The 57,671-nt window shown below is 36.1% G+C and carries 58 protein-coding genes (2 of these 58 running past the window's edge); 18 read left to right on the top strand and 40 right to left on the bottom strand.

The features are described from left to right. On the top strand, nt 1-156 hold the 3' portion of the coding sequence (locus tag CVS93_RS01210; RefSeq protein ID WP_107686247.1) for a TerC/Alx family metal homeostasis membrane protein. It extends 846 nt beyond the left edge of the window; 156 of the gene's 1,002 nt are visible here — the last part of the coding sequence; its start codon lies off the left edge, out of view; it ends in the stop codon at nt 154-156. Between the two features lie 119 nt (nt 157-275). Here CVS93_RS01210 and CVS93_RS01205 read toward each other — a convergent pair whose 3' ends face one another. The 9 genes from CVS93_RS01205 to CVS93_RS01165 all read right to left on the bottom strand — a co-directional run bounded on the left by CVS93_RS01205 (nt 276) and on the right by CVS93_RS01165 (nt 11,056). Then, nucleotides 276-839, bottom strand: a complete 564-nt coding sequence (locus CVS93_RS01205) for a MotE family protein (RefSeq protein WP_107686246.1) — start codon at nt 837-839, stop codon at nt 276-278. Beyond that, the gene (locus CVS93_RS01200; protein WP_234400065.1) at nt 839-1,216 is read right to left on the bottom strand and encodes a flagellar export protein FliJ; all 378 of its coding nucleotides are present in this window, start codon (nt 1,214-1,216) and stop codon (nt 839-841) included. Before CVS93_RS01200 ends, CVS93_RS01205 begins: the two co-directional genes overlap by 1 nt. A 41-nt stretch (nt 1,217-1,257) precedes the next feature. After that, nucleotides 1,258-2,508, bottom strand: a complete 1,251-nt coding sequence (locus CVS93_RS01195; RefSeq protein ID WP_054196124.1) for an adenylosuccinate synthase — start codon at nt 2,506-2,508, stop codon at nt 1,258-1,260. Between the two features lie 2 nt (nt 2,509-2,510). After that, nucleotides 2,511-3,377 (bottom strand): ATP phosphoribosyltransferase regulatory subunit, encoded by an 867-nt coding sequence (locus CVS93_RS01190; protein ID WP_107686245.1) that lies wholly within the window; start codon nt 3,375-3,377, stop codon nt 2,511-2,513. Beyond that, nucleotides 3,377-7,471: a diguanylate cyclase domain-containing protein gene (locus CVS93_RS01185; RefSeq protein ID WP_107686244.1), complete on the bottom strand. Its 4,095-nt coding sequence runs from the start codon at nt 7,469-7,471 to the stop codon at nt 3,377-3,379. The genes CVS93_RS01190 and CVS93_RS01185 overlap by 1 nt, the downstream gene beginning before the upstream one ends. A 145-nt stretch (nt 7,472-7,616) precedes the next feature. Then, nucleotides 7,617-8,246 (bottom strand): NAD(P)H-dependent oxidoreductase, encoded by a 630-nt coding sequence (locus CVS93_RS01180; RefSeq protein WP_103644336.1) that lies wholly within the window; start codon nt 8,244-8,246, stop codon nt 7,617-7,619. A 92-nt stretch (nt 8,247-8,338) separates the two neighbouring features. Continuing rightward, nucleotides 8,339-9,361: a selenide, water dikinase SelD gene (gene selD, locus CVS93_RS01175; RefSeq protein WP_107686243.1), complete on the bottom strand. Its 1,023-nt coding sequence runs from the start codon at nt 9,359-9,361 to the stop codon at nt 8,339-8,341. Then, nucleotides 9,358-9,957 carry a sulfurtransferase-like selenium metabolism protein YedF gene (gene yedF, locus CVS93_RS01170; RefSeq protein WP_084041655.1) on the bottom strand — a complete coding sequence of 200 codons (600 nt, stop codon included), beginning with the start codon at nt 9,955-9,957 and terminating at the stop codon, nt 9,358-9,360. Before yedF ends, selD begins: the two co-directional genes overlap by 4 nt. A gap of 151 nt (nt 9,958-10,108) precedes the next feature. Further along, entirely contained in the window at nt 10,109-11,056 is a 948-nt protein-coding gene (locus CVS93_RS01165) for a formate dehydrogenase subunit gamma (RefSeq protein ID WP_107686242.1), read from the bottom strand. Between the two features lie 399 nt (nt 11,057-11,455). On the opposite strand from CVS93_RS01165, the gene CVS93_RS09895 reads away from it, so the two are divergent. Continuing rightward, a complete protein-coding gene (locus CVS93_RS09895) occupies nt 11,456-11,839 on the top strand; it encodes a DJ-1/PfpI family protein (RefSeq protein ID WP_234400064.1) in 384 nt (127 codons plus the stop codon). A gap of 32 nt (nt 11,840-11,871) precedes the next feature. Next, a complete protein-coding gene (locus CVS93_RS09890) occupies nt 11,872-12,051 on the top strand; it encodes a hypothetical protein (protein ID WP_234400063.1) in 180 nt (59 codons plus the stop codon). Nucleotides 12,052-12,130: 79 nt separating this feature from the next. On the opposite strand, the gene nspC is transcribed toward CVS93_RS09890, so the two are convergent. Further along, complete coding sequence (gene nspC / locus CVS93_RS01155; RefSeq protein WP_107686241.1) at nt 12,131-13,270, bottom strand: carboxynorspermidine decarboxylase; 1,140 nt, start codon at nt 13,268-13,270, stop codon at nt 12,131-12,133. A gap of 83 nt (nt 13,271-13,353) precedes the next feature. Between nspC and CVS93_RS01150 the strand changes: the two genes are divergently transcribed. The 10 genes from CVS93_RS01150 (at nt 13,354) to CVS93_RS01100 (ending at nt 22,771) form a co-directional block, all read left to right on the top strand. Next, entirely contained in the window at nt 13,354-13,575 is a 222-nt protein-coding gene (locus CVS93_RS01150; protein WP_103583313.1) for a MoaD/ThiS family protein, read from the top strand. Between the two features lies 1 nt (nt 13,576). Then, nucleotides 13,577-14,011, top strand: a complete 435-nt coding sequence (locus tag CVS93_RS01145; RefSeq protein WP_103583312.1) for a molybdopterin synthase catalytic subunit — start codon at nt 13,577-13,579, stop codon at nt 14,009-14,011. Between the two features lie 11 nt (nt 14,012-14,022). Continuing rightward, nucleotides 14,023-14,484 (top strand): molybdate transport repressor, encoded by a 462-nt coding sequence (locus tag CVS93_RS01140; protein ID WP_107686240.1) that lies wholly within the window; start codon nt 14,023-14,025, stop codon nt 14,482-14,484. A gap of 242 nt (nt 14,485-14,726) precedes the next feature. Beyond that, complete coding sequence (locus CVS93_RS01135; RefSeq protein WP_107686239.1) at nt 14,727-16,580, top strand: TonB-dependent receptor domain-containing protein; 1,854 nt, start codon at nt 14,727-14,729, stop codon at nt 16,578-16,580. Nucleotides 16,581-16,591: 11 nt separating this feature from the next. Beyond that, nucleotides 16,592-17,557: an ABC transporter substrate-binding protein gene (locus tag CVS93_RS01130; RefSeq protein ID WP_107686238.1), complete on the top strand. Its 966-nt coding sequence runs from the start codon at nt 16,592-16,594 to the stop codon at nt 17,555-17,557. After that, complete coding sequence (locus CVS93_RS01125; RefSeq protein WP_054196111.1) at nt 17,554-18,351, top strand: ABC transporter permease; 798 nt, start codon at nt 17,554-17,556, stop codon at nt 18,349-18,351. Before CVS93_RS01130 ends, CVS93_RS01125 begins: the two co-directional genes overlap by 4 nt. Further along, the gene (locus CVS93_RS01120) at nt 18,351-19,040 is read left to right on the top strand and encodes an ABC transporter ATP-binding protein (protein WP_107686237.1); all 690 of its coding nucleotides are present in this window, start codon (nt 18,351-18,353) and stop codon (nt 19,038-19,040) included. Before CVS93_RS01125 ends, CVS93_RS01120 begins: the two co-directional genes overlap by 1 nt. Next, a complete protein-coding gene (locus CVS93_RS01115; RefSeq protein ID WP_107686338.1) occupies nt 19,033-20,139 on the top strand; it encodes an NnrS family protein in 1,107 nt (368 codons plus the stop codon). The genes CVS93_RS01120 and CVS93_RS01115 overlap by 8 nt, the downstream gene beginning before the upstream one ends. A gap of 111 nt (nt 20,140-20,250) precedes the next feature. After that, nucleotides 20,251-20,796: a hypothetical protein gene (locus CVS93_RS01110; protein WP_107686236.1), complete on the top strand. Its 546-nt coding sequence runs from the start codon at nt 20,251-20,253 to the stop codon at nt 20,794-20,796. Nucleotides 20,797-21,154: 358 nt separating this feature from the next. Continuing rightward, nucleotides 21,155-22,771, top strand: a complete 1,617-nt coding sequence (locus CVS93_RS01100) for an AAA family ATPase (RefSeq protein WP_107686235.1) — start codon at nt 21,155-21,157, stop codon at nt 22,769-22,771. A 39-nt stretch (nt 22,772-22,810) separates the two neighbouring features. On the opposite strand, the gene CVS93_RS01095 is transcribed toward CVS93_RS01100, so the two are convergent. After that, nucleotides 22,811-24,025 carry a saccharopine dehydrogenase family protein gene (locus CVS93_RS01095; protein WP_107686234.1) on the bottom strand — a complete coding sequence of 405 codons (1,215 nt, stop codon included), beginning with the start codon at nt 24,023-24,025 and terminating at the stop codon, nt 22,811-22,813. A gap of 445 nt (nt 24,026-24,470) precedes the next feature. Between CVS93_RS01095 and CVS93_RS01090 the strand changes: the two genes are divergently transcribed. Together CVS93_RS01090 and CVS93_RS01085 are read left to right on the top strand one after the other, a co-directional pair. Then, nucleotides 24,471-25,127 (top strand): hypothetical protein, encoded by a 657-nt coding sequence (locus tag CVS93_RS01090; RefSeq protein ID WP_107686337.1) that lies wholly within the window; start codon nt 24,471-24,473, stop codon nt 25,125-25,127. A 63-nt stretch (nt 25,128-25,190) separates the two neighbouring features. After that, on the top strand, nt 25,191-25,913 hold the full coding sequence (locus CVS93_RS01085) for a tetratricopeptide repeat protein (protein ID WP_107686233.1): 723 nt from the start codon (nt 25,191-25,193) through the stop codon (nt 25,911-25,913). A 114-nt stretch (nt 25,914-26,027) separates the two neighbouring features. Here the strand turns inward: CVS93_RS01085 and CVS93_RS01080 are convergent, their stop codons facing one another. The 3 genes from CVS93_RS01080 to CVS93_RS01070 all read right to left on the bottom strand — a co-directional run bounded on the left by CVS93_RS01080 (nt 26,028) and on the right by CVS93_RS01070 (nt 28,341). Next, on the bottom strand, nt 26,028-26,495 hold the full coding sequence (locus tag CVS93_RS01080) for a HEPN domain-containing protein (RefSeq protein ID WP_107686232.1): 468 nt from the start codon (nt 26,493-26,495) through the stop codon (nt 26,028-26,030). After that, nucleotides 26,485-27,564, bottom strand: a complete 1,080-nt coding sequence (locus tag CVS93_RS01075) for a DUF262 domain-containing protein (RefSeq protein WP_107686231.1) — start codon at nt 27,562-27,564, stop codon at nt 26,485-26,487. Before CVS93_RS01075 ends, CVS93_RS01080 begins: the two co-directional genes overlap by 11 nt. 105 nt (nt 27,565-27,669) lie before the next feature. After that, nucleotides 27,670-28,341, bottom strand: coding sequence for a non-canonical purine NTP pyrophosphatase (locus CVS93_RS01070; protein WP_107686230.1), 672 nt, complete (start codon nt 28,339-28,341; stop codon nt 27,670-27,672). 113 nt (nt 28,342-28,454) lie between these two features. Between CVS93_RS01070 and CVS93_RS01065 the strand changes: the two genes are divergently transcribed. Together CVS93_RS01065 and CVS93_RS01060 are read left to right on the top strand one after the other, a co-directional pair. Further along, complete coding sequence (locus tag CVS93_RS01065) at nt 28,455-29,756, top strand: MFS transporter (protein ID WP_107686229.1); 1,302 nt, start codon at nt 28,455-28,457, stop codon at nt 29,754-29,756. Next, a complete protein-coding gene (locus CVS93_RS01060) occupies nt 29,753-30,889 on the top strand; it encodes an NAD(P)/FAD-dependent oxidoreductase (protein ID WP_107686228.1) in 1,137 nt (378 codons plus the stop codon). The genes CVS93_RS01065 and CVS93_RS01060 overlap by 4 nt, the downstream gene beginning before the upstream one ends. A 246-nt stretch (nt 30,890-31,135) precedes the next feature. Here the strand turns inward: CVS93_RS01060 and CVS93_RS01055 are convergent, their stop codons facing one another. The 6 genes from CVS93_RS01055 to CVS93_RS01030 all read right to left on the bottom strand — a co-directional run bounded on the left by CVS93_RS01055 (nt 31,136) and on the right by CVS93_RS01030 (nt 39,081). Further along, on the bottom strand, nt 31,136-31,774 hold the full coding sequence (locus tag CVS93_RS01055) for an HAD family hydrolase (RefSeq protein ID WP_107686227.1): 639 nt from the start codon (nt 31,772-31,774) through the stop codon (nt 31,136-31,138). A 74-nt stretch (nt 31,775-31,848) separates the two neighbouring features. Continuing rightward, nucleotides 31,849-32,865 carry an OmpA family protein gene (locus CVS93_RS01050; protein WP_107686226.1) on the bottom strand — a complete coding sequence of 339 codons (1,017 nt, stop codon included), beginning with the start codon at nt 32,863-32,865 and terminating at the stop codon, nt 31,849-31,851. A gap of 153 nt (nt 32,866-33,018) precedes the next feature. Beyond that, complete coding sequence (gene rpsI, locus CVS93_RS01045; RefSeq protein WP_021084780.1) at nt 33,019-33,408, bottom strand: 30S ribosomal protein S9; 390 nt, start codon at nt 33,406-33,408, stop codon at nt 33,019-33,021. A gap of 2 nt (nt 33,409-33,410) precedes the next feature. After that, complete coding sequence (gene rplM / locus CVS93_RS01040) at nt 33,411-33,839, bottom strand: 50S ribosomal protein L13 (protein WP_002939292.1); 429 nt, start codon at nt 33,837-33,839, stop codon at nt 33,411-33,413. A gap of 80 nt (nt 33,840-33,919) precedes the next feature. Then, on the bottom strand, nt 33,920-36,739 hold the full coding sequence (locus CVS93_RS01035; RefSeq protein ID WP_107686225.1) for a RecB-like helicase: 2,820 nt from the start codon (nt 36,737-36,739) through the stop codon (nt 33,920-33,922). Beyond that, entirely contained in the window at nt 36,736-39,081 is a 2,346-nt protein-coding gene (locus tag CVS93_RS01030; RefSeq protein ID WP_107686224.1) for a PD-(D/E)XK nuclease family protein, read from the bottom strand. Before CVS93_RS01030 ends, CVS93_RS01035 begins: the two co-directional genes overlap by 4 nt. Before the next feature lie 152 nt (nt 39,082-39,233). Between CVS93_RS01030 and CVS93_RS01025 the strand changes: the two genes are divergently transcribed. Further along, on the top strand, nt 39,234-39,821 hold the full coding sequence (locus CVS93_RS01025) for a flavin reductase (RefSeq protein WP_107686223.1): 588 nt from the start codon (nt 39,234-39,236) through the stop codon (nt 39,819-39,821). 122 nt (nt 39,822-39,943) lie between these two features. On the opposite strand, the gene CVS93_RS01020 is transcribed toward CVS93_RS01025, so the two are convergent. The 20 genes from CVS93_RS01020 to CVS93_RS00925 all read right to left on the bottom strand — a co-directional run. Then, on the bottom strand, nt 39,944-40,414 hold the full coding sequence (locus tag CVS93_RS01020) for a FixH family protein (protein ID WP_103629024.1): 471 nt from the start codon (nt 40,412-40,414) through the stop codon (nt 39,944-39,946). After that, a complete protein-coding gene (locus CVS93_RS01015; protein ID WP_107686222.1) occupies nt 40,407-40,976 on the bottom strand; it encodes a hypothetical protein in 570 nt (189 codons plus the stop codon). The genes CVS93_RS01020 and CVS93_RS01015 overlap by 8 nt, the downstream gene beginning before the upstream one ends. Before the next feature lie 106 nt (nt 40,977-41,082). Further along, nucleotides 41,083-41,295 (bottom strand): DUF4006 family protein, encoded by a 213-nt coding sequence (locus CVS93_RS01010; protein WP_021090794.1) that lies wholly within the window; start codon nt 41,293-41,295, stop codon nt 41,083-41,085. After that, nucleotides 41,295-42,158, bottom strand: a complete 864-nt coding sequence (locus CVS93_RS01005) for a cbb3-type cytochrome c oxidase N-terminal domain-containing protein (RefSeq protein ID WP_107686221.1) — start codon at nt 42,156-42,158, stop codon at nt 41,295-41,297. Before CVS93_RS01005 ends, CVS93_RS01010 begins: the two co-directional genes overlap by 1 nt. Further along, complete coding sequence (locus CVS93_RS01000; protein ID WP_021090915.1) at nt 42,146-42,355, bottom strand: cytochrome c oxidase, cbb3-type, CcoQ subunit; 210 nt, start codon at nt 42,353-42,355, stop codon at nt 42,146-42,148. Before CVS93_RS01000 ends, CVS93_RS01005 begins: the two co-directional genes overlap by 13 nt. Nucleotides 42,356-42,364: 9 nt before the next feature. After that, complete coding sequence (ccoO, locus tag CVS93_RS00995; protein WP_084041629.1) at nt 42,365-43,030, bottom strand: cytochrome-c oxidase, cbb3-type subunit II; 666 nt, start codon at nt 43,028-43,030, stop codon at nt 42,365-42,367. Then, nucleotides 43,030-44,517 (bottom strand): cytochrome-c oxidase, cbb3-type subunit I, encoded by a 1,488-nt coding sequence (gene ccoN / locus CVS93_RS00990; protein WP_035167282.1) that lies wholly within the window; start codon nt 44,515-44,517, stop codon nt 43,030-43,032. Before ccoN ends, ccoO begins: the two co-directional genes overlap by 1 nt. A 92-nt stretch (nt 44,518-44,609) precedes the next feature. Beyond that, the gene (locus CVS93_RS00985; RefSeq protein ID WP_021090989.1) at nt 44,610-45,293 is read right to left on the bottom strand and encodes a response regulator transcription factor; all 684 of its coding nucleotides are present in this window, start codon (nt 45,291-45,293) and stop codon (nt 44,610-44,612) included. 80 nt (nt 45,294-45,373) lie between these two features. Continuing rightward, nucleotides 45,374-46,039 (bottom strand): sulfite exporter TauE/SafE family protein, encoded by a 666-nt coding sequence (locus CVS93_RS00980; RefSeq protein ID WP_234400061.1) that lies wholly within the window; start codon nt 46,037-46,039, stop codon nt 45,374-45,376. Between the two features lies 1 nt (nt 46,040). Further along, nucleotides 46,041-47,159, bottom strand: a complete 1,119-nt coding sequence (gene carA / locus CVS93_RS00975) for a glutamine-hydrolyzing carbamoyl-phosphate synthase small subunit (protein WP_107686220.1) — start codon at nt 47,157-47,159, stop codon at nt 46,041-46,043. Next, complete coding sequence (locus CVS93_RS00970) at nt 47,159-47,710, bottom strand: DUF507 family protein (protein WP_087578297.1); 552 nt, start codon at nt 47,708-47,710, stop codon at nt 47,159-47,161. Before CVS93_RS00970 ends, carA begins: the two co-directional genes overlap by 1 nt. Nucleotides 47,711-47,759: 49 nt before the next feature. Further along, complete coding sequence (locus tag CVS93_RS00965; protein WP_085657831.1) at nt 47,760-48,200, bottom strand: isoleucyl-tRNA synthetase; 441 nt, start codon at nt 48,198-48,200, stop codon at nt 47,760-47,762. 164 nt (nt 48,201-48,364) lie between these two features. Then, entirely contained in the window at nt 48,365-51,625 is a 3,261-nt protein-coding gene (gene carB / locus CVS93_RS00960; RefSeq protein ID WP_107686219.1) for a carbamoyl-phosphate synthase large subunit, read from the bottom strand. Then, nucleotides 51,625-52,380 carry a rod shape-determining protein MreC gene (gene mreC, locus CVS93_RS00955; protein WP_107686218.1) on the bottom strand — a complete coding sequence of 252 codons (756 nt, stop codon included), beginning with the start codon at nt 52,378-52,380 and terminating at the stop codon, nt 51,625-51,627. Before mreC ends, carB begins: the two co-directional genes overlap by 1 nt. Continuing rightward, nucleotides 52,370-53,407, bottom strand: a complete 1,038-nt coding sequence (locus tag CVS93_RS00950; protein WP_021090637.1) for a rod shape-determining protein — start codon at nt 53,405-53,407, stop codon at nt 52,370-52,372. The genes mreC and CVS93_RS00950 overlap by 11 nt, the downstream gene beginning before the upstream one ends. Nucleotides 53,408-53,416: 9 nt before the next feature. After that, the gene (gene clpX, locus CVS93_RS00945; RefSeq protein ID WP_021090629.1) at nt 53,417-54,649 is read right to left on the bottom strand and encodes an ATP-dependent Clp protease ATP-binding subunit ClpX; all 1,233 of its coding nucleotides are present in this window, start codon (nt 54,647-54,649) and stop codon (nt 53,417-53,419) included. Next, complete coding sequence (lpxA, locus tag CVS93_RS00940) at nt 54,649-55,437, bottom strand: acyl-ACP--UDP-N-acetylglucosamine O-acyltransferase (RefSeq protein WP_054196084.1); 789 nt, start codon at nt 55,435-55,437, stop codon at nt 54,649-54,651. The genes clpX and lpxA overlap by 1 nt, the downstream gene beginning before the upstream one ends. Nucleotides 55,438-55,458: 21 nt before the next feature. Further along, nucleotides 55,459-55,905: a 3-hydroxyacyl-ACP dehydratase FabZ gene (gene fabZ / locus CVS93_RS00935; protein ID WP_107686217.1), complete on the bottom strand. Its 447-nt coding sequence runs from the start codon at nt 55,903-55,905 to the stop codon at nt 55,459-55,461. 150 nt (nt 55,906-56,055) lie between these two features. Then, on the bottom strand, nt 56,056-57,129 hold the full coding sequence (locus CVS93_RS00930; RefSeq protein ID WP_107686216.1) for an epoxyqueuosine reductase QueH: 1,074 nt from the start codon (nt 57,127-57,129) through the stop codon (nt 56,056-56,058). A 26-nt stretch (nt 57,130-57,155) separates the two neighbouring features. Beyond that, nucleotides 57,156-57,671 carry the 3' portion of an ATP-binding cassette domain-containing protein gene (locus CVS93_RS00925; protein ID WP_107686215.1) on the bottom strand. Its footprint extends 234 nt past the window's final position, so the window shows 516 of its 750 coding nt (coding positions 235-750); the start codon falls outside the window, past its right edge; its stop codon occupies nt 57,156-57,158.

The following is a 57,671-nucleotide window of genomic DNA, read 5'->3' as shown; positions in this document are numbered from 1 at the left end:
GTAATCGTGCTTTTGTTTTTTATCGCAGCAAAGCTAGCTGTAAATGCGACTGCTCATATCTTTCATCATGGTTTTGAAATTTCTGCACAAATTAGCCTTTTTATCATTCTAGCCATCCTTGGAGTTGGTGTCCTAGCAAGTTTGGTTAAAAAATAACTACCATAAAAGTATACAAGCTAAAGTTAGGTGAGCTTAAAATTAAAAATTTATAAGCAAGTGCTTTATATCTTGGTGTCTAAATTTTTTAAAATTTTGTTTGCTTGTGCAAAAATTTATTACTGTATATTTATGCTACCGGCTGGAGTTGGCATATCGCCTTTTTCATCAGCAAATGGTGGTCCTTTTTGAAGCAAAGTGGTGATCTCAGATGCTACTTTTGGATCCATTTTCGCCATGATGGTTGATATCTTTTTGGCATCAAGAGCATAAAGTATAGTAGCTGCGTTTGATCTAGGCATTTTAGATAGCACCTCAGCTGCCGCGCCATCTTTCATCTTAGAATACGACTCATTGACTTTATCACTAGTCATTGTGCGAAGTTCTTTTAAAATTTTCTCATTTTTAGCGACTACTTCATCGATCTCTTTACGTTTTTGCTCAATTAGTTTCATTGTCGCATTTAGATCGGCCTCTTTTTTGGCGAGCTTTTTATTATTTTCTTCATAAGCTGCTGCCGAGCTTGCACGAAAAGCCTCTAGTGCCTGACGCTGCTCATCTATAATCTCAAGTTCTTTTGAAATTTCTTCTTTTCTAGCTTCAAAAATTTGAGTGCAGTCAACAGGCACTTCGTAGCAAAATGCAAAATTTAGGATCACAAAAAATAATAAAAACCCTCTCATCACTGCTCACTTTTAGTAACAAATTTCATCACAGCAAACTCGTCAAGTGCAAGTACTTCGGCCTTTTGTATGCGTTTTATCTCTTTTTTGAACTCTTCTTTTTCTAGATATTTCATCTTTTCGTACTCTAAATTTGCATTTTTATATTTATGCTCGTAGTGTAAAACTTCTTTGTTAGCTATTTCAAGGCTCTCTTTGCAAGCATTTAGCTCCTGCCTTATTATATTTATCAGCTCTAAATTTTCTTTTAGCTCACCTATATTGCCACTTTTTGGCAAAACAAACTCGCCAAGTTTAGCTCTTAAACGTGCTAAATTTTCTTCAAAATTTCTCACATTAAGCCTGGCAACGGCGAGCTTGGCCTCTACCTTGTCCATTTCTTGCTTTTTTACACGAACAATAGAGGTAAATTTACTTTTCATCTAATGATTGTATCGCTTCTTTCAGGGCTTGTTGAGATATAGCCGATCTTTACGCCAGTTAGCGCTTCTATTCTCTCAATATAAGCTCTTGCGTTTGCTGGCAAATCTTCATATTTGCTTATACCTTTTACACTATCCCAACCCGCAAGTTCCTCGTAAATAGGAGTTGCATTTTCAAGATCTGTTGGCATATAATCGATAGTTTCACCATTATATTGATAAGCTTTGCAAATTTTTACCACTTCAAATCCATCAAGTACATCAAGCTTCATAAGCGCATAAGTATCGACACCGTCAAGCCTTGAAGCATATTTTACACTCACAGCATCAAACCAGCCACAACGTCTGCGGCGGCCTGTTGTTGTGCCAAATTCCTTACCGATATCACACATCTTATCGCCACTCGTACCTTTATCTTCTGTTGGGAAAGGACCAAAGCCAACACGAGTCGTATAGGCCTTTATGACGCCTATTACTTCACCGATTTCTTTTGGATTTAGTCCAAGACCTGTACAAGCACCTGCACTTATAGTATTTGAGCTAGTTACGTATGGATATGTGCCATGGTCGATATCTAAAAGCGTGCCCTGAGCGCCTTCAAGTAATACCTTTTTATTTTCATCAAGTGCCTTCCACACTAGGTTTGTAGTATTTGCGATAAATGGAGCTAAAACCTCTTTATATCTTTTTAGCTCTTCAAGTAATTCATTTTCATTAGGAATTTTTACACCAAGTGCGTCAAATACGCATTTGTTTGTCTCAAAATCATGCATCAAAGCATCACACAAACGCTCTGGCTCAAGTAGTTCGCCTACTCTGTGGCCACTTCTACTTATTTTATCAGCATAAGTTGGTCCGATACCTTTTCCAGTCGTACCGATTGCTTTTTCACCTTTTAGTCTCTCTTTTGCTTGATCGATTTGGCTATGGTAGCTTAGATTTAAATGTGCTTTATCGCTAATATAAAGCCTTCCCTCCAAATTTTCAAACTGTGCCATTTCAGTGATTAATACTTCTGGGCAAACAACAACACCATTGCCAATAATATTTATGATATTTTTATGCAAAATTCCGCTTGGAACAAGGTGAAGCGCGTATCTAACGCCATCAACCCAGATCGTATGGCCGGCATTATGGCCGCCTTGTGAGCGACAGATCATGTCATAGTTTAGTCCTAGCATATCAACTATCTTGCCTTTGCCCTCATCACCCCATTGAACTCCAACTACTAAATCAGCCTTTCTCATTCTTACTTCCTTAAATTAATTTTTTCTTCTATCAACGCGTCCGTATAAACAGCAAAACCACTATTTATTTTTCCGTCTATTTCGTAGCTGCCGCCACTTGCTATTATGCTGTTATTTCTTAAAAATCTAAAAAATAAACTATCGTAGTATCTCATTTTCGAGTAATATAGCGGAACTATTCTTAAATTTTTATATTCTAAAGCACTGGCTAAATTTCTCAAATTTTCAAGCGGTTCTTTTAGTTTGCTTGGAGAAATTTTAATCACTTCATCCAGTTCATCAACTGACTTTAAAAGAGCAAGAGCGCTTAGCCATGGAACATTTTGAGATAAAATTTTCTCCATTTGTCCATTTTCAAAAATTTCAATAGGCATGCTTAAAATTTCACAAACCACTCTTGGAATTTGTATATTGCTCACTTGCAAAAATGTATCCATTTTTAGCTCATTAAGAAGCTTTGCTACGATATTTATGCTTTTTAAAACATCATTTTCACCGATTAGCTCGGCTCCGATTTGATAAATTTCTTGGCTTGGATAGCGAAAGACCGGCTGGATATAAAACCATCTTTTTGATTCGTTTGCTTTTAGCCTTCTAAGCACGATCCTTACAGTATCTACCGTGCTATCGGCTCTTAGACTTATTTCGTGATTTAGGCTATCGCTAAAACGCAAAAGATTTGTCGCATCTACACTTAAATGCTGGTGATATGAGAAAAATGGCGTTACGATCTCGCTAAAGCCTTCATTTTCTAAAATTTCACTAGCTTTTTGCTCGATCTGCCTCTTTAGCTTTGCACTACTGGCAAAGTACAGCTTGCTTCCATTTGGGATTTCATGCTCATAAACATTTAAAGCATTTTCATTCATTATTTATTTGCTCCACTCAAATTTAGATCATTATCGCATAACAAAATTGCCTCATTAGCTAAATTTATTACGTTCTCTTTGTCTATTTTTACAAGGATCGTATCTAAAATTTCAGCTAATTTTTCATTTATTGTTCTGATATTATCTACTTGATTTGCTATTTCGATTTTTAATTTTTCGCTTACTTTTTCATCGCATTTAAGTAAATTTATCAAACGAATCATAAGCTCTTTTGCACCTACTATTTTGCAAAGCATATTGTAGTTCTCATCATCTTGAAAATTTCTTACATTTAGCGGAGATGATAGAGCAAATCTAAATTTGAGCACATCATCCAGGCTAAGCTCTGGCGCAAAAAGCCGTCCTTGAAATCTACTAAAGCCAAATCCAACAAAAATTTCAAGCATGCTTTTATCTTCTAAATTTTTTATCATGACATCAAAATTAAATGTATCTGATACATACTTTATCATGCGTATGGTCTTTAGTGCTTCTACTGAATCAAAAATCTGTTTGCAAAATCTTTTATCTATATTGAATCTGTTTGTTTTTAACATACCTAAAGCTTCTACCGAGCCTGAATAAGACGCAAAATCATCAAGCGAAAAGCTAACACCTAGCTCCTTATAAGCATCAATATATCTAACAACATCATCTAAATTTACGCCACTTGCAGAGTCAACGATATCTATGATTAGCCCATTAGCGTCTAGCTGCTCATCTTCTAAAAGCTTTTTAAATTTCTCAAAGAACTCAGAAGTCATTAGCTTTTTAATGCACAAATTTACTCTAACTTTTGCATTTATCCCCTCTTTTAGCCACACAGCCCTAGCTTTTAAAGCATCTTTTAGTGTAAATAATGCGATAGCAACAACTGCTTTTGAGCCTTTTGCAAGCGGTAAGAAGTCTGATGGCCTTAATATCTTATCGCCATTTTTCCATCTAATAAATGCCTCAAAGCTACTAACTTCCCCACTTTTTATATCAATCTCAGGCTGATAAAGCAAGAACATCTCGCCAGCATCGATAGCTTCAATGATCTTTGAGTCATCTCTATATTCATTTTTAAAGTATGTATCTTTTTTCGAATTAAATACATAATATTTATTTTTTCCATTAAGCTTTGCTTGATACATAGCCCAATCAGCTCTTTCAATTAGATCATCAACACTAAGTGCATCGCTACTTAAGCTAATACCAATACTTACGCTAAGTTTTTTTTCATCATCATCAATAGAAATTTTACTCTGACCCACTCTTAAGATGTTTTCAGCAGTTTCGTAAATCTCTCCCAAATTTTCATAAGGCATAGCACCTATAAACTCGTCTCCGCCTATTCTTGCAAATATTCCTTGTTTTGGAAAAATTTCATCTATTTTTTTTGAAATTTCTATTAGGATTTTATCGCCTACTTGATGTCCGTATCCGTCATTTATCGATTTAAAATTATCAAAATCAACATAAAAGGCTGCTACTTTTAAGCTTTTTTTCGCTTGTTTTAGCAGATTTTCTAGCTTATTAAAAAGTAAAAATCTATTTGGTAGTCCAGTCAGCGTATCATGATACGCGATAAATTCGAGATACTCTTTATTGTAGCAATCATCATTTGCGCTTGAAGCTAGTAATATATATCCCTCTTGATCGCCAAACGCGTTTAAAAGCTTACTTATGCTTATAACTTCGAGTCTATTTTTGCTTCGAACATCATGAATAAGACCTTGCCAAAAGCCAGTTATTTTAAGTGAATTTAAAATTTCATCTTTAATATCTTTTAGTCCGTTTTTAAAATTAATTATATCTTTTGAGTAAATTTTCTCTATAAAATTTTTATCTCTAGAAATGTTAAGCGTATCGAAAAAAGCGTCATTAGCATCTATGATCCTAAACTCATCATCAAGCATAATAATTTGCTCTTTTGCGTATGAGAAAATTTTTGCTAAAAGGTCTTGATAAGAAAAAAAGCTATTTTGCACACTAAGATCTTGCATTGTGCCCTTTATAACGCTTACTTCACCATCATAAAAAGCTACTGCTTTTGCTCTAATCCTTACATAAATAATCTCTTTATCAGCCCTATAAAAACGCACTTCGCCATCATATACTTCACCTTTTTTTATAAGGTCAAAAAAGTCCTTAAAGCTTACAAATTCATCTACAAATATAGTTTTTGCACGTTCAAAATTTATACTCATATCTCCATTTAATGCATATCCGAGCGACTTGGCGATAGCATTTGGGATATAAAGGGTGTCGCTTTTTTTATCCCATGAAAAGACAAGCGCTTGGCTTGCCCAAAGTATGCTTTGAAAATATTTTAATTCAGCATCATATTTTTCTTGCAACTTTGCTATATCACTTAAGTCATTAAAAAAGTAGATGATCTTTCGCTCTTTATCAGCACCATTATCTATAAATTTTACTTTTATCTTAAATGGTGTTTTGTTATTTTCATTTGTTTGCATATTGGCTACGAGATTGATTTCACTATTTTTACCGCCATTTTCAAAGAATTTTTTAGATTCATTAGAAACATTTACAGCAAACTCATCTAAACTTTCAGGACTTATTAGATTTTTTAAATTTATAAGCCTCTTATCTTGTGGGACTTTAAAGACACTATCGATATTTTGCGTACTTCTTACGATAGAAAATGGATCGCTACTTAATGCTTCTGCTATTACATTTGGCGATAAAAACGAATAATCATTTATTGCTTCGTTATCCTTTTTCGTAAATTTTCCATCGTCAAGCTCGTGTATAAGCATAAAATTTAGCCTAGAATCCCTTAGTTCGATCTGCGACTCTTGCAAAAATCCCTCTTTAGTACCGCCATCTTTTGTTTTTAGCTTGATTTTAAAACTCATATCGCTATTTTGAGCATCTTGTTTCATTTGCATAAACAATGCAAAATCGTCATCTATTAAATCATTTAAATTTAGCTCTATAATCTCATCTTTTGTGTAGCCAACAGAAGATAAAAATGCATTACTAGCATCAATAATATCGCCGCTATAAGCATCATAAACTACTATTTTCAAAAAGCTTTGCTCAAAAATATAGCCAAATCTACTTTTGTATTCTTCTAGTCCATCAGTTGCTTTTTTGGCTTCTATCTTTAGCTTGTTTATTCCATTTTTTATATCTTCAAATTCTGTTACATTAAGGCTTCGTCTTATCTCATATTCATTGCCATCTAAAGTATCTCTTACCTCTTTTAAAGCTGGCATTATTCTATTTTTTATAAATTTCACATCTCTAACCCATAAAATCAAAGAAGATATAAAACAAAAGATCGATAGCCAAAATAACACAAACTGCATAAAGATATGAAAATGCTTCGTTGAAGCGGTAATAACAAAAATTTTATACTCTGGCATATAGCTTATGAGATAAAAGCTCATATGGCTTAAAGAAAATATTATTTTATCCTCTTTAAACTCGTCGCCAAGACTCACATAAGGCAAAAACATCGATTCATCAAATTTTTTATAAAACTCATCTCTTGATAAATTTCCATATTTATCTACCAGATAAGCATAAGTTTTGCTTTTCTCATCGTAATCTACAGTAGCGTAGCTTTGCAAAAATTTTATATCAATTTGAACTAAAATGCTGCCTCCATTTTTTAGTCCATAAGATGCATAAATATCTCTAAAACGATTATTTTTATAGACACGATCTGATACTGTAAATTTCCCAGCATCTGCCTCGTTTAAACTAAGCCAAGATAAATCCTTTTCGGCTATGTCATCAGCACCTAAAAATCTCTTTGAATAGAGCAAATTTCTATTTTTATCAAAAACATAAAAAGCTATATAAAGATCGTTTTTTGTTGAATTTTTATCAAATAGCATATCGCTAAGACTTGCTTCAACCATTTTTGATTTTAAAAATAGATCGTTTTTTATTATAAAAAAGCTATTTGAGATTGATGATTTTATATTTGAATTAGTTGAGCTAAGATCATACTTTATATCGTTCGTACCAGCACAAACTACAAATAATGCTAAAAATATAAATGAGAGTAAAAGTAAAATAGACTTTGTATAAAACATTTTTACTATTTGAAGGCTGGTTTTTTGTTTCTCAAGCACGATAGACACCTCGTTAGTTTAGGTTTTGGCTCTGATTTTATCCCATTTTTACTTGATTTGGGTTTATAAAGGTAAGTATTTATTTAGAATTTATTGGTTTTTTAAAATTGAGCCAAAAATTTATTTAAAATTTGGCTCAAATATCTTAATAGATCCAAGTAACGATATCAGAAATTTCTCTGCGAAGTTTTTTTGGTTGTGGATTTAGGCGGTAGCCAAATGGCACCATGATGGCCACTCTTTGAAAGCTCTCATCAAGCCCCAAAAGTTCATTTAAAGCATGTCTATCAAAGCCTTCTATCGGGCAACTATCAATGCCCAAACTTGCAGCTGCATTCATCATATTTGTGGCAATTATCATGCACTGCTCATGTGACCACTGAAATGTTAGCTCATCATCATTTTTAAAATTTGCTAGCAAAAAGTCATGATAAAATTTTTGCCTTGCAGCAATGGCTTCAGGATCTTTATTGGTATTTCTAGCGATCATTTTATTAACGTATGTGCTTCCAAATTTCACCTCTTTGATCTTAGCTAAAACGACAACTAAATGCGAGCAAGATGTGATTTGCGCTTGATTCCATGAAAGAGCTTTTATTTTTTCTCTAAGCTCTTTATTTTGAACGACTAAGATATCCCACTGCTCAAGACCGGTTGAGCTGGGACTTAACCTACCAGCCTCTAGTATAAAATCAAACTCTCCAGCACCGATCTTTTTGTTCTCATCAAAAATTTTGCACGCGTGACGAAATTTTAAAATTTCAAGATAATTCATCATCTCTCCTTTGTAGTTTTTGAAATTATAGAATGGTTAAGTAAATTAAAAGATTTCACTAACGCAATGGATAGCATGCTATTTTTAAAAATTTATCTTAAAAATATACCAAACTCGCTCTTTGACACCGCGGAGCCAACAATAGCTGAACTTTCATAGCCTACTTCTTTTAAGCGTTTTACTGCAAGCATCGCGTCCTTTTCACCAACTGCGAGCAAAAGCCCACCTGAAGTTTGTGCGTCAAATAGCAAAATATCAGCTTCTTTGTCTACAAAATGCTTTGCAAATTCGCGGTTTTTATAGCTTCCCTCTGGAATTATGCCCATATCTGCAAATTCCTTTGCACTTGCAATGATTGGCACGTTTTTTTCATAAATTTCAAAACTAATCTTTTCATTTAACATTTCGCTTAAATGCCCCAAAAAGCCAAATCCAGTCACATCAGTGGCACCGTAGACTTTGATGCCATCAAGTGCCTTTAATGCATAAAAATTTAGCTGTGCCATGATAGTTGCAGCCTCTTTTATCTGCTCCATGCTTAATAAATCAGCCTTTATTGCTGTGCTTAAAATGCCGCTTCCAAGGGACTTTGTAAGTATCAAAACATTGCCATTTATGGCTGTATTATTTGCCCAAAATTTATCAGGATGCACCCTTCCAGTGACGCTAAGCCCATAATACATCTGCTGTGTCTCAATCGTATGCCCGCCAACGATTATACCGCCACACTCTTTTACTTTATCGGCTCCACCTTGTAAAATTTCGCCTAAAATTTCAGGCGCCAAGTTACAACTATCAAAGCCTACGATATTTAGAGCATTTATCACCTCACCACCCATTGCAAAGACGTCGCTTAGGCTATTTGCAGCAGCGATTTGACCGTAGATAAATGGATCATTTACCACAGGCGTTATAAAGTCAAGCGTTTGAACAAGTGCAAGATCACTTGAAATTTTAAAGACACTCGCATCCTCATTAGAATTGGTGCTTGAGAGCAGATTTGGATGAGATAAATTTAAACTACTAATCGTTTTGTTTAGACCCGACGGGTCAAGCTTAGCAGCTCAACCAGCGGCTCTAACGAACTGCGTAAGCTTTTTGTCGTAATAGATCATAATTTGATTTGCTCGTGAGTTGAGAGTATGTCGATGATCTCATAAGCATTTGAAATTTCGCCAATCGCAAGATCACTTACTAGCTTATAAGCCTCCAAGCAGCTTCCGCAGCTTAAAATTTTAACACCAGCAGCTTCAAGATCTTTAAGCGGCTTAAAGCTTGGGTGTGAGCGGTTTGTAGTCATCTTTACAGCGTTATTTACGCAGATTATTATCTTTGGCTTTTTCTCAACTTGAAGAAATGCTCCTAGGAATTTTGATAGTAAATTTATTCCCACTTCGCCACTTCCTGCGCGCTCTTCATTTAGATAGAGTACTTTATTATTTTTTGGTGTTATGTCGCAGACAAACTCATCAAAATTTGTAAGCTCAAGAGCATTTTTACCTTTTGTAGCTAAAATTTTAGTCTCGTTGCCATTGCTTTCTAGGCTAAAGTTTATATTTTGATTTTTTAAAAATCTTGAAATATTTTCTTTTGGGGCTAGTGCATTTACCAAAATTTCTAAGCTTTCGCCTTCACTTAAACTATCAAGTGCATTTTTTGTCATTATGACTGGTTTTGGACATTCTAAATTTCTACAATCAATTGTTGTCATGATTTTTCCTTTTGCAATTAGTATTTCAAACCTTGAAACTAGTTTGGATTATAGCCAAAAAAATATTAATTATTTTAAAAATTTTAATGTATAAATTTGAGATAAAAGAGAGCTTTGACCCCGCTTACTAGCAAGGTCAAAGTAAATTTAATTATTTTAAATTTGTATAAGACTTTTCATAATCAGATACTGGAATTTTATTCTCTCTAACAAGCTCTTGATACCAGTAGTGATGAAGAACATAAACTTCTTCTTCCTCTTTGTATCCAGTGACCATCGACCAGATCGCACCGTGGATAGCGATAGCAGCCATATAGATATGAACTAGGAAAAATACCGCACAGACTATACCGAGGCAGTTGTGTATAACTACGCTATATCTTAAAAGGTCGATCTGTGTTATGCCAAGCCATGTAGCAACTGCTGGCTCTTTGAAGTCTAAGAAATACATAATCGCACCAGTGATGATCATCACGATACCACCAGGAATAGCGATCCAATACCATGCTTTTTGACCAGCGTTAAATTTACCAGCAGGGACTGGTTTTTTCTTCTTTGATAGATAGCCACCAACTATCATCATCCATCTTATGTCATAAACAGCTGGAAGCATTCTGATAGTCCAAGCAAATAGCATAGGAAGCACAGAAATAGCAAATATAATAGTCGCTATATCGTGCAAGTATCTACAGAAACGCACAAATGTGCCACCACCAAGCTCTGCACCCCACATGATGATGATGCCAGTTGGCACTAAGATGATCCAAGAGATCGCAGCTAAGCCGTGAGCTATACGTTCGATCAGTGAAAACGCAAATACTTTTTTGCCATCGTGACTAAAGTGTTTTGGTCCGATGATCAAGAAGTGTAGCACGAACGCGCCGATAACAGCTAAAATGATAGAAAGTGCAGCTATCGCGAAGTAGTCGTTGCCTTGTATAAAAGTAAATATCGGGCCCCAGCCATGCTCATAAGGCTTGATATTTTCTATCCTCTGTGCTGCCCAAATAGTGCTGTCAAATTGATTGACACCAGTTGGTCCTTCAATGGCCATTGCCGCAACGGACAATGTAAAAAGTAGAGTAAGAATTCTCGTCATTTTATTCCTTTATTTGCTAAAGCTTAAATGATTTAAGCTTTGGTTAAATATGCTAAAATCACACAGCTATGCCGTTTTGTGGCTATTATATCAGAGCTAATCACAAGCAAACCTTAGCAAAAAAGATTACTAAAATTTTTATAAAAAATATTTAAGTTTTGTTAATTTTGATAAACGCTGATATAAATTTTGAGCAGTAAAAATCTCAATTTTTTACCTAAAAACGTGGTTAAATTCAAAGTTTAGAAATGGTACTAGATAAATTTGAATATTTTTATCAAAAAGCTAATGCTTTATAAATTTAGCTTTTTAACTCAAAATACCTTATTAAATTTATATTTTCTAAAAATTGAATTAAAATATCAAAAGCATTTTAGATCTCTATTAAAAGGCGAAGCAATGGACATTTACGCTCTTATCTTTGATAACTACAAGGTGCTTGATCTTATGGGGCCGGTAGAGTTTTTAGCAAGGGTGCCTGAAATTAACATTAATTATGTCTCGTTTGATGGTGGGATGAAAAGAAGCAAGCAAGGCTTTTTGATAAAAACAAAAAAACTTAACAAGATGCCAAAAGAGAGCATTTTGCTACTCCCTGGAGGTCAAGGCACAAGGACGCTTGTAAATGAGAACGAATTTATCTTAAAACTTAAAGAGTGCGTTTTGGTATCTCAAATTTGCCTAAGTGTATGCACTGGCTCGGCTCTCATCGCTCGCACAGGAGAGCTTGACGGCTTAAGGGCTACCTCAAATAAAAAATCACTTGGGTCGATAAAAGGATAAGGCGAGGCAGTAGAGTAACAAGAGTATGCCAAGTGATAAAAGATGATAAATTTTACGCGGCTTCAGGCGTGGCTGCTGGCATGGATATGACTCTTGGCTTTATAAGTGATCATTTCGCTAAAGAATCAGCTCAAAGTATCGCAAATGAAACCGAATACAACTGGCAAAAGAGTGCAAAGATAGATAAATTTGCCAAATTTTATGGATACTGATTCTGTAAAAATTTTATAGGCATAAATACAAATGAGCTTTTAGTATTGAGCAGCCAAAAGCTAACCACAACACCAGCTATTAGTTTCTACGCCTATACTCTTCGTAGTCTAGCTCTCTAATCATCTTTATCTCGCCATTTTCTTTTAAAAGCAGTAGATCAGGCAGTTTTATGCCGTTAAATGTCGTGTTTTTCACGATAGTGTAGTGAATTTGGTCTTCAAAGATGACTCGGTCGCCGATTTTTAGCTCGCTATCAAATTTATACTCCGCATCGCCCGTTTCAAGCCCTACTATATCGCCAGCTAGGCAGGTATTACCGCCAAATCTATAAGTAAATTTACCATTTTCACTCTCACCTCTAACGGCTGGTCGGTAAGGCATGAGCACAGTATCAGGCATATGCGCCTCGGCTGATGTGTCAAGGATAGCGATATCTTTCTCGTTATGCACGATGTCAAGCACGCTACTTATCAAAAAGCCAGTCTGCCAGCCCACGGCCTCACCAGGCTCCAGATAGACCTCCACGCCATATTTCTCGCGAAAGCGTCTAATGATATTTATAAGCAGCTCCACATCGTAATCAGCCCTCGTAATGTGGTGGCCGCCGCCCATATTTATCCACTTCATCCTTGGGATAAACTCGCCAAATTTCTCTTCAAATGCCTCTAACACGGTTTGTAAGCTACTCGCACTCTCCTCGCAAAGTGCGTGAAAATGAAACCCACTAATGCCATCAAGAAGCTCTGGCTTAAAATTTTCTCTTGTAATGCCAAGCCTGCTAAATTTACCGCATGGATTATAGCTGTCAGTTGGGGCTAGCGAGACCTCTGGATTTACGCGCAGGCCACAGATGATACCATTTTCTAGGGCAATACCCTTAAATTTTTGCCACTGCGCAAAAGAGTTAAATGTAATGTGTTTTGAAATTTTTAAAATTTCATCAAAATCCTCATCCTTAAAGGCTGGACTATAAGTATGAATCTCGCCTTTTACGTATTCGTTTGCAAATTTTGCTTCATGAAGCCCACTACAAGTCGCACCGTCAAGATAAGAGCCCACCATATCCATCACACCGCTAAATGCAAAGCCCTTAAGTGCTACTAAAATTTTAGCTCCGCTTTGCTCTTTTACGTACCTTAAAAGCTCTAGATTTTTACGTACTTTTGCCTCTTCACATACGTAGGCTGGGGTTTTTATATTTTTTAAAATTTCGTTCATTTTTTCTCGCTTTTTAAATTTTTAAATAAGTATATCTAAATTTATTTTTAAGTAAAATCAGCAAAAATCTCAAAGGATAAAACGTGATAGAGATCGAATTTCTTGGGCCTATCGGGCTTGAAAATATAAAAGTAGAGGCAAAAAATTTAGGTGATGTAAAAGCGGCTTTGAGCAAAAAAGAAGAACTTAAAAAATGGCTAAATATCTGTGCGGTTGCCGTAAATGACGAGATCGTAAGTGATATAAATTTTGCTCTTAAATCAGGCGATAAAATTTCTATATTGCCACCAGTTTGTGGAGGCTAAGATGCAAATTTATGACGGAAGCTTGGATGTTCAAAGCATCACAAACGAGTGGTATGAACGCTTTAAGGATAAAAACTGCGGTGCACTCATCACTTTTGTTGGGATCGTAAGAGAGGAAGGTGGCATTTCGGCGCTTAGCTTTGATATCTATGAGCCGATCCTTAAAAAATGGCTTGATGCTTGGGAGGAGCGGGCAAAAAAAGAAAATGCCTACGTACTCTTTGCTCACTCAAAAGGCGATGTAGCTGTGCATATGAGCTCTTATGTAGCAGGCATTGTGAGCCCTCAAAGAAAGGTCGCGCTAAGGCTTATAAACGAGTTTGTCGAGGACTTTAAGGCAAATGCGCCGATCTGGAAATATGACGTGATAAATGGCAAGAGAATTTATGCAAAAGAGCGCAGCCAAGCGATAAATGGTGCTGGAATTTTAGCTTAAAAGGAAAAATGATGATAACAAAAGAGATTAAAAAAGATGTTTTTTGGGCGCTAGCCTTTGGGCTTGGGCTTTTTGCCTTTAGCATCGTTGGCTACTTTTATCTAGCTCTTGGCACAGCGTCTCTCTTTGGCATCATCATTGGCGCTCTCTCAGCGTTCTTTTGTGTTAGAAAAATTTTTCAAAACAACTTTTTACGTATTGAAGATGATGGATTTATTATCACAAAAGGCTCAAAAAGCATAAAATTTTACTTTAAGGATATCTACGAAATCGCCATTAAAAGCTTTGGCGATAAGAAAAAAGTTGAAACTTTGAGCATAAAATTTAAGAAAAACCGTCTTGATAGAGATGCTTGCTTTGGATTAGTGCAACCACTAGGTGATGATTTGATCATCATTTTTGACAAATATGAACTCTCAAAATTTACCATTTCAAAAGAACTAAGAGACAGGCTTAATAATTTTAGAGCATAATTAAATCAACCTATGATCTAAAAATTTTTATATAACAATTATCAAAATTTTATACATTTTTTCACATTAAATTTACACCATTTAGCTACTCTTGCAAAAATAAAATCAAGCATTTTATCTACAATAAGCTCGCAATTATGGATTAAAAATTTAAAAGATGACTTACATCAACTTTTATAAAGGGTTTTACTACTACAATTCTGATAAAAGAAATCATAATTATATCTTTAAAAGGAGTTTACATGAGGCCCATTTTAAGCCTAGCAGTTTTTTCATCACTGCTTCTAGCAAATGAAGCAAATTTAGACATTATAAAGCCTATTAGAGAATTTGCTCCGCCACCAGTCATCACGCCAAATGTTGCGCAAAGTGCCTTTGTCGAAAATCAATTTGACCGCACTCAAAGAGGCGAATATCCATTTGTTACAAATTTACTTGATAACTCAACTGATATATTTCATATCTCAACTGGAATGTATGGCAAAAGTTTTTACAATTCATCGCTTTTTAAATATCGTGGCGCAAATTTTTACACCATTTTAAATGCAAATTTCACCAAAGCAAATAATTATAAAGATGGAAGTGGCAAAAGATGGGACTATGGCTACAATAGGCAAGGTCAAAGCGCTATCTTAGGCTTCGTGCCAAATGATCTTAGCGAGCTTAGACTTACGTTTTTAAGGGATAATATCGATAAAGACAAGCAGCCAGAGCACGTGATGGATGCCTTTAAAACGACAAGAAAAGTTGGCAAGCTAAATATTAGATTAGGCGAAGAAGATCTTTCAAATACGCTAAATTTTGAATTTATCCTAAAAAAGGTTGAGCGAAAAGCTGATAATTTTCATCTAAGAGATGCTACTCCAAATGTAAAAGTGGATTTAAAGAGAAATATATTTGAGGCAAATTTAAAATATGACGCTGACTTTGCAAGCTTTCACAATCAGATAGGCGCTGGCTTTGAAAAAGATAAACATGACGGCAAAAGATACATAAAGCAAGGCAACAACTGGGTCTTTAACGGATACAGATTTGCTGATGTCAGAAATGATAAATTTATGCTCTTTGATACACTTGCTTATAAATTTAATGATTCAAACGAAGCCTCTCTTGCCTTAAAATATGAAGATCAAAAAAGCAAGCTTAACGGACTTGATACTAAATATTTTGCACCAAATTCAGCCATTAGCACGACTCGCGGACTACTTCGTCAAATTTATGGTGAGGATGTAAGCGATAAGATCAAAAAAGACGCTTTTAGCGCAAGCCTAAAATATAAATTTACACCAAACGACAAGGATAGCTACTTTGCAAAACTTGAGAGTTTATCTCGCTTGCCAAGCAACATGGAGCGTTTCAATGCGCTTTACGGACAAAATGATTCTGGCTGGATAGCAAATCCGAATTTAGAGCCAGAAAGACACAACAGAGCGGTTCTTGGCTTTAAATTTGGTAGTCAGTTTTACAAAGAATACCTAAACTCTTTGCAAAACAAAGATGCATTTGGGTTTAGTGGGCATTTCATAGCTGATAGAGTTAAAAATTTGATTATTTTTGATAGACGTCACTCAAAAGCTGCCATGCCTCTAATAAACAAAAATGCCGTCATCTCAAGAAACGTTGATGCAACGCTTTATAGTGTAAATTTCAATACAGAGTATAGCTTTGCAAGGCACTTTGGCTTAAAAAGCTCACTTTACTACAACTACGGACAAAACAAAACCGATGGTAGGCCGCTTTATCAAATAAGGCCTTTTGAAGCAAATTTTGCATTTGACTACAAAGACTATGCAAGCTTTGGCAGCTATAATCTTGGCACCGCACTAAGGCTAGTTTCAAAGCAAACTAGAGGCGATTTTAGCAAGCAAAATGGTCTAGGTATCGATAAAAAAGAGGCCGCAAAAGGATTTGGTTTGCTTGATCTTTATGGTGGCATAGAGTTTAAAAACAAAGTTGGCATAAGATTTGGCGTAGCAAATTTATTTGATAAAGATTATGCAGAATTTATCAGTGGTGATCACGTAGCAGCACTTGATCCGGTAGTCGTTCATGCCCCTGGCAGGACATTTTTCATTAGCTTTCACAGCAGTTTTTAAAGGAGAAAAAGATGTTAGATAGAAGAAAATTTTTAGGACTTAGCACAGCTTTAGGCGTTAGCGCATTTGCACCAAATTTATTTGCAAAAGAGAGCTTTAATATGTGGGGTGCCCCAGCAATCCCAAGCGTCATAATGGCAGTTGCTGCGCTGCAAGGGGAGTTAAATAAAACTTATGATGTAAGCCTAAATATCTGGAAAACACCAGATCAGCTTCGTGCGGGCGTAGCTAGCGGAGACATTAAGGTTACGATGTCACCATCAAACGTAGCTGCAAATTTAAGAAATCAAGGGCTTGATTTTGCTATGTTAAATTTACTGACTCTTGGCGTAATGAACGCTATGGTTAAGGATGAAAAGATTAAAAATTTAGAAGATTTTGTAGGCAAAAAGCTAGTCATGCCATTTCGAGGTGATATGCCTGATCTTGTCCTAAGGGCACTTTGCAAGAAGCGAGGTATAGACGTTAGCAAGATAGATATCACTTATACAGCAACGCCACCTGAGGCTCTGCTTTTATTTTTACAAAAAGATTTTGATATTTTAATAGTTCCGCAACCTCTTGGCGAAGCGACTATTTTGCGCGGTAAAAAAGCAGGCGTTAGCGTGCATTATTCAGTTGATTTTCCAAAAATTTGGGGCGAGAGCTTTGGTACAAAACCGATAATCCCAATGGCTGGCATTATCGTAGAAAGAGGCTTTTACGAGAAAAACTTAAGTCTATTTGACACGCTTCATAGTGACCTTAAAAATGCACTTTCATGGATACTTGAGAACAAACAAAGTGCAGCAAAGATAGGCTCAAACTACTTGCCAGCTCCAGAAGTAGCACTTGCAAATGCATTTGACAAGGCAAATCTAACAGTAACAAAAGCAAATGAACTACAAAATGAGATCATGGCATTTTTTGAAGAAATTTATCAGTTTAATCCAAAATTTCTAGGCGGCAAGATGCCAGATAAAGGTCTATTTTTATGATACTAATTGATGGCATCAAAAAAGATCGCTCAAGCTTTTTAAAAATAATTGACTATTTTTGGGGCGGATTTAGCGGATTTGCCGTAGTTTTTTTGATCTTAGCCATTTGGCAAGTGGGAAGCGAGTTTAGCTCCCCACTCCTACTTCCACCACCAAAAGATGTATTTTTAAAAGCCTGTGAAATTTTAAAAGATTATAAAAACAGCGAGATAAACATAACACTTTGTAGATCACTGATCGGAGTTTGCTCGGCAACATTTTTTGGTATATTTTTAGGACTAATAGCAGGTAGCTTTAAAAGTTTTGCAGCGTTTTTAAAGCCTGTTATCACCTTGCTTTTGTCAATGCCACCGATTATTTGGATAGTACTTGCTATTTTTTGGTTTGGATTTGGAAATTTTAGCACCGTTTTTACTATCTTTATAACCGTTTTACCGCTTACTTTTGCAAGCTCAGCAGTTGCTATGAGCAGTGTAGACGAGGAGCTAAAAGAGATGTTTGACGCTTATAATCTAGGAATTTTAAAAAAGATAAGACACCTTTACATCCCGCATCTTACGAGCTACATAATAAGCTCTATTAGCGTAGCTGTCGCAATGGGCGTAAAGATAGTCATAATGGCTGAGCTACTGGGCGCAAATAACGGCATGGGAGCAAAGATAGCAAATGCAAGGGCGATGCTTGAAACAACCGAGGTAATGGCGTATGTTCTTTTAAGCATCACTCTTATCATGCTTTTTGAATACCTCATCATCGAGCCCTTAAAAATAGCTCTGATGCCTTGGAGAAGATGATGCTTGAGCTTAAAAATGTAGAGTATGAAATTTTAAGAGATAAGGTCGTAAGAAATTTTAGCCTAAATGTAAAAAGTGGCGAAGTGGTGACGCTTTTTGGACCATCAGGATGTGGCAAGACAACGATACTTAGGCTTATTAGCGGACTAAATGAGCCTAGAAAAGGAAAAATTTTTAATAGCTTTAAAAAGACTACATATTTTTTTCAAGAAAATCGCCTACTAACATGGAAAAATGCTCTTGAAAATGTGCTTTTAGTTATGGATAAACCGGACATTAACGCTGTTTTAGAGCTTTTTAAAAAGGTTGGACTAAGTCAAAAGGATACTTTAAAATACCCAAGTGAGCTAAGCGGCGGCATGAGACAAAGGGTAGCTTTCGTAAGAGCAGTCGTGACAAAGCCTGATCTACTTTTGATGGATGAGCCTTTTTCTGGGCTTGATTATGATATGAAAGAAATTTTAATTGAGATTATTGGCCAAAGAGTAAGCGAAGGTATGAGCGTAGTTCTCGTCACGCACGATAGAATGGAAGCTGTGAAGATGTCAAATAGAATTTATTTCCTATCAAGTAAAGGCGCAGTCATACAAAGAGAACTTGAAATAGACAAAGATTTCAAAGAGCGCGATTTTACGTTTATTAGCAAGATGATAGATGAAAATTTCAAAGGGCAAATTTATTATGATTAATAACTTTTTTACTCATCCTATGAGAATATTTTTCTTAATGAGTGCCGCCTGTGCGGTGCTTGGTGCTAGTGTCTTTTTTACTCCAACTGATTTTGTGAGTTTGCATAAATTTATATTTTTGCAACTTTTTTTAGCGCTTGCTTATGCTGGATTTTTGCTAACTGGACTAACTGATTGGACAAATTTTCAAGCATCTCTAAAAATACACGCCTATATATTATTTTCACTCTTTTTTACAAGCTTTATCTTGGCATTTTTTAGCCTATTTTTAGCACACTGCTTTATCGCTCTTTTTTGGCTTTACTTGGTTTTGCTTTGCCTTTATATGATCTGGCAGGATAAAAACGATGATCAATTTGGCGTACTTGGCTTTTTGTTTGGCATTTTAGGCTTTGAAATTTATTATTTAATAAGTGGCAATGAAAAATTTCTAAATTTACAAGTCTTTATCCACGTAATCGCTATTTTACTCATCTCTTACCGCGTTAGTGTCGTACTTGGGAAAGAAGCACTAAAAAGAGAAAAAGGCATGGATGAAGCTGTTTTTGTGCCAAATTTTATCTATAAAAATATCGCTATCTGCTGCGTTTGTGCTTTTTTGCTTTTAAATATATTTTTTGAAGCAAGCATGGGTGTCTATTATGCTGCGATAGCTTGTGGAAGTGCGGTACTTGCAAAGCTTAAAGAATGGCACTATAAAGAGCTTTTTAGGCATAGTTTTGTGCTTTTATACTATTTTATGCAACTATTTTTAGCGATTGGGTTTTTAGGTATCGGCTTTAGCGGCATTTTTGAACTCCATCTTGAGACAAATTTTATGCATCTAATAGCGATAAATACGGTAATTTTTAGCGTGATGCTTATATTTAATGTCGCAGGACTTCGTCACAGCGGACAAGAGCTTGAGTTTTTACGCCTTAGTAAAATTGCTTTTATTTTAGTTCTTTTAGCTGGCGTTAGTAGAGGAATTTTGGCTTATTTTTGGAGTGGCTTTTACATTCATTTACCAGCAACACTCATAGCAATTGCTTTTGTTTTTTGGCTCATAAATTTTTATGTGATCTTTAGGGATAACGATTTTAGCGATGATCCAGAGTAAAAAGATATTAAAAATTTATTCATTAATTAAAAAGAGTTTTTAAGTCTTTTTTGAAGTAAGTGGATATATAATTTGCGATATTTATTATCAATTTTATAAAAAGGATTCTTTATGAACAAACTTACTTCTGTTGCTTTAGCAGCTTCATTTTTTGCAGTTTCAGCTCTTGCATTTAGCGTAGAAGGTGAACCAAAGGTAACATTTACTGGCTATAAGCTAGCAAATAAGACAGCCGTACTAGGCACTTTTAAAACGATAAATTTTAAAAGTCAAGAAAATGCAAATTTTGCTGATTTTTTAAAGAGCTTTGAATTTAAGCTAGAGCCAAAAGATATTGACACAAAGCTACCTGACCGCGATAAAAGGATTGGCATTATTTTCGATGGCAAGGCAGTAGATGGCAAGATCGTAGCAGTAAATGGCGACGATAAGGCTGGAGAAATGGATGTTGAGCTTAGCATAAATGGCAATTCAAAAATTTTTAAAACAAAATATGAAGTACAAAATGGCAAGCTAGTAGCAAAATTTTCGGTTGATCTTGTAAATGATTTGAAGCTAAATGAGAGCTTTGATAAATTTGCTGCTGCCGCTAAACCATTCCACGGTGGAAAGAGCTATCCAGATGTAGATGTTGGCTTTGAAGCAGTGATAAAATAACTTTCAATTTCGGCGCCAGTAAGTTAGCTTGTGCCGAAATTATTTCTTTATCCTAGTTTCTTATTCCATGATACCAAAAAATCGAAGATGACGGATTTTTCATATAAAAAGCGGCAAGAATGCGAAATTTTACTTTAAAGATATCAAGCAAATCAGCATTCGCGAGATAGACGCCAAGCGCAAAATTAGTGTTTCAAACATAAAATTTAAAAAAAGGCGAGCTAGCATATGGTCTCATGTAGCCTAGCGGCGATGATAACGCCGTGATATACGACAAATACGAGCTATCCAAGCACGAAGTTTTTAAAATTTAAAGCAGAAATTTGAGAAGTGTAATTAAAAATAATAAGGTTTAACAATGAAGGTATCTAAAGTGCGTATACAAGAATTTAAACGTTTTAAGGATTTAACTATTGATTTAGGAGATAGCCCAAAGAAAATCGTTGCTATTGTCGGCCCAAATGGTTGTGGTAAAAGTAGTGTATTGGACGCTTTTATTGCATTAGGCCCATCTTTTGGTGCACGTATAGGAACAGATCCATCCGGTAGTGTTAAGAATTATTTTTTTAGATCAAATAATAAAAATTTCTATGAACTAATTGATATAGATTTTGTTGTAGGTGGTATTGTTTATAGAAAGGATGAACTGTGTAATATAGAAAAATATAAAAATAGTCTAAATAGTCTATTTTCGTTTAGAAGCCCATATAGATACAATAATGATTTAAATATTAAAGAAATTAGAGCAGTCAGCCCAATAGAGGAAAATAGATATGGTGCTAGCTATTCCGTTAGCATTGATGAAAAAATAGAAGAAAACTATAGGGGACTGCTTGCATATTTTAATTCATATAGAGATAACAATGATTTAAAACCGTCTGAAGCTAGAAAACATGTTATAGACCAACTAAATAATTCAATTAAAAACTGTTTAGATTTAGAAATAGTTAGTATGGGAGAAGTTGAAGGTGGCAATGGCACTTTATTTTTCAAAAAGCCTGATTCTGATGTAAAATTTTCTTTCAATAGTTTATCTTCTGGCGAAAAAGAAGTAGTTGATATACTTTTAGATTTATTTTTGAGAAAAGAAAAATATAAAGGCTCTATTTATTTAATAGACGAGCCGGAGCTTCATATAAATACATGTATACAAAGAAATCTTATGAAAGAGATAAACAATCTAATAGATAATGAAGGTCAAATTTGGATAACAACGCACAGTATAGGTTTTTTAAGGGCCTTACAAACGGACTTTATAGGCGATAGTCAAATCATTAAATTTCATAAAAACATTAATCTATCCGATAAAATAGAACTAAAACCCATTGATAAAAACTATAATGAATGGAAAGAAATTTTTGAAACTGCCTTAGACGATTTAACAGGCTTAATTGCACCTAAAAGAATAATTTATTGCGAAGGGAGAGCAGAATTAAAAGATAGCTATGAAAAAGGATTGGATGCAAAGGTATTAAATAATATTTTCAATAAAAAATATCCAGATACTTTATTTGTATCAAGTGGTGGAAATACTGAGCTAGACTATAGAAGTAGAATAGCGATAGCCATACTTGGAAAAGTATTTAAGGACTTGGAAATTTGGGTATTTAAAGATAGGGATATAGCTTCAGGCGGCAATGTGAGTGAATTTGATAGGCAAGAATACCTTGATGGTCAAGAAAATAGCTTTAGAGTTATGAAAAGATGGGAAATAGAAAATTATTTATTTGATAAAGAGATTTTAAAGGCTTATTGCGACAAAAAGGGGTGCCAATTTGATGAGAGTAGGTATGATGCTGTAGTGACAGATGTAGTAAATAACAATGTGAAGGATAAGGGTGGAGAAATTAAAAAGTGTTGTGGCATAACGACGCCTATTAATATTGAAATCTTCAAAGAAAATTTATCAAATTTTATTTTACCAGACACTTTGGTTTATAAAGAGCTTGAAGACTGCATATTTAATAGAAAATAAAAGATGGTAAAGAATTTTACCATCTTGTTAGAATATTTCTTACTTTACTTCATACCTCTCGCCGGGTTTCATTTCGATTATCTCCCACGGCAAGCCCTGCTTATTGAGCTCATCCATGAAAGGCTTGGCGTCGAAATTTTCCATATTAAAGACGCCTTTTCCGCTCCAGATGCCTTTTGCCACCATCATCGAGCCGATCATCGCAGGCACGCCCGTCGTGTAGCTCACAGCCTGTGCGCCCGTTTCGGCATAGCAAGCCTCGTGGTCGCAGACGTTGTAGATATAGACTTGACGCTCTTTGCCGTTTTTTAAGCCACGTATCACGCAGCCGATGTTGGTTTTACCCTTCGTGCGAGGGCCTAGGCTTGCAGGATCTGGTAGCAAGGTCTTTAGAAACTGTATCGGAACTATTTTTACGCCGTTGTGCTCGACCTCGTCGATACGTAGCATGCCGACGTTTTCTAGACACTTCATGTGAGTTAGATAGCTCTGTCCGAACGTCATAAAAAAGCGGATTCGCTTTAGCCCTTTGATGTTTTTAACAAGGCTTTCTAGCTCCTCGTGATAGAGCAGGTAGCTATCTTTGACGCCTACTTTCGGGTAGTCCCATTTGAACATTATTTCCATCGGCTCGGTCTCTTTCCACTCGCCGCGCTCCCAGTAGCGACCCTTTGCGCTCACTTCGCGTAAATTTATCTCTGGATTAAAATTCGTCGCAAACGCATATCCGTGATCGCCCGCGTTGCAGTCTAGGATGTCGATCTCGTGGATCTCGTCAAAGAGATTTTGCTGTGCGTAGGCGCAAAATACGTTCGTCACGCCCGGATCAAAGCCGCTTCCTAGCAGCGCCATCGTGTTTGCGGCTTTAAACTCGCCGTCCTTCGCCCACTGCAGCTTATACTCAAATTTAGCGGTGTCGGGGTGCTCGTAGTTTGCCGTGTCGATGTACGGGATGCCGGCGCGAGAGCACGCGTCCATGAGGGTTAGGTCTTGATACGGCAGCGCCACATTTAAAAGCAAATCGGCACCCGTTTTTTTGATGAGCGCGACCATGGCATCGGTATCGTCCGCGTCGATCTGGGCGGTGTCAATTTGCACGCCTAGGCGGTCTTTTATAAATTTAGCGATCGCGTCGCACTTGCTTTTAGTGCGGCTAGCAAGCGTGATCTTGCTAAAAACGTCCGCGTTCATCGCGCATTTTACGGTCGCGACTTGACTTACGCCGCCCGCGCCTATGATTAAGATATTTGACATTTAAGCTCCTTTAAATTTTAGTGATTTTAGCAAATTTAAGATGAATTTTAAGAGACGGGGTGCTATTAATTATAAAGTTGGCTATGGCCAGCACAAAGTCTAACAAGAAAGACAAAAAGCAGATAACACTAACACAGATAAGTAGCATATCGATTGCCGGCGGCAGAAAATTAAATTTACCTCCTGACAACGCACGATGAATTTTCTCTCAGATTCTATTTTTTAGTTTGAGATGGGTTGTATAATAAATAAGCTTAAATTTTTTAGGTTTAATTTTGTCGCTAAAATTTGAGTGCCTAAATTTATTCTAAAGCGTACAACGATACATTATTAAGTTAGCTGTTTTGGGTATAATCAACATATTTAAATCTAGGAAAATATAGCAACCGATTTAAAAAACTTGGATGGATTAGCGCCTGGCAAGAGGACACAAAAAGAGATACCGATGATTGAAAATTGCAAGCAAAGACCGAATAAAAAAGAGGTAGAAGCATTAACTCTTTTTTATAATAGATTCTATTTTTTATATGATGAAATTTCTAATGAAAATTTTAAAACTCAAGAGCCATGCTTTAGATTTTATAGACTCAGAGAAGCATTTTCAGTATTTAAAGAGATTTCTAATTATGAACCAATTAAAGAATATTTAAAGTGGATGAAAAAAGGAGGACGACCTTTTTTTGAAGGATTGATTGCCGATGATCTATTTAGTTTTATTAGAAAACTCTTATTGCACTTTCCTATTTTTGACACATGGGATGAAGTATATATAAATAAAAGTCTTGCCACTTGGGATAAGGCTGGGCAAATAAATAAATTTCTAATCAAGGCAAAAGAATATAAAATTGATGATAAATCAGAGGTCAAATATAGAATATGGGAAGTAAAAAAGAAAAAAATGACTTATTTTTCTGTTAAATTTCCCAGTGAATACAATGAAATAACAAATATTTATCTAAAAGATATAATCGCAGAAGAGATGGGTATGAAATTTTGCATGGCGCTAATGAGGCAGATAATTGATACTCAAATCGAAAATCCAGAAGAAGACATAAAAATAATGTCACAAGTTTATTTGCCAAGAAATAATAATGATTTATGAGGCAATACTGAACAAAATTTGCTTTTAATCGCTACAATAGCGCGAAATTTTAAAGGTAAAAAGATGAAGAAAATTTTGCCATTTTTAGCGCCTATTTGCCTCTTTGCAAGTAGCTGTGACGAGCTAATACAAGAGAGTGTGAGGGAGTTTTATAAAAGCGATAGAAATTTGGAGAGAGCCATAAATTTAGCCGAGCAAGCGACTGATGTCTGCTTAAAAGAGGGCAACACCGAGCAGGCGATCACTTCGCTCATAAATAGCGCTAGCATTTGCATGGTAAATAAAGAGCCACAAAAGGCGTTAGAGCTCTCACAAAGAGCCCTAGAGCTTGCGGCAAACGTTAGCGACAAGCTGCTACTAGCTCGCTCTTATCATAGCCTAGGTGCGGCACAAAAGGTGCTAGGCAGATACGACGAAGCACTTGCTAATTTTCAAGAAGCTCTAAAAATTTATGACAACGCGCCAAATGCCCCAATGAACGACGAACTCATCTGTATAAAAGGCATCGCTAGCGCCTACTACCTAAAAAACGACTTTGACAAAGCCCACGAAAACCACCTTTTAGCGCTAAATTTACTTGATATCACGCCGGAGTTAAGTGGCAACGAGCTTGTGCGATCAGAGCTTTTAGTAGAGCTTGCTAACGACCTAGCAAAGCTTAATCAAAAGGACGAAGCTACCCAAAACTACAAAAAAGTGCTTGAAATTTTAAATGGAAAAGAGCAAAATCCTCGCGCACGGGATCTTTTAGAGCGAGCCAACAAAGGACTAAAGGAGCTTAATTAGGGCTTTATCGTTAGCGTACCCTCTTTTATAGAGCTTGCTAGCATCTCGGCAAACTCTAAGCATCTTTATATCTGTTTTACAAAATGTAAGTTCTAAAGTATATTGAATCTATTTTTAAATTTTATCAAAAAGCTCTTGCTTGACTTTGTCCAACATTTTCTTTACCTGATCAAAATGCTTTAGATAGTTTTCTTTTGAAACATCAATATCTTTACAGTGAGCTATTTCGTTTCTTGCTCTTATAATGCTACCTAATGCACTAGATTGATCTTGCGTAATCTGCTGCTCCCAGTTACTATCAAATTTATTTAAAAATTTTTTTAACTTATCTGGATTTAAATTTTGACTATCAGGTAAACTCTCAAGTATAAAATTTTTAAATTCTTTTGGTATCTTTTTTTCTTTCAGACAATCTTCAACTATATTTTTAACATTTTTCTCAACATATCCAGCCATTAATAAAATTAAGTGCTTTGTTAGATGATCTATAATATCTGTATCTATATCATCTTTTAAAAGCAGATCTATTTGATTGTTTAAATCATTAATAGTTTTATTAAATTTGTCAAAACTACTGCACATTTCTTAAAAATTCTATTGATTTTTCTATTCTATCTTTAACACTTTTAACATTATGTGTTGTGCCAGTCTTTATAGCTTCTTTATACATCGAGTCTTGCATTAATTGGTTAATTTTTTCTTTTATTTGATTGATTGATTTATTTTGTAAAAAATCATAATTTTTATAAATTCCAACCCATAAAGAATCCAAAATAGCAATACTTAATTGATCATTTCTTCTAAAATATTCATCAGAATTTATCTTATTTAAAAATTCTACCATGTTCAAAAAGTCATCAACGCCTTTTTTTACATTATCCTCATCTAAATCTTTATTTTTAAACATAAAATCATTTAAAAACTGTTTCATATTTCCAGTATATTCATCGAATGATAATGCCAATAGTCTTAAAATTATTTCTTCATCTTTCTTTCTTGTATTATCAATTGAAATAAATTTTTTAACCACATCTAGATTGGCAAGCTTTGTTATTTCCTGTCTTAATACACCATCCGAAACACAATTTCTAACCTCTTGTGGGCTTAATTTTACACCACCCGTATTAAGTCTTTCAAAAATTGCATAGATAGCATGATAATTTTTGTCCTCTGGATTATCTGCTTTAATAATAGTAGCATGTATTATTGATGTAGCTATTTTGTCCTTTTCATTTTCTCTAAGATTTTCATACTTTTTTCCATTAAAATCTTGATTAATACCATCTAATCTAAAATCACGATTATCAAATGAATTTCTAAAATATCTAGATATAGATTCTATTCGTTGATAACCATCTATTATGAGCAACTTCTCATCTTTATCTTTATAAAGAAAAATACCAGGAACAGGTAGTCCCAACAATAATGATTCTATAAATTTAGAGGCTTGTTTCTTTTTCCAAACATAATTTCTTTGAAAGCTAGGCAAATATACTTTCCCCCTATCGTATCTATTTATAAGACCATCTACTGGAAAATCAATCCCATAACTTGTTAGATTATAATATACTTCGTACGATCCATATTCAGAATCTTGCTCATCATTAAATTCTGCTATTTTTAATTCTTCTTTATCTTCAACCACATTCATTTTGTATCTCCAATTTTTTATTTATATCACTCTATCCAAAAGCAATTTACAATAAACTAAAAAGTATACAACTTAATTTTAAAATACCAACATTTTATAAATTAATTATATAAAATTTAAACATAAACCTTGATCTATTTTATAATGTATTTTTAGGCTCTTTAGTACAAAATTTGCAAGCTCCAGGCCTTTTGAACGGTGAGAAATTTTAAGCTTCGTCTCATTATCTAGCTCGCCAAGCGTTTTAGTAAAGCCATCTGGGATAAAGAGCGCGTCGTAGCCAAAGCCATTTGTACCACGCTCCTCATCTATCGCTTTGCCATACATAAAGCCATGAGTTGTGTAGTCGCCAAATTTCGAGCTAATAGCGATACAGGCGGTGTAATGAGCTGGTGAGCTCTTTAAATTTAGCGCCTTTAGCTTACTAATTAGCTTTGCTCTGTTGTTTGCGTCATTTGCGTTCTTGCCGCATACCTTGCCATTTTCATCAAGGTCAAAATAGCGCGCAGAGTAGATCCCGGGCTCGCCACCAAGTGCATCCACACTAATGCCACTATCATCGCTAAGAGCGATAAGCTCATTATCAAGCCCCTGCTCTTTAAGCTTTGCAAAGACAGCTTTTGACTTTATGAGTGCATTTTGCTGAAAAGTGTTGCCATCTTCAACGATCTCAAATGGCTTTACAACCTCGCTTAAGGCGTAAATTTCATAGCCTTTTAAAAACTCTTTTATCTCTTTTACTTTGTCTAAATTTGATGTCGCAAGCACAATCTTCATTGCAAGAGCTCCTTGATTTTTGGGCATATTTTACAAAAAAGTAGATTAAATTTTTAAATTTAAATTAGTGTTAAAATGATAAACTTAGTCCTTTTAAAAATAAGGAAAATTTTATGTTAAAAAGCGTTTTACCACTATCTTTTATCATAGCAAGCAGATTTTTAGGTCTTTTTATAGTTTTGCCAGTGCTTAGCCTTTATGCCTTAAATTTACGCGGAGCAAACGAGTTTTTAGTAGGGCTAATAGTAGGCGTCTATGCGATCTCACAGATGATATTTCAAGTGCCTTTTGGAGCGCTCTCGGATAGGATAGGACGCAAAAAAACATTAACAATCGGACTTTTGGTTTTTATCATCGGCTCAATAATTTGTGCACTTACAAGCGATATTTTTACCATGCTATTTGGTAGATTTTTACAAGGCGTAGGTGCTATCGGAGCAGTTGCAACTGCGATGATAAGTGACTATATAACAGAAGAAAAACGCTCAAAAGCCATGGCGATAATGGGCGCTTTTATAGGGCTTAGTTTCACACTTTCTATGGTACTTGGACCGCTTCTTGCTAGAGACTACGGACTTTCAAGTCTCTTTTATCTAAGTGCCGCTCTTAGCCTGCTTTGCATTGTACTTCTTTATACCGTTGTGCCAAAAGAGATAAAAGTGAGCGCTAAAAGTGAAAAAGTGCCATTTGGTAAGCTGTTTTTGCAAAAAGACTACATGATCATAAATTTCACCTCTTTTATGCAAAAGATGCTAGCAAGCATCGCATTTTTGGTAATCCCTATCGTTTTAGTAAAAGAGTATGGTTACGAAAGCAGCGAGCTTTACAAGGTCTATACACTTGGTGCCGTACTTGGCTTTTTGGCTATGGGGCTAGCTGGTGCCCTTGGCGATGGCAAGGGGCTTAGCAAGGTCATCTTGATAGCTGGTACGCTACTTTTTGCCCTAACCTACACTATTTTTGCCATTAGCTTTACACTTTTTATCTTCGTTTTGGGAGTTGCTATATTTTTTATAGGATTTAACCTTCACGAGCCCATCATGCAATCAACCGCAACAAAATTTGTAAAATCCTCACAAAAAGGCTCAGCCCTTGGTGTATTTAATTCATTTGGCTATCTAGGAAGCTTTGTTGGAGGTGCATTTGGTGGGTATATATTGCATGCCTTTGGTTTTAAAGCACTAGCCATCATCTGCGTGGTACTTTGCGTGATATGGCTTGTTTTGCTCTTTAGCCTAAGCGATCCAAGAATTTTTAAGAACATCTATCTAAGTCCTGAAGTTAGCTTAAATTTAGAATTACTAAATAGCCAAAAAGGTGTAGTCGATTATTACAAAAACGAGAAAAATCAAGTGATCAAATTTGACTCTCGCCTTACAAGCGAGGCTGCTTTAAAAGAGAGCTTGAAGTTTTGATCTATGACGTCATCATCATTGGCGCTGGTGCTAGCGGACTATTTTTAGGGGCAAATTTAAAGGATAAAAAAGTTGCTATCTTAGAGAAAAATAGCAGCGCTGGCAAAAAGATCCTAGCAAGCGGTGGAGGCAGATGCAACATCACAAACCGCTTCATAAGCGCTAAAAACTACCTTGGCGAGCAAAAATTTATAGAGCAAATTTTAAAAGTATTGACTCCAGATCAAGTTTTAAAATTTTTTAGCGAGCTTAAATTTAGTGAGCAAAAGAAAAATCAATTTTTCTGCGATAGTGGCGCAAAGAGCGTTTTAAACGTGCTTTTGAAAAGACAGAAAGCGGATATTTTTTACAACGAAGAAGTTCTTGGTGCTAAAAAAGTAGATGAAATTTTTGAAATTTTGACAAAAGATGAGAAATTTAGAGCTAGAAATTTAGTCATCGCAAGTGGCGGACTAAGTTATAAAGCCCTTGGCGCAAGCGACATTGGTTATAAAATAACAAATGATTTTGGCATTGAAACATCAACTCTTTTGCCTGCACTTGTTGGATTTAGCGTACAAAAAGATGAGTTTTGGTTTAAAGAACTTAGTGGCGTTAGCCTAAACGCCGAGGTGGAAATAAATAGCAAAAATGAAAGCCATAAATTTAGTGACAATCTGCTTTTTACGCATAGGGGCATAAGCGGACCAGCAATACTAAATGCCTCGTTATTTTGGCAAAAGGGTCGAATTTGTATAAATTTTTTGCCCAAATTTAGTGAGAAAAATTTAGTAAATGGTAAAAAGCAGCTTAGCTCGGTTTTGCCCTTACCAAAGAGATTTGTGCTAGAGTTCTTAAAAAATTTTAGCTTAAAAGATAGAGCCTTTTATGAATTTAGCGATGAAGAGAGACAAATCATAAAAAGGCTTTTTGCTTATGAATTTGCCCCAGCTGGGACATTTGGCTTTGAAAGGGCTGAAGTTACAAAAGGTGGCGTAAAAACTAATTTTTTAGATGAAAATTTAGAGTGCAAAAGCGTAAAAGGGCTTTACTTTATAGGTGAAGTTTTAGATATCACTGGTATGCTTGGTGGATACAACTTGCATTTTGCATTTGCGAGCGCTCTAAAAGTGGCTAGGGTCTTAAATCTATGATCTCCTAAAATTAGCTAATTTTAGATAAATTTTCATATTTTAAATAAAATAGATTTAATATGAAAGTAGGCTTTTAAGAAAATCAATTTAAGTAATTTAGATGTTAAAAATTCATAATAAATATTTTTAAAAAGATTTTGTAGCAAACAAAGGTAATAAATTTTTGGAGTAAATTTTATAGCCAAGTAAGCTAAACGTTATGTTGAATTTAATTTAAAATATAAGCAGTTTAGGAATATTAGATTATTAAACCTCTTTTATAAAGCTAACGGCTTCAAATGGGTTTGAGAAAATATGTTTACTAAATTTCTCCAAATCACTCTTTTGACCATATCCACAAGTTAGACCTACGCCTGTAACAAAAGCGGCTTGTGCAGCCATTAGATCCATAATGGTATCACCTACCATAAATGCATTATTTTTATCTTTATTAAGTCTATCTAAAGCCAAATTTATAGGCTCTGGATTTGGTTTTGGATTAGTAACATCGTCTCTTCCAATAACAGTTTTTATATATTTCATAACTCCTAAATGCTCAAGCAAGATAATAGAAAATTTTGAAGTTTTAGTAGTAACTATACCCACGTCAGCAAAGCTATTTGCCTCCTTCAATGCTTCATTTGCATAATCTAAAAGTACCGTCTCATCAAGATAATTTTTTTCGTAGCAAGCTTTATACTCTTTTATATAGCTATCAATTAAATTTTTGCTTGCACCAAGTCTTTCAAACATTATTTCAAGCGGATGACCAACCAAAGACTTTAATACATTATGGTCTGGCTCTTTTTTGCCATGAGATAAAAAAGCTCTATCAAATCCTTTCAAAATAGCAGAAGTCGAGTCAATAAGTGTACCGTCCAAATCAAAAAGTATGGTTTTTTTCATCATTTTCTCCGTAGAAATAAAAAAGGGCCTAGCCGAAGCTAAGCCCCTAAAAGAAGTAACTTTAAATAATAAGATTATTTATTGAAAGTAGCTTCAACGCGTCTATTTTGAGCGCGGCCTTCTTTAGTTTTATTTGTGGCAATTGGTTTAAGCTCACCGTAACCAACTGTTGAAATTTTATCCTCACTTACGCCATAGCCAGCAAGAACATCAGCTACTGCTTTTGCTCTTTTTTCAGATAGTTTTTGGTTATAAGCTTCTGCACCTACGCTATCAGTGTGACCAGCAAGTACAACTTTATAATCTGGGTGTTCGCCCATAAAGTCAGCTACTTTTTTGATCTCAGCTGCATATTTTGGTCCGACTTTATAGCTATCAAATGCAAAGTTAACATCTAGATCTCTAAGAACGATAACTTTTTCACATCCTCTTTCATCAACGACTACGCCAGCTGGAGTGTTAGGGCATTGATCTATATCATTTGGCACGCCATCATTATCATCATCAAGAACTGGAGTTGCTGCTGGAGTTACTGCTGCAACTGGAGCTGCTGCCACAACTGGAGCTGCTTTTGAGTCAAGACCGATACCAAAGCCTAGTGAATAGAATAGGTTATGATCAGCATGTTCAAATTTGATAGCGTCTCTTGCTTCTGCTTTAAGAGCAAATCTATCAGTTACTTGATATCTTAAGCCAAAACCATATTGGCCAAAACCGCCATCTTCATTTTTAACAAAAATAGCTGGAACATCTTCATAACCAGCACCAACTAAACCATATAGACTAACTGGTCCAAAATCAACTATATCTTTTACAAGATTTGCATGATATCTAAGGACTCTTCCTTCTCTTGTTAAGCTACCTGTTTTTTCTTTTGCTTTTTGAGTGTAATCAACACCAAGCTCTACTTGATCAAAGAAAAAATCTTCAAGATTTCTAGCAGCTCTAACACCAACGAAGTTATGGTCTTTTACACGTAAATTTCCCTCTGGGTGAACACCACCAATAGTTGGAGTAACTTCATAATTGTATGCTGCGTTAGACGCAAAAACCGCTGTTGCGGCAACCATAGCTAAAGCAATCTTTTTCATATTTAGAATTCCTTTCTTAGGATTTATTTTAAAGTGGTTACATTTTAACTGAATAAAATTTAACCGACTCTAAATCATAATTTAATTAACAATGTAAATTTGAAATTTACACAACTTAAATTTTGCAAATGCAAAAGCAATTGCAAAAATTCATTAACGTTTAGAGAATTGTGGGCTTCTTCTAGCCTTTCTTCTACCAAATTTCTTACGTTCAACAACACGAGAATCTCTAGTTAGCAAGCCTTTTGGTTTAAGCGCTGCTCTAAAATCAGCATCCATGTCAGCTAAAGCACGTGAAATACCGTGTCTCAAAGCCTCTGCTTGTGCTGAATAACCACCACCTAAAGTTGTAGCTACTACATCTATTAAACTCTCTTGTTTAGTAACTAGAAGTGGCTGAATTACTTTAAGCTTTATAGCTTCATGTCCACCAAGCCAAGTATTAAGATCCATACCATTTACTACGATTTTACCGCTTCCAGCTTTTATCCAAACCTTTGCTACGGCAGTTTTTCTTTTACCAGTTGCATAAACTTTTGCCATAATTATTTTCCTTCTTTTTTAGCTATTTGTGCCGTATGAGGATGCTCACTGCCAGCATAAACTTTTAGTTTTTTTATCATCTCTCTTCCAAGTTTAGTTTTTGGAAGCATTCCACGAACAGCTAATTTAAATAGTTTTTCTGGCTTATTTGCTATCAAATCGCCAAATTTTTCACTCTTTACGCTACCAAAATATCCTGAGTGTCTGTGATAAAGTTTGTCTTCAGCCTTGTTATTACCAGTAAATTCTACTTTTGAAGCATTTATGATGATAACATAGTCGCCACAATCTACGTTTGGCGTGAAGCATGGTTTGTTTTTGCCACGAAGTATAGTTGCTACCTCAGTTAGCAATCTACCAAAACGTTTACCAGCTGCATCAACAACGATCCAGTCTCGTTTAACTTCATTTGGCTTTGTTATTTTTGTCATTTTCTTACCTTTGCCAAGTTAATTTTTGAGTTGTGATTGTATTTAAACAATGCTTTTATAAAGCTTAAATTAAGTAGCATTTAAACTTCAATATATGAAATTTTTCCATCAAGAGCGTAGAAGATGACGGCGATTATACTATGCTTTGGATAAAATTTACTTAATGCCTCTTTGTATTCTCCAACTTGTTTTTTATTTTCCTCGATATTTTTATCGGTCGTTTTATAGTCAATCACACAAATTTTGCTCTCTCCAATACAAAATAAGTCCATCTGTTTTAGTTCGTTTTTTACTTTAAATGGCTGCTCTTTGTAAATTTCTTTATCTTTTATACACTTTAGAAATTTTGGCTCATTTATTAGCATTTTTGCCCGTTTAAAGGCAACTTCAAGCCTATCAAGTGAGAGAAATTTATAAAATTTATTTAGCATTAAACTTTTAGCTTTTAAAAGCGAATTTTCATCAAATTTCTCACTCATCTCAAGTAAATAGTGAAACGCTAAACCAAAATAGATTGCCTCTAAATTTTTACCGCTCGTTTTTTGTTCTCTTGCTTCTACGTCTTGCCTTTCTATCTTTAAAATTTCAGGCATTTTTTCATCTTTTTTTGCCTCTTTTTGCTCGCTCTTGCTAGGTAAAATTTTGCCAAAGCTAAACTCTTTTAGATCAAGATAGTCGTTTACTTCGCTTTTATCACTTCTAGTATAAAAAGAAAAAAAGCTAGGACTATTCCCACTTGGAGCGGCTTGTTTAATGACAATAAGCGACTTTGTAGCTCTAGTGAAAGCAACGTAAATTTTATTGATATTTTCTTGCTTCTCAAGCTCTTTTATTTGCTCTAACACACCAGCATACTCAGGGTCAAAATTTTCTCTGCCAGAAATTCGGCTTTTTACTATCCACTCGCCTTTTTCGTTATATTCTGCTATAAAGTTTGAGTCATCGCCCCTACCCTTACTCATCATATCACAAACTATCACGTGAGAAAACTCTAGCCCTTTTGACTTATGAACAGTCATTATTTTTACGCCGTCAGCATTTTTAGGACTGATTTTAGAACTAAAATTTTCAAGATTAAAGATAAAATCACCTAAATTTTTATAGCCACTGCTTAGCTCAAAAAGCCTTAAAATATCAACATCAGCCATATTTATATATAAATTTTTAGCTAGATAAAATAGGCTTTTTGTCGCACTATCTTCAGCTTTTATTTTTAGCCTTTTAGGATTTGTATTTATGAGTGCTTTTACATTTTTTTCATAAATTTCTTCACCAAAAAGACAAAATTTTGCATACTCGATGATCGCTGCAACAAACGGCGTTCGCTTTAGCTCCAAGGTACCTTCATTTACGCTTTTTATCCCCTCACTGCTAAGCACCTCTGAGATGAGGCTGATGTCACTATTTTTCCAGCAAAGCACAGTTATCTCACTTGCATTTACGCCAGCAGCGATCAGCTCTTTTACTTGCGAAACTGCTGCACCCGCGATATCTTCGTCGCTTAGCACACGTAAGTAGCCGTAGTCATCTTCCTCGGCTTCAAAATAAGGACACTCGCCACTTACTTTGTAGTTTAGCTCCTTATCTTTTTTAGCTGGTTTTTGCGGCTCAAAGCTAAGCCCATATCTATGATAAATTTCTTCAAAAATAGCGTTATTAAATTTCACTAAAGCCTTTAAGCTGCGATAGTTACTTGGTAAATTTTCTATATCTATCTGACTAAAATCATCTCCAAGCTTATCGAAAAGCTCTTTTTTACCACCCCTAAATTTATAGATACTCTGCTTCGTATCTCCAACATAAAAGAAGCTTCCAAGTCCGTTTTGTCCGTATCCTGAAACGATCTCAGTGATAAGTGGCAAGATGATCTCATATTGGATCACATTTGTATCTTGAAACTCATCTATCAAAAGGTGATTTATGCGGCCATCAAGCCTAAAATAAAGCACATCTTTATCAAAATTTTCAACCAAAAGCTTAAAGACCAGCTTATTTATATCAGCAAAGCTTAAAGCATTTATCTCTTTATTTAGCTCTAAATTTGAGTGTTTATAAACATTTAAGAGCTTACTAAAACCGCTAAGTCTATATCTTTCAACCTCCAAAATATACTCTTTTGCCGCCTCTTTTAGCTCGTTAAAGAGCCTATCAAGCTCACTTGTATAAATTTTACTAAAAGTGCGGTAATCTAGGCTCTCTCTTTCAAAGACCTTGTTTTTAAAAAGCTCAAACAAATTTTGCTCACTAAATGTCTTTTTGGCCGTATCGCTAGCACCATTTTGCAAGGCTATATGCTCATTTATCTCCTTTTGCGCTGCTCTTACCTTGCTATCATCTGGATAGCTTGCACCACTATCTTTTAGCTCACCACCAAAGCTCTCATAAAATTTAGCCAAAGTCTGCGAAAAGCTCGCCTCTTTTTGGCTTGAGATTATCATCATGAGTGCAAGCTCACTAAGAAGCTTTTGATCTTTACTTGCCTCTTTTACAAATTTTTTCCACGCCAGATCTTGCAGACTATCTTGCACGCTGTAATCAGGACTAAGTCCTAAATTTTGACTAAATTTTTTTAGGATTCCAGAGAAAAATGCATCAAATGTATAAATTTTTAACTCACTTTGCAAAAACCTATCAAGCTTCTCATCGCGTCTTTTTATGACCTCATCTTGGCTCAAACTAAGCTCTTTGCAAAGCTTATCAAGCTCGTCTTTTTTGTTTTGCAAGTCCAAAAAAGTTGTGATTATGCGCTCTTTCATCTCATTGGCCGCTTTTTTGGTGAAGGTTAGAGCGATGATCTCGTTTATATTTTCGCCTCTAAGCACCAAAGCGATATAACGAACGCTTAAAGCGAATGTTTTCCCGCTTCCAGCACTTGCTTTTAGGGCTAAAAAATCTTTCATAACTCTCTCCTACAAAGTATGGCATACTCGCAAAATTTACAAGCTCCGCTCTTTCTTTCAAAATTTATCTTAGTGTTATTTATACTCTTTAGATTTTCTATCTCATCCTTTAGATCATCCACGCTTTTTTTAGAGCTGATAAGCACAGGTTCATTCTTTAGAGAAAAGTAAGTACTTTTTACCTCGCTACCATAAAGTGCTTCATAAAATGCAAGCTGAAGTGAGTTCGCATTTGCCTCACCAGTTTTATAATCAAGTATAAAAGGCTCACCATCAGGGCTAACATCGATCCTATCGATAATGCCTTTTATCTTTACATCACAAAAATCACTCTCTATGTCTTTTTCACACTCAAGCACTCTAAAGCCAGCACTTAAACGTTCATTTTCAAACTCTGCGTATTCTTTAAATTTCTGCGACCAAATCTCAAGCTCAAGCGAAGAAAAATCTTGCTTTGCAAGTATTTCTTTAAAAATAGCCAAATCAAATATATTTTTTTGTCTATAAAAATCACTCGTGTAGTATTCATAAAGCGCCTTGTGCACGCTATTTCCCTGCTTAGATCCTGGCTCAGTTGCTATTGCTTTTGCTCCTTTTATACCAGCTATCTTTGCGTAATAATACTTTCTTGGGCAAGTTAGAAATAAATTTAGTGTCGAAAATGATAGCGGTTTAGTGAAAAAATCATGCTCCAAAATGATCTCATCATCGCTTAAATTTAGGCTTGTACTTCCTTTTAAAAATAATTTTAAATACGCCTCGTCACTAAATTTCTCATCTTTTATTGTTTTAAAATTTTTTAGAAATCTTGAAGGAATACTCTCTTCGTTTAAAACACAGCTTATGGCGACCTTTTTGGCATTGTTTATAAGACTTTCATAGTAAAATCTCTGCAAATTTTCACGCTCAAGGTAGCTTATAAGTCCTGCTTTTTGCCTCACTTTCGAGTTTAAAAACATCTCATTTGTGCTTCTTGCTGGGATGAAGTTATCATTAAAATCAACTATGATCACACCATCAAATTTCATTCCACGGCTCTCTAGCATGCCCATGACACTGATCTTTCCGCCACTCACATCATCGATACTAAGACGCGAGATATTTAGCAAAAAAATTTCACTTAACTGCTTTAAGCTAAAGTTAAAATACCTACATAAATTCTCAATCCTAAAAAGCTCAAGTGCGAGCTTCTCTTCGCATCTTGGCTCATTTTCAAGCATTAAAAACTCATCTATTAACTCTTTAAATTTAGCAAAGTCACAAAGTTCAAAGTAGCTTGATTTAAATTTATTAAAAAGCTCTTCATTTACACCAAGCGTGCTCAAGATAAAGCCAAGCTCCTCGTAGCTCTCACACTTATTTTGATCAAAAATCGGCCTTACCTCTTCATTGATCGCTCTTGTAATATAAAAAAGCGCCTCATAAAATTTTGTATTTTTAAAGCTCTCACCCATAGCGTAGTTAAAAATTTTATTGCTATCATGTAGCCTTAAAATTTCACTAAAACTCTCATCTGGTAATATAACAGCGATGTTTTCAGGCTTTATTCCATCACGCACAAACTCGCTCGCCTTTGCCATAGCGTAGGTACATTGCAGGCTTCTAGTGGCAAATCGCTTTTCTAAGACTGGCTCAAATTTTTTGATATTTTCTAAGCAAATTAGCTCATTTGTCTTTAAATTTAGCTCATATTTTTTGTAATTTTCAATCTCGCTAATAGCTGAAATTTGCTTTATTTTATTAATTAGCTTTGCATTGAAAACACTGGTTTGAAAGATAATTTTTAGCGTAGTTAGCTTTGAGATTTTCTCTAAAATTTCCCACTCAAACTCGCTTAAAATTCCATCTATGTGCAGTGAAATTTCACTAAAGCTTTTGATGTAAGCTTCATTTACGTTATAAATTTTTGGCAAGGTTATATCATCGTAGAGATTTTCTCTATCAAGCAAGATCTCATACTCTTTTAAAACATCTTCAAGTATGTTTAAATGCTCCTCAAAATTAGCGTAAATATCGTTAAATTTGATCTCAGAGATACTCTTTTTACTAATAGCTAGCTCTTTAAAAAATGAAAAAAGATAGTCATTATTTTTCAAAAACTCAAAAAACTCAGTTGGAATTTTAAGAACCGAGTTTGCCTTTTTGACACTGGCACAGGCTCTATTCATAAGCACTAAAGCATAGGTGCTATCAATCTCAAATCTACCATCTACATAAACTATCTTTTTATAAAACTCAGCAATACTTAGGCTTTTTGGGATTAACTCATCATTAAAACTTGCATTAAATTCACGAATCTTACGCGAGTTCGTAAAGACAAAAAGTTGGTTTAGGTTATGCATTTTTCTCTCTTAAATTTTTAAGCAATGATAGCTAATTGCTTATAAAAGAGCGCTTTTTACGCTTAGGTAAAGCTTTAAATTTTTATCTAAATACATTAAAATTTTAAGCCTTAAAGAGCCAAAAGCTACAATCACAAAAAAAAGGAGCAAAAATGCATAAAGAGTTAAACAGACAAGGTTTTTACTACGGCTTTCCGGTTTTGCTGGCTACCACAAAAGATAAAAACGCAAACGATGATATCACGGTGCTTTCATCTTCTTGGACGTTAGGAAATACAGTGGTGCTTGGCATAGGCATTGAAAATCAAGGCTTTAAAAATATCAAAAATGGTTCAGATATCACGCTAAATTTATGTGATGAAAGCCTGCTAGAAGCTGTGCAAAAAATGGAAAAACTAACTGGTGATAGCGAAGTACCAGAAGAAAAAAAGAATCTTGGCTACACCTACGAGCACGACAAATTTAAGGCAGCAAATCTCAGCAAAGAGCCTGGCATAAATGCAAAAACCATCAGGATAAAAGAGTGTAAGATACAGATAGAAACGGTTGTAGAAAAGATAGAGTTAAAAGAGTGGTTTAGCATCGTTACTTGTAAGATTACAGGTATTTTTGTAGATGAAAATTTGCTAAAAGATGAAAAGATAGATACGCAAAAATGGCATCCACTAATCTATAAATTTAAAGAATATGTCGGCACTTGCGAGCGTTTGGGATTAAATTTTGGATTTAAAGAGATTTGATTTATAGTTTTATTTGATAAAAACTTAGTACTTTGGTTTTAAATTTAGCCAAAAGATTAGTTTATTAAAATTTAAGCCCAGCTTTGAGATCTTTCTTAGATACCAAAGCTGCGATTTTAAGATCATTTTGTGACATTAAGGTCAAATTTATAATACCTTGTATCATTAGTGTCACTTAGCCTTAAAAGTAGCTGCCATCTACCTTCTCTTAGACTTGTTTCTTCGCTTACTAGATCATTTTCTTGCCATGAAGCTCTTAAAATTTTATTTTCTTTATTTGTCTGTGGGCGAGTGAGTAAAATTTCATATTTTAAAGCCGAGATTTCTCCTTTTTGGGGAGTTAGATGAAATTTAAACTTAGCGTTTAAGGCGTTAAAATTTGGCTCAAATTTTAGATCAAATTTCTCATCAAAGCGTTTTTCACTCTCTTTGATAAAGGTTATGTTTTCATCAACATTTTGGTAGCTTTGCATATAAGAGCTATCCATCTCTACTGGATGTTTTAGTGCTATGATAATAGTTACTGCGCAAGCGATAATGATAGCAATGAAGCTAAGCACAATAGCATAAGGCCAAAAGGTTTTTTTATCCATTTTTTACCTTTTTATAAAAGACAACAATTATAAAAAATGCAACCAAGCCATAGATGAAAAATCTTAAAAAATTTAATGTAGTTTTGTTTGAATTTCCAACACTACTTTCAAGCTGTAAATTTAAGCTAGATGCGATTTGCTCGGCAATATCAGCGTAGCCATTTAATATAGCAGCATTATAGACGTCTTTGCCATTTTTAGAAACCAAAATAGGAATTATCGTTCCTGATTCTGGATTTACACTTAAAATTTGTTCTTTATTAAAAAGCTTTGAAGTATTAGAATCGGCAAAAATTTCTACTTTCTTTTTATCCTTTATAAGTAGCAAAAAAGCATAAGGCGAGCTAAGGTTTTGCTCTTTAAAAAGAGCTTCTAGCTCACCATTTTTATATACACCAACTACTAAATTTATACCGCTTTTTGTGTAAAGCTCGCTACCGATCTCATTTAGCTTTAAACTTACTTTTTGGCTTAAAATTTCATCATTATTTATCACAAAATTTGCTCCCAAAGCCAAACTTTGTGAGAGCAAAAATATAAAAATGAGTATAAATTTTCTCACACCTAGCCTACAAAAAGGTGGTTTGATGTAAGCACTGACCATGCACAAATAGCTCCTGCAACAACTATAAGCAAGATTATGGCTTTTTCTATTATGCCTAGCATCACTACTCCTTTATAATGACGTGTTTAGCGTTATCAACGCTCTTCATCTCAATGCTACTTGCATCTTTTAATGAGTAAGGCTTGGTTGCTACATCTTTTTGCAAGCCAATACCAATATAAGTAAGTACGCCAAGGATAGATAACAAAAGCAAAACTGCCACCAAATAACCACTAATGCCATTTAAAGCAAAGATGTTTCTATTTTTATTTTCCATTATTCGCCCTTTGATAGCGATATGACATATTCGCCGACTGCTTTTTGTTGTATCTCGTTTAGCCTGCCATCATTAAATTTAGGCATAACACCAATGTTGCCGTTTTTACCACGATTTAGTACATCTACTATAAACTCACTTGAGCCATATTTACTAAGGTCAGCCGACATACCATCCATGCCTTTGCCATCATCTCCGTGACAAGCTGCACAAGCTGCGTAAAGCTCTTTTCCCATAGCTACTAAATTTTCATTTTTTGTACTTTTTATAGCACTTATCTCTTTTGCAACATAAGCTGCGATAGCCTTTGCTCCATCAGCATCAGCTAGCCCAGCTGGCATCTCACCCATAGGATAATCAAGCCCCTTTGAGCCATTTAGTATCGTATCAATTATTCCTTGTTCGCTACCCCAAATTTGTAAATTTGCAGCTTTACCACCAATGCCATCGCCTGTGATGCCATGACATGCTGAGCATTGCACCAAAAATACGCTCTCTCCCATAGCATGAAGCGTTTCTTTGCTTGGGTTTGCATACTCTTTTTCAAATTTAGCGTTTGCCTCTTTTACCTCTTTATTATATTCACCGATTTGTGAGTAAGAATTTAGTGGATAACCAAGTAAATAATACCAAATCGCCCAAACAAGCGTTAGTAAAAAAACTACCGCCCAACCAAATGGAACTGGATTTTTATACTCGCCTATTCCGTCCCAGTTATGCTTGCTAAGCTCTACACTTTCATCTTTTTTAACTTTCATTTGACCAACATACTTACCAGCTACAACGACAGTTAGTACGATAATTAATATGGCACCTATTAACGCAAGTAAATTTATATTATCTTCTAAATTTAGCCATTGCATACGCTCTCCTTTGTAGCCTTTTGCTCTAAAATTTTACTACCGATCTCATCATCTAGGGCTAATCTTGAATACTTCTCATAATTTCTTCTACCTTGCTTTTCGCTTTTGTAAAGATGAAAAAAATAAGCGTACAAAGTGATAGCTAAAAATGCTGTCAAAATAAAATAGCCATAAGCTTGAAGTTCTCTAATATCCATTACTAACTCCTATTTTAGGCTATTTAGATAGGCGATAAGTGCCACGATCTGGCGAATCTCACCCTTTGCAAAGGCACTTTTTACTTGCTCATCTTTCATACTTTCAACGATACTTGCAGCCTGCTCTTTCACGTTAGCATTTGCTTGCTCAAAAGTGCCAAGAGCTGGCATATCTTTCTCATCATAAGGTGTGTTAAAAACCTTTTTAACAGTTAGTGCTTCAGCGTAAGCAGTCTCTATATCAGCATTTTTCTTAAACAAAAATGGATATGCTGGCATGATCGAACCTGGCACAACAGAGGCTGGGTTTAGCATGTGATTTTCATGCCAATCTGTTGTTCTATAATTACCCACACGCATAAGATCTGGACCAGTTCTTTTTGAACCCCAAAGATGAGGACGATCATAAGCAAATTCGCCGCTTAAAGAGTACATGCCGTATCTATCAGTCTCTGCTTTAAACGGACGTATCATCTGTGAGTGACAAGTATTGCAACCATTTTGTATATATATATTTTTTCCAGCAAGCTCTAAAACTGTATAAGGCTTTGTGCCCTCAAGTGGCCTAGCTCTATTTGCAAAGTCAGGTAAGATTTCTACCACGCCAGCATAAGCTATGACGATAAAGACGCAAACTGCAAAAAAGAATGGATTTTTTTCTAACCAAGCAAACATCACATCACCTCCGCATTGGCTTTAGCACCGCCCATAGGCGTTGCACTTTTTGGCTCTGCCAAAATAGCTTTAGCAGAAGTTGATTTGTAGATATTGTAAGCAAACATCAAAAAGCCAATCAAATACAAAAGCCCACCAATAGCTCTAATGTAATAATAAGGTATAAGCACTACAACAGTATCAATAAATGAGTAGAGTAAATTTCCATAGCTATCAGTCGCTCTCCACATCATACCTTGCGTAATACCAGCAATCCACATCGAAGCAAAGTATAAAACAATACCTGTTGTTTGTATCCAAAATTGAGCTTCCATTAAGGATTTTGAATAAATTTCACGCTTAAAGACACGTGGTGTCATATGATAAAGTGCTGCCATAGTCATAAAACCAACCCAGCCAAGTGCGCCATCATGTACGTGTCCTGGCACCCAGTCAGTATAGTGAGCTAGTGCATTTACAGATTTGATAGCCAAGATAGGGCCTTCAAGAGTTGAAAACATATAAAAAGTTGAAGCTAGAATCATAAATTTAATAAGCGGGCTCTCACGAAGTTGCGTCCATTCGCCTTTCATTGTAAGAAGCATATTAATAGCTGAACCCCAAGAAGGTAAAATCAAAACAATAGAAAAAACCGAACCCATAGTCTGCATCCAATCAGGCACAGCAGTATATATTAAGTGGTGACCGCCAGCCCAAAGATAGATAAACATAAGACCCCAGAATGAAAATAACGAAAGCTTATAAGAAAAAATAGGCTGTCCACTCTCTTTTGGTAAGAAGTAATAAATTTGGGCAATGATCGCTACTGTAAATACAAATGCAACTGCGTTGTGACCGTACCACCACTGAACCAAAGCATCATTTGAGCCAGCATACATCGAAACTGAGTGTAGCCATGAGCCATATCCACTAACTAGTCTTGTTGGAATTTCCATGTTATTAAATAGATAAAGCATAGCAACGCCAAGAAATGTAGCAATGTAATACCAAACCGAGATGTAAAGTGTTTTCTCACGGCGAATACCAATAAGTCCAAATATACTTACGCCCCAAAGCACCCAGACTACTACTACTGCAATATCTAGTGGCCACTCAAGCTCGGCATACTCCTTAGATGTACTCTCGCCCATAAAAAGCGTCACAACAGCTAGAATCATAACAAGTATATAAAGCCAGAAATGAAGCTTACCAATGAACATCAAAAACGGAGATTCGCTCATTGATACCTTTAAAACACGCTGTCCTATGTAATACCAAGTGGCAAATATACCAGAGAGCATAAAACCAAAAATGATACCGTTAGTATGAAGAGGACGCAATCTACCAAATGCCGAATACTCACCAGCTATATAGTTTAGATCAGGACAGGCAAGCTGAAAAGCTACCAAAACACCAATAGCCATGCCAACAATACCAAAAAATATCGTGGAGAACATAAAGAGTTTTGCCACACTATAATCATAATGTAGCAACTGGGATGGTCGCATAAATTTTCCTCCTAGTTAAATTTATATTAATTTTCGGTTATTTTAGAGTAGAAAAACTATAAAAAGACTTAATTAATATAAATTCTCTTTTACTAGGAGAGTCTTCTATCTATTTTGTAACCAAGTCCGGGAACATTTTTTATAAAATTACTACCGACTTTATCTCTGACACGTTTAACAAAGGTCCTAATAGCAGCCTCTGTCACGCTCTCGCCAACCCAAACAACATTTTTTATTTCATCGTGAAGTACAAGCGTACCAAGTCTTTTTATGAGTAAAGATATAAAAGCAAGTTCTTTTTTCGTAAGAGAAATTTCAACACCATCTCTGATAAGCACACGTTTTATTTTATTAAAACTATATCCATTTGTAACCTGAATAATATTTGCTGTTTCTATCTTATTTTTAGCGACATTTTCTAAAGTAACCAAAAAATCATCAAGATCAATCGGCTTTAAAACGTATTTATCAATACCAACATCTATCGCTTTTAGAAGTGTTTCTTTTTCACTATTTGTGCTAAAAACTATAATAGGTGTATCTTTTGAAATTTCTTTAATGCTTTTAGCCATATCAAGACCATTCATTATAGGCATAAAAACGTCTGTTATAACCATATTTGGATTATATTTTTTAAATTTCTTAAGTCCTTCATCGCCATTTTGAGCAGTGATAACTTTTTCGAATTTATCTCGCATAACTTCTTGTACTATTTTTTTACCATCTCCCTCATTCTCAACGATAAGAACAGTTAGATTATTAAGAATCTTGCTCATTTATTCTTCCTTTTTGGTTATATTTATCAAACATCATAAATTTTGACGTAATTAACAATTATTTCTCTCGCTTTGCCATCTTAGGCATTTGCTCTATATCCTAAAAATGATAGATAAATTCCATTTATTATCATTATGCTAGCCGAAATCTTAAACATTATATCTTTAAATTTTTCATTTAAAATCCCAAATACAAAGCTAGCTAAAAGCATGGCTGGCAATGTACAAAGACCAAATACAAGCATTATAAAAGCCGAATCAATAAAATTTGCACTTAAAATCCCAAGTGCCAAAAAATAATAAACCACACCACAAGGCAAAAAGCCATTTAGAAAACCAAGTAATAAAAAATTTGCTAAATTTTTCTTTTGAATCCTTGTTTTTGCAATTCTTACTACAAAATTAAGCGCCTTTTGATTCTCTACAAATTTTAAAAGCTCACCCCTAAAAAGCAAGGCAATACCGATAAACGCGATCATTAAGCCAATTATGAAAAATATCACACCTCTTACTTGCATGCTAAAGCTAATAACAGCTCCAAAGGCGCCAAACAAAGCTCCTAAAACTACATAAGCAAAAATTCTAGCTAAACTATAAAGTGTGCTTAGCATTAAAATTTCTCTCTTGCTTTTGCCTTTAAAAAATAGAGTCTGTAAGCTCAAAAATCCGCTACACATACCTACACAATGACTAAAGCTACTTAAAAATGCAACTGAGATAATCATGTAAAGGTTTATATTTTGCATCTTATAAAATTTCTAAAAACTGCTTAAATATATATTTGCTCTCGCTTGGGCCACCACTTGCTTCTGGGTGGTGCTGGACCGAAAAGATCGGATAGTCTTTGTATCTCACGCCTTCGATTGTGTTGTCAAATAAATTTCTATGAGTCACAACGGCTACTTCTGCGATACTCTCAGGTACGTTGTAGTTGTGATTTTGTGTTGTTATCTCGATCGCTTTTGTCTCTAAATTTAGCACTGGATGATTTGCTCCATGCTGGCCAAATTTAAGCTTATATGTCTCGTATCCAAAGGCGTTTGAGAGTAACTGATGTCCAAGACAAATACCAAATATTGGTATCCTAGCCTCAATCATCTTTTTGATCTCGCCTATTTCGGCCTTTAAATTTTTTGGCTCACCAGGACCATTTGATAAAAATACCCCATTTATCTCGCCATTTTTAAATTTTTCTATCAAAATTTTAGCCTTAGTGTCGTGTGGCACGACGATGACTTCAAGACCAGTTTCACATAGCTCGTTTAAGATATTTCTCTTTACGCCAAAGTCAAAAACAGCTATTTTTTTGCCAATACTTTTTAGCGGCTTATATGACTTTAAATTTCTATCCCATGCGCCTTTTTTGTGCTCATATTCATCCATCGCACTAACTGTTTTTACGTAGTTTATATTTTCTATACGCCCGCTACTTTCAAGCCTGCGTTTTAGCTCATCTTTATCACTTATCTGCGTTGAGATATAAGCCATCAAGGCACCTTCATCGCGTAGCATCTTTGTGAGGTATCTAGTATCAACGTCATAAACGCCAAATTTACCTTGCTCTTCGAAAAATTTTCCCAAAGATTTTTGCGAGCGGTAGTTTGATGGAATTTCATTGTAGCTTCTCATTATAACGCCACTTGCATGAATTCTAAGACTCTCCATATCATCTTCATTTATACCTACTATGCCTATTTCTGGCATCGTAAAGACGATAAACTGACCAGCATAGCTTGGATCGCTCATGATCTCTTCGTAGCCAGTCATCGAGGTATTAAAAACGAGCTCACCTGCACACTCGCCGTGAGCACCAAAAGCTTTTGCTTCTAAAAAAACACCATTTTCAATATAAATGTAAGCTTTCATTAAAGCATGCCTCTTTTTTTAAGCTCATCTTGATACAAACGCTCAAAGACAAGATCATATTCATCAGTTCCTGGGATTAGCTTATGTTTATAATTTTGTATCATTTCATAAACATCATCTTCTATTTTCTCATAGCTTTTTAAGTACTCGTCTATTGAGTTATAAATCACATTTTTTACGCGATTTTCAGATACATTATAGTCAACAAGACCGCTCTTCCAAATAGTTTCAAGCACTTTGTGAGCGATATTACTAAATCTATCTTCGTGGGTTAAAATTACATCAAATTCACCTGCGAGCTTCTTTTTAACGAGCCAAAACATATTTTTGCGGTCAATTTGCATAGTTTGCATCTCGTCTTCATTTTTCTCCAAAAGCTCATTTACTCGCTCATCTAAAGCTCTTTCTTTTTGAATATCGACTGTTAAAATTTCACTTGTTTTTGCTACGATTGGCTCAATGCCTTTATTTAGTCTTACGAAACCACAATTTAGAAGATCTATTGCTATTTTATGTGAAATATACGGAACGTGTGGGAGTTTTAAACGCATTTTAAACCTTTAAATTTTTATGCCATTTTAACTAAATAAAGGTAAAACTTTACTTTGAAATTTTAACGACTTTATTATTATCGCTTCTTAAAAAATAAATTTCTCTTCGTCCATCATAAAGTATCTTTCCATCAGTCTTTTGCTCATTTTCTAAATTTGATGAGATATCTAAAGATAGCGATTTGCTCATAAAATAATTCTCTCCTAAAGTGCGTCCAAAGTCAGGATACCAACTAAAAGCACAAACTATCAGCAAAACTAAATAAAAGGCTCTAAAAATTTTTCTAAAAGGCGCGTAAAAAAAGCAATACCCAAATATAAAAAATACGGGCAAAAGCCATAAGAAAGGCACGTTATCAACAAAAATAACATTAAAATACTCGCTTATGCCATAGTAAGAAAAGTAGTTGTTGTAAATTCCAACAAATAGCGTAAAAATAGGAGCAAGGACAAATATAATACCCGTAAAAAAAGCATTTAAAATTTTCATAATCTCTCCTTTTGAGTGAGATTATATTAAACATAAGCTTTAATATTACTAGATTGATGAAAGCTAGACTAAAATTCAAAGCAAAATGCCATACATAGACATCTACTGATTCCGGCAATACTTCAAAAAACAGTTTAGCTATAAGCTAAACTGCCTTAAATTTATTATTTTTTAGATAAATACTCTTGCAAGCTTTTTACCTCAAGTGCTTTGCCGGTTTGTACTGAGCTTAGCGACTTAGCAGCAGCAAGTGCTGCGCGGATCGTTGTAAAGTAAGGAATTTTAAATCTAAGCACGTTTTGACGGATCTTTTTACCATCATCCACGCTTGATTTTGTATCGCTTGTGTTAATAACAAGTGCGATATCGCCGTTTTTGAGCCTATCTTCGACGTTTGGTCTGCCCTCGCTTATCTTATAGACAAACTCAGCCTCAACACCAGCTTCACTTAAAATTTTATGTGTACCGCCAGTTGCGATGATGCTAAAGCCAAGCGCTATTAGTTCTCTTGCAAAGTCTGGCGCGTAAGATTTATCAGCATCAGCTAGCGTTAAAAAGACCCTACCCTTGCTTGGTAAAGTATTGTTCGCAGCGATCTGACTCTTTGCAAATGAGCTTGCAAAATCATGGCTAATACCCATGACCTCACCCGTACTCTTCATCTCAGGACCAAGAATGAGATCAGCGCCACTTAGCTTGTTAAACGGCAGCACGCACTCTTTTACGCAAACATGCGAACTTACGCGAGGTTTTAAGATGTCGCCGTCCTCATAAACAACCCTGTAATCATCATAAAATTTAAGCGCCTCATGTAAATTTCCCTGCCACATAACTCTTGTCGCCACCTTTGCCATAGGCACGCCAGTAGCCTTGCTCACAAACGGCACAGTCCTGCTCGCGCGAGGATTTACCTCGATCATATAAAGCTCGTTTTCATAGATAGCAAACTGGATATTCATAAGTCCGACAACGCCTAAATTTAGCGCGATATCTCTGGTTTGTTTCTCCACTTTTTTTATCATTTCTGCGCTTAAACTCATCGGTGGCAATATGCAAGCCGAGTCGCCAGAGTGAATTCCAGCCTCCTCGATGTGCTCCATTATCGCGCCGATATAGACCTCTTTGCCGTCACATATCGCATCTACGTCGAGCTCTTTTGCGTCTTGTAAAAATTTATCAAGTAGCACTGGCGAGTGATTGCTAACTTTGACCGCTTCACTCATATACTCTTTTAGCTCGCTCTCGTTATGCACCCTTCTCATCGCCCTACCGCCAAGAACGTAGCTTGGACGAACGAGCACTGGATAGCCGATAGTAACGGCCTTTTGCAAGGCTTCCTCCAGGCTAGTAGCGGTGTCGTTTTTAGGCTGAAGGACGCCAATTTTATTTATAAATTCGCTAAATTTCTTTCTATCCTCGGCCACATCGATCACTCTTGCAGTTGTTCCGATGATCTTTGCACCGATCACGCTTAAGCGTTTTGCAAATTTAAGCGGAGTTTGACCGCCAAAATGCACGATCACGCCGTCTGGCTTTTCACGCTCGATGACTGATCTAACATGCTCAAAATCAATCGGCTCAAAATACAAAATATCGCTCGTGTCGTAGTCGGTTGAGACGGTTTCTGGGTTGCAGTTATACATTATTGTTTTTATGCCAAGGTCTCTTAGGGCGTAGCTTGCATGCACGCAGCAGTAGTCAAACTCTATGCCCTGACCGATCCTGTTTGGACCGCCGCCTATTATCATCACTTTTTTAGCGTCTTTTACAGGCTCTTTTTTAGGAATTTTAGTGATATTTGTGGTTGAGTAAAGATACGGCGTTAGCGCCTTAAATTCGCCCGCGCAAGTATCGACCTCGTTGTATTCAAGCTCGATACCAAGCTTCTGCCTAGCAAAATAGATATCATTTTGGCTAAGCTCAAGATCGTCTTTTTCATTTATAAGCACAGCTATCATCTTGTCTGAAAAGCCCATGCTTTTGGCCTCTCGAAGTAGCTCTTCGTTGTTTAAGATATCCATGTCGATCTTATCTTCAAATTTAACTATCTCATAAATTTGCTCTAAAAACCAAGGATCGATCTTACTAAACTCATGTACCTCAGCCACGCTAAAGCCGTCTCTAAAGGCTTGTGCTAGATATAAAATTCTTCTCTCATTTGCATTTCTGATGCCATAAATCAAAGCGTTTTTCTCTAAACCAAGACTGTTAAATCCGCAAAGATCGCGCTCTAGACTACAAAGCGCCTTTTGAATACTCTCTTTAAATGTCCTACCTATCGCCATAACCTCGCCAACTGACTTCATCGCAGTGCCTAAATATGGGTTTGATCCTGGAAATTTCTCAAATGTAAAACGTGGAATTTTTGTCACTATATAGTCAATCACCGGCTCAAAGCTAGCAGGCGTGCCTGTGATGTCGTTTTTGATCTCATCTAGACTAAAACCAACTGCAAGCAGTGTTGCGACCTTTGCGATCGGGTAGCCAGTAGCTTTACTTGCAAGGGCTGAGCTTCGACTAACGCGTGGGTTCATCTCGATAACGATCATACGGCCAGCTTTTGGATCTATGGCAAACTGCACGTTGCTGCCACCCGTATCAACGCCGATCTCACGAAGTATGGCAAAGCTAGCGTCTCTCATAGCCTGATACTCTTTATCTGTGAGTGTGAGTGCTGGTGCGACCGTGATGCTATCACCTGTATGAACGCCCATTGGGTCAAAATTTTCGATCGAGCAGACGATGATGCAGTTATCGTTTCTATCTCTAATGACCTCCATCTCGTACTCTTTCCAGCCAAGCAAGCTCTCTTCTATCAAAATTTCATGTATCGGGCTTGCGTCAAGGCCGGTGTTGGCTAGCTCTTTAAACTCGTCCATATTATAAGCCACGCCACTTCCTGCGCCACCAAGCGTGTAGCTAGCTCTTATGATGAGCGGAAAGCCTATCTCATTTGCTGCATTTAGCGCGTCGTCCATGTTATAAGCATATCTACTCTCAGGCAGATCCATGCCGATCTTTTGCATAGTCGCTTTAAAAATTTGTCTATCTTCGCCCTTTTTTATCGCTTCTGGGTTTGCACCAAGAAATTTCACATCCTTTAAAAGACCGCTCTCAAAAACCTCCATGGCTGCATTTAATGCCACTTGTCCGCCCATAGTTGGCAAGATGGCATCAATATTTTCTTTTTCGATGATCTTTAAAATGCTATCTTTTGTGATAGGCTCAATATACGTTGCATCGGCAAAATTTGGGTCAGTCATGATGGTGGCTGGGTTTGAGTTGATAAGCACTACGCGGTATCCAAGCTCTTTTAGTGTCTTGGCTGCTTGCGTGCCTGAGTAGTCAAATTCGCAGGCCTGACCGATGACGATAGGGCCTGAGCCGATTAGCAAAATAGTATTTATATCTGTTCTTTTTGGCATTATTTTTCCTTTGTTACAACGTATAGATAGTTTGGTATGTTTAGTTTTGCATAAGGCTCAACTATCACGCTTTGATAGGAGCTCTCTTTTAAAATTTTACTCACGCGCCCTACTGGCACCCCACTAAAAAATATCCCATCAAGTCCACTCGTAAAGACCTCATCGCCCTCTTTTGGACTGAGCCATTGTGGGATAAATTTCACCATTATTTGGCCTTGATTTCCATGCGCGACTCCTGGAATTTTGTCATTTCCTATATAAACTGCAAAGATACTTTTTGGGTCATTTTGCAAGTAAGCTAGCGGCTTGCCGTCTTTTGCGATAACGATACCAGCGCTATTTCCTTGATAGATGAGCCCATAAATTTTATTTGGGTCGTATCCTTCAAACTCGCTTATCCAAATTTTATTATAATCCCCAATATGCACGTAGCTAAGCCCTTTTACAAGCTTTACAGCTGGGGCGTAGGCAGTTGAGTTTTTATCTTTTAAAATTTGATTTAGCTCGTTTGCAAAAGTAGAAAGAAGCATGGCTGAGTGCTCTAGCTCTTCGTTTTGCGCTCTTAGCTTTTCTATCTCGCTAGCCTGCCTAAAATATTCGTTTATATAGTCTTTCACGCTTTTAGCAAAATTGTCGTATGAATTTGTAGCATAGTTACTAAACCAGATAGAAAGATTACTTAAAATTTCTCCCTTGAAAACTGAGGCCATAGCAAGCAATGCTATAAAAACAAAAAGAACAATCTTACTCTTCATTTGTCAGCTGTTGTAAAAGCCCAATCTCTTCAAGTGCCTTGCCCGTTCCTCTAGCAACCGCTAGAAGTGGCTCATCTGCTACAAAAACTGGAAGTTTAACGATATCAGATAAAAATTTATCAAGTCCTCTAATAAGAGCTCCACCACCAGTTAGTACGATACCAGTCTCCACGATATCGCCCGCAAGATCAGGTGGCATCATCTCAAGCACAGTTTTAAGTGCATCTGCGATCTCTTTTAGTGGCTCTCTCATCGCCTCTCTTACATCTTCGCTTGTTAGCTCGACTCTACTTAAAAGACCACTTACCTGGTCGCGACCTTTTACCACTACGCTTAGCTCTTTTTCAAGCTGTACAGCAGAACCTACGGCGATCTTTATCTCCTCGCCTGTTCTCTCACCTATTAGTAGGTTATATTTCTCTTTTATGTAATTAACAATACTAATATCAATCTTATCGCCAGCTGTGCGGATTGATTTTGAGATGACTAGACCGCCAAGTGAGACGACACCAATCTCAGTCGTACCACCACCGATATCAACTACTAGATTACCTTGTGGCTCACGAACTGGTAAATTTGCGCCAATCGCTGCTGCCATAGGCTCTTCGATCAAAAACACCTCTCTTGCTCCAGCACTTAAGGCACTCTCTCTAACGGCCTTTCTTTCGACCTGAGTAAGTCCATAAGGAACTGAGATGATGATCCTTGGGCGTAAAAAGCTTTTTCTTTTATGAGTCTTTTCTATAAAATAGCGTATCATACGCTCAGTCATATCAAAATCCGCAATAACGCCATCTCTCATTGGCCTTATCGCTTCTATATCGCCTGGAGTTTTTCCTACCATCTCTTTTGCGGCATGTCCAACCGCTAAAATTTTTTGTTTGCCATATTTCTCACGCCTTACTGCAACAACAGAAGGTTCATTTATTATTATGCCTTTATCTTTTACCAAAACAAGTGTATTCGCCGTACCGAGATCTATGCCCATATCACTTGAGAAAAAACCTATAACCTGATCTAAAAACATCTATTTCCTTTACGCTATTTTCTTATCGTGCTTTATTAAAATTGGCTTTGCCTTATCTTTTACAGTCTCTTTTGAGATAACAATATCATACTCTTTTAACTCTGGCAGCTCATACATTATGTCCGTCATAAGCTCTTCCATTATGCTTCTAAGCCCTCTTGCTCCGGTCTTTCTCTCGATAGCCAGACTTGCTATCTCTTCAAGTGCTTCATCATCAAATTTAAGTGTAGCACCATCAATCGCACAAAGCTTTTGGTATTGTTTTAATATCGCATTTTTTGGCTCGGTTAAAATTTTAACCATATCTTCTTTTGTTATCTCGTTCAAAGTAGCTACTACGTGAAGTCTACCAATAAGCTCTGGAATGAGGCCATATCTTACTAGATCGTCTGGCTCAAGTAGGCTTAGTAAATTTTCTTTTTCATTTTTGCCACGTTTTTCTTGGTTAAATCCAAGTACGTTTTTACCAACTCTTCTCTCGATGATATCAAGAAGTCCGTCAAATGCACCGCCACAAACAAATAAGATATTTGTCGTATCTATCTGGATGAAGTCTTGGTTTGGATGTTTTCTGCCGCCTTTTGGTGGGATATTTACGACACTACCTTCAATGATCTTTAAAAGCGCTTGCTGCACACCTTCACCCGAAACGTCTCTTGTGATGCTTCTATTTTCACTCATTCTAGCGATCTTATCTATCTCATCTACAAAGACAATGCCCTGCTCCGCCTTTTTCACGTCACCATTTGCAGCTTGTAAAAGCCTTGTTAGGATATTTTCAACATCCTCGCCGACATATCCAGCCTCAGTTAGGCTTGTCGCGTCGCAAATCGCGATAGGCACATCAAGAAATCTTGCCAAAGTCTGAGCCATCAATGTCTTGCCGCTTCCAGTTGGGCCAACAAGTAAGATGTTTGATTTTGAAATTTCAGTATCGTCTTTAATGTCGCTTTGTTTAAAAATTCTCTTATAGTGGTTATATACGCCGACGCTAAAGACCTTTTTAGCTCTATCTTGACCGATCACATAGTTATCAAGTACCGCTTTTAGCTCCTTTGGTGTGAGCTTTTGATACTCTATCGTTTCGTCATTTTTACTCTCTTCTACGCTAGTATCTCCATGTATCATATCGTATGCGGCTGCTATGCAGTACTCGCATATATAGGCATTTCCTTCGATATCAGCGAGTAATCTTCTCTCGGCAGACTCTGCCTCTCCACAAAAATTACACTTTCTAGCCATTAATCTCTTCCTTTTGCAAGCGGAATTCCTCTTGTCGTTTCTAATATAAATTTACACATTTTCTTTACGTTTTCGTCGCTGGTTTTTGCGATCAGCTCATTTGCTTGATCTTTTAAGCTTATACCTTGATTAAACAAAAATTTATAAGCGCGAACAAGCTCTTCAACCTGCTCTTTGTCAAATCTACGCCTAATGCCGACTAAATTTAAGCTTCTTATATATGCTCTGTTGCCCTCAGCTAGGCAAAATGGCACTACATCTTGGCTTAGCGCGCTTGCACCTGCTATCATGCAGCTCTCACCCACTCTAACAAACTGATGAATAGGTGTAAGACCGCCCACAACAGCATAATCACCAAGCTCGACGTGACCTGCTAGAGTTGCGTTATTTGCTAAAATGACGTTGTTGCCTATTATGCAGTCGTGTGCAATATGAGAATATGCCATGATAAAGGCATTATCTCCGATCCTTGTTATGCCATCGCCCTTGTGCGTGCCTGAGTTTATCGTGCAAAACTCACGTATAGTTGCGTGCTCTCCGATAATAACGCCGGTATCAATCTCATCTTTATAGCTGATATCTTGCGGGATATCGCCCACGATCGCATAGCTAAATACACGAGAGTTATCGCCGATCTTAGTCTTGCCAAGCACCCTTGCGCCTTGCTTTATCGTGACGTTATTGCCAAGGACCGCATCTTTACTTACAAATGCATAAGCCTCGATATTTGCATCATCTCCAATGATTGCTCCATCTTCTATAACGGCTGTTTGGTGGATATTTTTCATTGTCTCTCTTTTTCTTAAAGCCTATTTATCGACTATCATCGCTTTTAGTTCAGCCTCAGCGCAAAGTGCGTCATCTACGTATGCCTTGCCTTCAAGCACCCAGATATTTCCCTTGTGTTTTAGCACATTTAGTCTATACTCTAGTCTATCTCCAGGACGGACCGGATGGCGAAATTTTGCTCCGTCTATGCTCATAAAATAGACTACTTTATTTTCAATACCAGCTTGATGCTCGTCGCTCATACTTTTAAATGCTAGCACGCCGCCAGCTTGCGCCATGCCTTCAATGATCATTACGCCAGGATAGATCGGGTGACCTGGGAAGTGTCCCTGAAATATCGGCTCGCCAATGGTTACATTTTTATAAGCCACGATATTCTTAGCTGGCTCTAGCTCAATAACTCTATCTATAAGTAAAAATGGGAATCTATGTGGAAGAATCTTTTGAATTTCTACGACGTCTATCACGTTTTAGCCTTAGTAATGTAAATTTGTGGCGATTGTAACAAATTTATACTAAGAAAAAAATTATTAGCCTCTTTTAAAAATCTCTAAATTTCGCCTTATGTGGCAAAAATTTAATTTACTGCTTTAAGATAAATTTTATAAACTCGCCTTTTAGTCTAAAACCAAAATTTCTTCGCTGTCATTATAAAAAACAGCCTTTGAGTAAATTTCGTAGCCACCCTTTTTGACCTCGTCTAAGACGATGATAGGATTTTGCGAAAATTCTCCGCTTATATCACGGCGAAATTTTAGCTCATCATCAAGCTCAAGCGGCCTTTTGCAAAGCTCATCAACGCTTTTAAATTTGCTATTTGTAAATTTATTAAAGCGATCTATACTCATAAAGATTGCACCCTCTTTTAGCTCATCGTCCATCTCACAAGAATTTTCTACATTTAGCTTCAAATTTTCTCTTTTAAAGCCAGAATAGAGCACAAAGTAGCTTGGTATCACAGCATTTTGAAATTTCACACTAGCGCGCAAAAGCCTGTAGTTTAAAAATCGCCTTCTAAAAAGGTGAAATTTCTCACCTCTCGCCTCGCACTCGCGCACCTTTTTATAAAGCTCAAGCCTAGCTTCTATGCTGCCATAAAGCGCCCTTGCGTGTAGCTCGCTCATTAGCTCACTTTGGGGCAAATTTTGCGAGTCGCGCTGTTTTTTTAGTGCAAAGACGCAGCCGCAGTAGTTTTGATGATAGAGCTTGTCTTTTTTAGCTAGGATAAACTGCTCGCTTGTGCCGCCATTTTTTCTATAATCAACCGCAACCGCCTCTAAATTTGAGTCAGCTACCGCCTCATCAAGAGCCTTTTTAAGCTGAGAAAAGTCCTTTTTCGGGCTCATCAAAAGCGTCGTCGTGATCTTACTAAGTCCTAGCTCAAGCGCCTTTTTAGCAGAGTCTTTCATACGAAAATCAAAGCAGTATTCGCACCTTTTGCCCTTTTCTGGCTCATCTTCAAGCCCCTTTGTGCCGCCAAGCCACGCTTCGTAGTCGTATTCGCCACATATTAGCTTGATGCCAAGCTTCTCGCAGCTTCGCTTCACGTCCTCAAAACGCAGTAAAAATTCGCTATATGGATGTATGTTTGGATCGTAAAAATAGCCTACTATTCGCTCATTTGGATAGTCTTTTCGTAGGCGCTGTAAAAAGTAGTGGCTATCGACCGAGCAGCAGATATGAACTAGCAAATTTGACCTTTTTTGCTTGCATTATATCAAAGTTTGTCATCATAAAATTTAGCCGCGTCAAGGTATTTTTTAAGGACATTTTGGCTTGCAAGATCTTCAAATTTACCAAAAGCCACTTGCTTGCCAGATTCGATTATTAGCACCTTTTGCGCTATCTTCATCGCACTTAAAATATCGTGCGTTATGAAAATCATGCTAATCTTTTCATCTAAGCTTAAAAGCAAATTTATGATCTTTTGCTTTGTCTCGTTATCAAGCCCGCTTGTTATCTCGTCGCAGATTAGGATTTTAGGTTTTGAAAGAAGCGCTAGCAGTATCCCGACCCTCGTCGCCTCACCGCCACTTAGCTGAGATGGGTATTTTTCTAAAATTTCATCTTTTAAATTTAAATTTGTCAGAAGCTCTTTAAGCTCATTTTCGCTAAAGCTAAGCTTAAGATACGACCTCACGTGAGCGATCGCGGTTTTTACTTTTAGCGCTGGATTTAGGGCCTGTTTTTGGTTTTGCAAGATATATCTGATATCTTTTTTGAGCTCATTTTT

Source organism: Campylobacter concisus (genome assembly GCF_003048535.1).
Classification (GTDB): domain Bacteria; phylum Campylobacterota; class Campylobacteria; order Campylobacterales; family Campylobacteraceae; genus Campylobacter_A; species Campylobacter_A concisus_S.
Note: the sequence above shows the minus strand (reverse complement) of the source record. Positions and strands in the feature narration are given on the sequence as shown.

Excerpts from the sequence above, each read along its gene's own strand:
- CVS93_RS01205 (WP_107686246.1), bottom strand. The coding sequence starts at position 839 with ATGAGAGGGTTTTTATTATTTTTTGTGATCCTAAATTTTGCATTTTGC.
- CVS93_RS01200 (WP_234400065.1), bottom strand. The coding sequence starts at position 1,216 with ATGGACAAGGTAGAGGCCAAGCTCGCCGTTGCCAGGCTTAATGTGAGA.
- CVS93_RS01195 (WP_054196124.1), bottom strand. The coding sequence starts at position 2,508 with ATGAGAAAGGCTGATTTAGTAGTTGGAGTTCAATGGGGTGATGAGGGC.
- CVS93_RS01190 (WP_107686245.1), bottom strand. The coding sequence starts at position 3,377 with ATGAATGAAAATGCTTTAAATGTTTATGAGCATGAAATCCCAAATGGA.
- CVS93_RS01180 (WP_103644336.1), bottom strand. The coding sequence starts at position 8,246 with ATGAATTATCTTGAAATTTTAAAATTTCGTCACGCGTGCAAAATTTTT.
- yedF (WP_084041655.1), bottom strand. The coding sequence starts at position 9,957 with ATGACAACAATTGATTGTAGAAATTTAGAATGTCCAAAACCAGTCATA.
- CVS93_RS01165 (WP_107686242.1), bottom strand. The coding sequence starts at position 11,056 with ATGACGAGAATTCTTACTCTACTTTTTACATTGTCCGTTGCGGCAATG.
- CVS93_RS09895 (WP_234400064.1), top strand. The coding sequence starts at position 11,456 with ATGGACATTTACGCTCTTATCTTTGATAACTACAAGGTGCTTGATCTT.
- nspC (WP_107686241.1), bottom strand. The coding sequence starts at position 13,270 with ATGAACGAAATTTTAAAAAATATAAAAACCCCAGCCTACGTATGTGAA.
- CVS93_RS01145 (WP_103583312.1), top strand. The coding sequence starts at position 13,577 with ATGCAAATTTATGACGGAAGCTTGGATGTTCAAAGCATCACAAACGAG.
- CVS93_RS01140 (WP_107686240.1), top strand. The coding sequence starts at position 14,023 with ATGATAACAAAAGAGATTAAAAAAGATGTTTTTTGGGCGCTAGCCTTT.
- CVS93_RS01135 (WP_107686239.1), top strand. The coding sequence starts at position 14,727 with ATGAGGCCCATTTTAAGCCTAGCAGTTTTTTCATCACTGCTTCTAGCA.
- CVS93_RS01130 (WP_107686238.1), top strand. The coding sequence starts at position 16,592 with ATGTTAGATAGAAGAAAATTTTTAGGACTTAGCACAGCTTTAGGCGTT.
- CVS93_RS01125 (WP_054196111.1), top strand. The coding sequence starts at position 17,554 with ATGATACTAATTGATGGCATCAAAAAAGATCGCTCAAGCTTTTTAAAA.
- CVS93_RS01120 (WP_107686237.1), top strand. The coding sequence starts at position 18,351 with ATGCTTGAGCTTAAAAATGTAGAGTATGAAATTTTAAGAGATAAGGTC.
- CVS93_RS01115 (WP_107686338.1), top strand. The coding sequence starts at position 19,033 with ATGATTAATAACTTTTTTACTCATCCTATGAGAATATTTTTCTTAATG.
- CVS93_RS01110 (WP_107686236.1), top strand. The coding sequence starts at position 20,251 with ATGAACAAACTTACTTCTGTTGCTTTAGCAGCTTCATTTTTTGCAGTT.
- CVS93_RS01100 (WP_107686235.1), top strand. The coding sequence starts at position 21,155 with ATGAAGGTATCTAAAGTGCGTATACAAGAATTTAAACGTTTTAAGGAT.
- CVS93_RS01095 (WP_107686234.1), bottom strand. The coding sequence starts at position 24,025 with ATGTCAAATATCTTAATCATAGGCGCGGGCGGCGTAAGTCAAGTCGCG.
- CVS93_RS01090 (WP_107686337.1), top strand. The coding sequence starts at position 24,471 with ATGATTGAAAATTGCAAGCAAAGACCGAATAAAAAAGAGGTAGAAGCA.
- CVS93_RS01085 (WP_107686233.1), top strand. The coding sequence starts at position 25,191 with ATGAAGAAAATTTTGCCATTTTTAGCGCCTATTTGCCTCTTTGCAAGT.
- CVS93_RS01080 (WP_107686232.1), bottom strand. The coding sequence starts at position 26,495 with ATGTGCAGTAGTTTTGACAAATTTAATAAAACTATTAATGATTTAAAC.
- CVS93_RS01075 (WP_107686231.1), bottom strand. The coding sequence starts at position 27,564 with ATGAATGTGGTTGAAGATAAAGAAGAATTAAAAATAGCAGAATTTAAT.
- CVS93_RS01070 (WP_107686230.1), bottom strand. The coding sequence starts at position 28,341 with ATGAAGATTGTGCTTGCGACATCAAATTTAGACAAAGTAAAAGAGATA.
- CVS93_RS01065 (WP_107686229.1), top strand. The coding sequence starts at position 28,455 with ATGTTAAAAAGCGTTTTACCACTATCTTTTATCATAGCAAGCAGATTT.
- CVS93_RS01055 (WP_107686227.1), bottom strand. The coding sequence starts at position 31,774 with ATGAAAAAAACCATACTTTTTGATTTGGACGGTACACTTATTGACTCG.
- CVS93_RS01050 (WP_107686226.1), bottom strand. The coding sequence starts at position 32,865 with ATGAAAAAGATTGCTTTAGCTATGGTTGCCGCAACAGCGGTTTTTGCG.
- rpsI (WP_021084780.1), bottom strand. The coding sequence starts at position 33,408 with ATGGCAAAAGTTTATGCAACTGGTAAAAGAAAAACTGCCGTAGCAAAG.
- rplM (WP_002939292.1), bottom strand. The coding sequence starts at position 33,839 with ATGACAAAAATAACAAAGCCAAATGAAGTTAAACGAGACTGGATCGTT.
- CVS93_RS01035 (WP_107686225.1), bottom strand. The coding sequence starts at position 36,739 with ATGAAAGATTTTTTAGCCCTAAAAGCAAGTGCTGGAAGCGGGAAAACA.
- CVS93_RS01030 (WP_107686224.1), bottom strand. The coding sequence starts at position 39,081 with ATGCATAACCTAAACCAACTTTTTGTCTTTACGAACTCGCGTAAGATT.
- CVS93_RS01025 (WP_107686223.1), top strand. The coding sequence starts at position 39,234 with ATGCATAAAGAGTTAAACAGACAAGGTTTTTACTACGGCTTTCCGGTT.
- CVS93_RS01020 (WP_103629024.1), bottom strand. The coding sequence starts at position 40,414 with ATGGATAAAAAAACCTTTTGGCCTTATGCTATTGTGCTTAGCTTCATT.
- CVS93_RS01010 (WP_021090794.1), bottom strand. The coding sequence starts at position 41,295 with ATGGAAAATAAAAATAGAAACATCTTTGCTTTAAATGGCATTAGTGGT.
- CVS93_RS01005 (WP_107686221.1), bottom strand. The coding sequence starts at position 42,158 with ATGCAATGGCTAAATTTAGAAGATAATATAAATTTACTTGCGTTAATA.
- CVS93_RS01000 (WP_021090915.1), bottom strand. The coding sequence starts at position 42,355 with ATGGATATTAGAGAACTTCAAGCTTATGGCTATTTTATTTTGACAGCA.
- ccoO (WP_084041629.1), bottom strand. The coding sequence starts at position 43,030 with ATGTTTGCTTGGTTAGAAAAAAATCCATTCTTTTTTGCAGTTTGCGTC.
- ccoN (WP_035167282.1), bottom strand. The coding sequence starts at position 44,517 with ATGCGACCATCCCAGTTGCTACATTATGATTATAGTGTGGCAAAACTC.
- CVS93_RS00985 (WP_021090989.1), bottom strand. The coding sequence starts at position 45,293 with ATGAGCAAGATTCTTAATAATCTAACTGTTCTTATCGTTGAGAATGAG.
- CVS93_RS00980 (WP_234400061.1), bottom strand. The coding sequence starts at position 46,039 with ATGCAAAATATAAACCTTTACATGATTATCTCAGTTGCATTTTTAAGT.
- carA (WP_107686220.1), bottom strand. The coding sequence starts at position 47,159 with ATGAAAGCTTACATTTATATTGAAAATGGTGTTTTTTTAGAAGCAAAA.
- CVS93_RS00970 (WP_087578297.1), bottom strand. The coding sequence starts at position 47,710 with ATGCGTTTAAAACTCCCACACGTTCCGTATATTTCACATAAAATAGCA.
- CVS93_RS00965 (WP_085657831.1), bottom strand. The coding sequence starts at position 48,200 with ATGAAAATTTTAAATGCTTTTTTTACGGGTATTATATTTGTCCTTGCT.
- carB (WP_107686219.1), bottom strand. The coding sequence starts at position 51,625 with ATGCCAAAAAGAACAGATATAAATACTATTTTGCTAATCGGCTCAGGC.
- mreC (WP_107686218.1), bottom strand. The coding sequence starts at position 52,380 with ATGAAGAGTAAGATTGTTCTTTTTGTTTTTATAGCATTGCTTGCTATG.
- CVS93_RS00950 (WP_021090637.1), bottom strand. The coding sequence starts at position 53,407 with ATGTTTTTAGATCAGGTTATAGGTTTTTTCTCAAGTGATATGGGCATA.
- clpX (WP_021090629.1), bottom strand. The coding sequence starts at position 54,649 with ATGGCTAGAAAGTGTAATTTTTGTGGAGAGGCAGAGTCTGCCGAGAGA.
- lpxA (WP_054196084.1), bottom strand. The coding sequence starts at position 55,437 with ATGAAAAATATCCACCAAACAGCCGTTATAGAAGATGGAGCAATCATT.